The sequence below is a fragment of the Microbacterium shaanxiense genome (assembly GCF_054779995.1).
The window spans coordinates 1-55,396 of the sequence record NZ_BAAGXE010000002.1; the positions used below are offsets into that span (position 1 = coordinate 1).

Annotated in this window: 59 protein-coding genes and 1 pseudogene (1 of these 60 cut by a window edge); 15 read left to right on the plus strand and 45 right to left on the minus strand. The window is 66.2% G+C overall.

The genetic code is table 11. The features are described from left to right. Positions 1–539: 539 nt before the first annotated feature. Positions 540–1,028 carry a hypothetical protein gene (locus ACYVG2_RS04805; RefSeq protein WP_460779938.1) on the minus strand — a complete coding sequence of 163 codons (489 nt, stop codon included), beginning with the start codon at positions 1,026–1,028 and terminating at the stop codon, positions 540–542. Positions 1,029–1,596: 568 nt separating this feature from the next. Here ACYVG2_RS04805 and ACYVG2_RS04810 point away from each other — a divergent pair. Beyond that, a complete protein-coding gene (locus tag ACYVG2_RS04810) occupies positions 1,597–3,117 on the plus strand; it encodes a helix-turn-helix transcriptional regulator (RefSeq protein ID WP_460779939.1) in 1,521 nt (506 codons plus the stop codon). Between the two features lie 314 nt (positions 3,118–3,431). On the opposite strand, the gene ACYVG2_RS04815 is transcribed toward ACYVG2_RS04810, so the two are convergent. The 7 genes and pseudogenes from ACYVG2_RS04815 to ACYVG2_RS04845 all read right to left on the minus strand — a co-directional run bounded on the left by ACYVG2_RS04815 (position 3,432) and on the right by ACYVG2_RS04845 (position 9,609). Beyond that, on the minus strand, positions 3,432–6,104 hold the full coding sequence (locus ACYVG2_RS04815; protein WP_460779940.1) for a tetratricopeptide repeat protein: 2,673 nt from the start codon (positions 6,102–6,104) through the stop codon (positions 3,432–3,434). Between the two features lie 96 nt (positions 6,105–6,200). After that, positions 6,201–7,574 (minus strand): hypothetical protein, encoded by a 1,374-nt coding sequence (locus tag ACYVG2_RS04820; RefSeq protein WP_460779942.1) that lies wholly within the window; start codon positions 7,572–7,574, stop codon positions 6,201–6,203. 339 nt (positions 7,575–7,913) lie between these two features. Then, the gene (locus tag ACYVG2_RS04825) at positions 7,914–8,177 is read right to left on the minus strand and encodes a hypothetical protein (protein WP_460779943.1); all 264 of its coding nucleotides are present in this window, start codon (positions 8,175–8,177) and stop codon (positions 7,914–7,916) included. A gap of 308 nt (positions 8,178–8,485) precedes the next feature. Then, positions 8,486–8,911 (minus strand): hypothetical protein, encoded by a 426-nt coding sequence (locus ACYVG2_RS04830; protein ID WP_460779944.1) that lies wholly within the window; start codon positions 8,909–8,911, stop codon positions 8,486–8,488. Between the two features lie 179 nt (positions 8,912–9,090). Further along, on the minus strand, positions 9,091–9,267 hold the full coding sequence (locus tag ACYVG2_RS04835) for a hypothetical protein (protein ID WP_460780774.1): 177 nt from the start codon (positions 9,265–9,267) through the stop codon (positions 9,091–9,093). Positions 9,268–9,332: 65 nt separating this feature from the next. After that, positions 9,333–9,377, minus strand: a pseudogene (locus tag ACYVG2_RS04840) (hypothetical protein); the annotation flags it as partial. Next, complete coding sequence (locus tag ACYVG2_RS04845) at positions 9,358–9,609, minus strand: hypothetical protein (RefSeq protein WP_460780775.1); 252 nt, start codon at positions 9,607–9,609, stop codon at positions 9,358–9,360. The pseudogene ACYVG2_RS04840 and the gene ACYVG2_RS04845, both read right to left, overlap by 20 nt. A 160-nt stretch (positions 9,610–9,769) precedes the next feature. On the opposite strand from ACYVG2_RS04845, the gene ACYVG2_RS04850 reads away from it, so the two are divergent. From ACYVG2_RS04850 to ACYVG2_RS04860, 3 genes are all read left to right on the plus strand, one after another. Then, a complete protein-coding gene (locus ACYVG2_RS04850) occupies positions 9,770–10,054 on the plus strand; it encodes a helix-turn-helix domain-containing protein (RefSeq protein ID WP_460779945.1) in 285 nt (94 codons plus the stop codon). 183 nt (positions 10,055–10,237) lie between these two features. Continuing rightward, complete coding sequence (locus ACYVG2_RS04855; RefSeq protein ID WP_247628399.1) at positions 10,238–10,564, plus strand: hypothetical protein; 327 nt, start codon at positions 10,238–10,240, stop codon at positions 10,562–10,564. 127 nt (positions 10,565–10,691) lie between these two features. Further along, on the plus strand, positions 10,692–11,192 hold the full coding sequence (locus ACYVG2_RS04860) for a hypothetical protein (protein ID WP_460779946.1): 501 nt from the start codon (positions 10,692–10,694) through the stop codon (positions 11,190–11,192). Here the strand turns inward: ACYVG2_RS04860 and ACYVG2_RS04865 are convergent. From ACYVG2_RS04865 to ACYVG2_RS04945, 17 genes are all read right to left on the minus strand, one after another. Then, positions 11,143–12,288 (minus strand): hypothetical protein, encoded by a 1,146-nt coding sequence (locus tag ACYVG2_RS04865; protein WP_460779947.1) that lies wholly within the window; start codon positions 12,286–12,288, stop codon positions 11,143–11,145. The two genes, ACYVG2_RS04860 and ACYVG2_RS04865, sit on opposite strands and share 50 nt — an antisense overlap. Continuing rightward, positions 12,285–13,328 (minus strand): helix-turn-helix domain-containing protein, encoded by a 1,044-nt coding sequence (locus ACYVG2_RS04870; RefSeq protein ID WP_460779948.1) that lies wholly within the window; start codon positions 13,326–13,328, stop codon positions 12,285–12,287. The genes ACYVG2_RS04865 and ACYVG2_RS04870 overlap by 4 nt, the downstream gene beginning before the upstream one ends. Positions 13,329–13,489: 161 nt before the next feature. Next, on the minus strand, positions 13,490–14,863 hold the full coding sequence (dnaB, locus tag ACYVG2_RS04875) for a replicative DNA helicase (protein WP_448967181.1): 1,374 nt from the start codon (positions 14,861–14,863) through the stop codon (positions 13,490–13,492). A 603-nt stretch (positions 14,864–15,466) separates the two neighbouring features. Then, on the minus strand, positions 15,467–15,919 hold the full coding sequence (gene rplI / locus ACYVG2_RS04880) for a 50S ribosomal protein L9 (RefSeq protein ID WP_460779949.1): 453 nt from the start codon (positions 15,917–15,919) through the stop codon (positions 15,467–15,469). Between the two features lie 11 nt (positions 15,920–15,930). Further along, complete coding sequence (gene rpsR, locus ACYVG2_RS04885) at positions 15,931–16,185, minus strand: 30S ribosomal protein S18 (protein WP_017829850.1); 255 nt, start codon at positions 16,183–16,185, stop codon at positions 15,931–15,933. 61 nt (positions 16,186–16,246) lie between these two features. After that, positions 16,247–16,753, minus strand: coding sequence for a single-stranded DNA-binding protein (locus ACYVG2_RS04890; RefSeq protein WP_448967179.1), 507 nt, complete (start codon positions 16,751–16,753; stop codon positions 16,247–16,249). A gap of 5 nt (positions 16,754–16,758) precedes the next feature. Further along, a complete protein-coding gene (rpsF, locus tag ACYVG2_RS04895) occupies positions 16,759–17,127 on the minus strand; it encodes a 30S ribosomal protein S6 (RefSeq protein ID WP_448967178.1) in 369 nt (122 codons plus the stop codon). Between the two features lie 319 nt (positions 17,128–17,446). Continuing rightward, the gene (locus ACYVG2_RS04900) at positions 17,447–18,853 is read right to left on the minus strand and encodes a DUF6716 putative glycosyltransferase (RefSeq protein ID WP_460779950.1); all 1,407 of its coding nucleotides are present in this window, start codon (positions 18,851–18,853) and stop codon (positions 17,447–17,449) included. Next, positions 18,850–19,722, minus strand: coding sequence for an N-acetylneuraminate synthase family protein (locus ACYVG2_RS04905; protein WP_460779951.1), 873 nt, complete (start codon positions 19,720–19,722; stop codon positions 18,850–18,852). Before ACYVG2_RS04905 ends, ACYVG2_RS04900 begins: the two co-directional genes overlap by 4 nt. Positions 19,723–19,793: 71 nt before the next feature. After that, entirely contained in the window at positions 19,794–20,996 is a 1,203-nt protein-coding gene (locus ACYVG2_RS04910) for a cytidylyltransferase domain-containing protein (protein WP_460779952.1), read from the minus strand. Further along, positions 20,993–22,420 carry a polysialyltransferase family glycosyltransferase gene (locus tag ACYVG2_RS04915; RefSeq protein ID WP_460779953.1) on the minus strand — a complete coding sequence of 476 codons (1,428 nt, stop codon included), beginning with the start codon at positions 22,418–22,420 and terminating at the stop codon, positions 20,993–20,995. Before ACYVG2_RS04915 ends, ACYVG2_RS04910 begins: the two co-directional genes overlap by 4 nt. Beyond that, entirely contained in the window at positions 22,417–23,397 is a 981-nt protein-coding gene (locus ACYVG2_RS04920) for a glycosyltransferase family 2 protein (RefSeq protein WP_460779954.1), read from the minus strand. Before ACYVG2_RS04920 ends, ACYVG2_RS04915 begins: the two co-directional genes overlap by 4 nt. A gap of 94 nt (positions 23,398–23,491) precedes the next feature. Next, entirely contained in the window at positions 23,492–24,331 is an 840-nt protein-coding gene (locus ACYVG2_RS04925; protein WP_460779955.1) for an ATP-binding cassette domain-containing protein, read from the minus strand. Continuing rightward, a complete protein-coding gene (locus ACYVG2_RS04930; protein WP_460779956.1) occupies positions 24,324–25,115 on the minus strand; it encodes an ABC transporter ATP-binding protein in 792 nt (263 codons plus the stop codon). Before ACYVG2_RS04930 ends, ACYVG2_RS04925 begins: the two co-directional genes overlap by 8 nt. Continuing rightward, entirely contained in the window at positions 25,112–26,029 is a 918-nt protein-coding gene (locus ACYVG2_RS04935) for an ABC transporter permease (RefSeq protein ID WP_460779957.1), read from the minus strand. The genes ACYVG2_RS04930 and ACYVG2_RS04935 overlap by 4 nt, the downstream gene beginning before the upstream one ends. After that, positions 26,026–27,084 carry an ABC transporter permease gene (locus tag ACYVG2_RS04940; protein WP_460779958.1) on the minus strand — a complete coding sequence of 353 codons (1,059 nt, stop codon included), beginning with the start codon at positions 27,082–27,084 and terminating at the stop codon, positions 26,026–26,028. Before ACYVG2_RS04940 ends, ACYVG2_RS04935 begins: the two co-directional genes overlap by 4 nt. Before the next feature lie 8 nt (positions 27,085–27,092). Further along, positions 27,093–28,664, minus strand: coding sequence for an ABC transporter substrate-binding protein (locus ACYVG2_RS04945; RefSeq protein ID WP_460779959.1), 1,572 nt, complete (start codon positions 28,662–28,664; stop codon positions 27,093–27,095). Between the two features lie 143 nt (positions 28,665–28,807). On the opposite strand from ACYVG2_RS04945, the gene ACYVG2_RS04950 reads away from it, so the two are divergent. Beyond that, positions 28,808–29,407, plus strand: a complete 600-nt coding sequence (locus ACYVG2_RS04950) for an Lrp/AsnC family transcriptional regulator (protein WP_460779960.1) — start codon at positions 28,808–28,810, stop codon at positions 29,405–29,407. Positions 29,408–29,413: 6 nt separating this feature from the next. Here the strand turns inward: ACYVG2_RS04950 and ACYVG2_RS04955 are convergent, their stop codons facing one another. After that, complete coding sequence (locus ACYVG2_RS04955) at positions 29,414–29,770, minus strand: hypothetical protein (RefSeq protein WP_460779961.1); 357 nt, start codon at positions 29,768–29,770, stop codon at positions 29,414–29,416. Between the two features lie 70 nt (positions 29,771–29,840). On the opposite strand from ACYVG2_RS04955, the gene ACYVG2_RS04960 reads away from it, so the two are divergent. Beyond that, positions 29,841–30,974, plus strand: a complete 1,134-nt coding sequence (locus tag ACYVG2_RS04960) for a hypothetical protein (RefSeq protein WP_460780741.1) — start codon at positions 29,841–29,843, stop codon at positions 30,972–30,974. A gap of 4 nt (positions 30,975–30,978) precedes the next feature. Here the strand turns inward: ACYVG2_RS04960 and ACYVG2_RS04965 are convergent, their stop codons facing one another. Both ACYVG2_RS04965 and ACYVG2_RS04970 read right to left on the minus strand, forming a co-directional pair. Further along, positions 30,979–31,815, minus strand: coding sequence for a hypothetical protein (locus ACYVG2_RS04965; RefSeq protein ID WP_460779962.1), 837 nt, complete (start codon positions 31,813–31,815; stop codon positions 30,979–30,981). A 56-nt stretch (positions 31,816–31,871) separates the two neighbouring features. Continuing rightward, complete coding sequence (locus tag ACYVG2_RS04970; protein ID WP_460779963.1) at positions 31,872–32,594, minus strand: SDR family oxidoreductase; 723 nt, start codon at positions 32,592–32,594, stop codon at positions 31,872–31,874. 130 nt (positions 32,595–32,724) lie between these two features. On the opposite strand from ACYVG2_RS04970, the gene ACYVG2_RS04975 reads away from it, so the two are divergent. The 3 genes from ACYVG2_RS04975 to ACYVG2_RS04985 all read left to right on the plus strand — a co-directional run bounded on the left by ACYVG2_RS04975 (position 32,725) and on the right by ACYVG2_RS04985 (position 34,611). Then, the gene (locus ACYVG2_RS04975; RefSeq protein WP_460779964.1) at positions 32,725–33,147 is read left to right on the plus strand and encodes a MerR family transcriptional regulator; all 423 of its coding nucleotides are present in this window, start codon (positions 32,725–32,727) and stop codon (positions 33,145–33,147) included. 82 nt (positions 33,148–33,229) lie between these two features. Next, positions 33,230–33,580, plus strand: coding sequence for a PadR family transcriptional regulator (locus ACYVG2_RS04980; RefSeq protein ID WP_460779965.1), 351 nt, complete (start codon positions 33,230–33,232; stop codon positions 33,578–33,580). Then, positions 33,580–34,611, plus strand: coding sequence for an HAAS signaling domain-containing protein (locus ACYVG2_RS04985; RefSeq protein ID WP_460779966.1), 1,032 nt, complete (start codon positions 33,580–33,582; stop codon positions 34,609–34,611). Before ACYVG2_RS04980 ends, ACYVG2_RS04985 begins: the two co-directional genes overlap by 1 nt. 23 nt (positions 34,612–34,634) lie before the next feature. On the opposite strand, the gene ACYVG2_RS04990 is transcribed toward ACYVG2_RS04985, so the two are convergent. The 4 genes from ACYVG2_RS04990 to ACYVG2_RS05005 all read right to left on the minus strand — a co-directional run bounded on the left by ACYVG2_RS04990 (position 34,635) and on the right by ACYVG2_RS05005 (position 37,838). Continuing rightward, positions 34,635–36,062, minus strand: a complete 1,428-nt coding sequence (locus ACYVG2_RS04990; RefSeq protein ID WP_460779967.1) for a CCA tRNA nucleotidyltransferase — start codon at positions 36,060–36,062, stop codon at positions 34,635–34,637. Between the two features lie 125 nt (positions 36,063–36,187). Beyond that, a complete protein-coding gene (locus ACYVG2_RS04995; protein WP_460779968.1) occupies positions 36,188–36,472 on the minus strand; it encodes a hypothetical protein in 285 nt (94 codons plus the stop codon). Positions 36,473–36,497: 25 nt separating this feature from the next. Beyond that, positions 36,498–37,055 carry a small multidrug efflux protein gene (locus tag ACYVG2_RS05000; protein ID WP_460779969.1) on the minus strand — a complete coding sequence of 186 codons (558 nt, stop codon included), beginning with the start codon at positions 37,053–37,055 and terminating at the stop codon, positions 36,498–36,500. Positions 37,056–37,142: 87 nt separating this feature from the next. Beyond that, a complete protein-coding gene (locus ACYVG2_RS05005; protein ID WP_460779970.1) occupies positions 37,143–37,838 on the minus strand; it encodes a GOLPH3/VPS74 family protein in 696 nt (231 codons plus the stop codon). Between the two features lie 68 nt (positions 37,839–37,906). On the opposite strand from ACYVG2_RS05005, the gene ACYVG2_RS05010 reads away from it, so the two are divergent. Then, positions 37,907–38,506 (plus strand): TetR/AcrR family transcriptional regulator, encoded by a 600-nt coding sequence (locus ACYVG2_RS05010; RefSeq protein WP_460779971.1) that lies wholly within the window; start codon positions 37,907–37,909, stop codon positions 38,504–38,506. Between the two features lie 6 nt (positions 38,507–38,512). Here ACYVG2_RS05010 and ACYVG2_RS05015 read toward each other — a convergent pair whose 3' ends face one another. Together ACYVG2_RS05015 and ACYVG2_RS05020 are read right to left on the minus strand one after the other, a co-directional pair. Continuing rightward, positions 38,513–39,565: an LLM class flavin-dependent oxidoreductase gene (locus ACYVG2_RS05015; protein ID WP_460779972.1), complete on the minus strand. Its 1,053-nt coding sequence runs from the start codon at positions 39,563–39,565 to the stop codon at positions 38,513–38,515. A 68-nt stretch (positions 39,566–39,633) separates the two neighbouring features. After that, positions 39,634–41,148 carry a class I SAM-dependent methyltransferase gene (locus ACYVG2_RS05020; protein WP_460779973.1) on the minus strand — a complete coding sequence of 505 codons (1,515 nt, stop codon included), beginning with the start codon at positions 41,146–41,148 and terminating at the stop codon, positions 39,634–39,636. A 98-nt stretch (positions 41,149–41,246) separates the two neighbouring features. Between ACYVG2_RS05020 and ACYVG2_RS05025 the strand changes: the two genes are divergently transcribed. From ACYVG2_RS05025 to trxA, 3 genes are all read left to right on the plus strand, one after another. Next, the gene (locus ACYVG2_RS05025; protein ID WP_460779974.1) at positions 41,247–43,310 is read left to right on the plus strand and encodes a DUF6049 family protein; all 2,064 of its coding nucleotides are present in this window, start codon (positions 41,247–41,249) and stop codon (positions 43,308–43,310) included. 126 nt (positions 43,311–43,436) lie between these two features. Next, positions 43,437–44,408, plus strand: a complete 972-nt coding sequence (trxB, locus tag ACYVG2_RS05030) for a thioredoxin-disulfide reductase (protein WP_460779975.1) — start codon at positions 43,437–43,439, stop codon at positions 44,406–44,408. 62 nt (positions 44,409–44,470) lie between these two features. Continuing rightward, on the plus strand, positions 44,471–44,794 hold the full coding sequence (gene trxA, locus ACYVG2_RS05035; protein ID WP_033105602.1) for a thioredoxin: 324 nt from the start codon (positions 44,471–44,473) through the stop codon (positions 44,792–44,794). A gap of 108 nt (positions 44,795–44,902) precedes the next feature. On the opposite strand, the gene ACYVG2_RS05040 is transcribed toward trxA, so the two are convergent. The 11 genes from ACYVG2_RS05040 to rpmH form a co-directional block, all read right to left on the minus strand. Beyond that, entirely contained in the window at positions 44,903–45,238 is a 336-nt protein-coding gene (locus tag ACYVG2_RS05040; RefSeq protein WP_307360376.1) for a tryptophan synthase subunit alpha, read from the minus strand. A gap of 9 nt (positions 45,239–45,247) precedes the next feature. Beyond that, complete coding sequence (locus tag ACYVG2_RS05045) at positions 45,248–46,690, minus strand: sugar porter family MFS transporter (protein WP_460779976.1); 1,443 nt, start codon at positions 46,688–46,690, stop codon at positions 45,248–45,250. A 68-nt stretch (positions 46,691–46,758) separates the two neighbouring features. Continuing rightward, positions 46,759–47,736: a ParB/RepB/Spo0J family partition protein gene (locus tag ACYVG2_RS05050; protein ID WP_448967153.1), complete on the minus strand. Its 978-nt coding sequence runs from the start codon at positions 47,734–47,736 to the stop codon at positions 46,759–46,761. Next, positions 47,736–48,659: a ParA family protein gene (locus ACYVG2_RS05055; protein WP_448967152.1), complete on the minus strand. Its 924-nt coding sequence runs from the start codon at positions 48,657–48,659 to the stop codon at positions 47,736–47,738. The genes ACYVG2_RS05050 and ACYVG2_RS05055 overlap by 1 nt, the downstream gene beginning before the upstream one ends. Positions 48,660–48,834: 175 nt before the next feature. Then, the gene (locus ACYVG2_RS05060) at positions 48,835–49,269 is read right to left on the minus strand and encodes a DUF1801 domain-containing protein (RefSeq protein ID WP_460779977.1); all 435 of its coding nucleotides are present in this window, start codon (positions 49,267–49,269) and stop codon (positions 48,835–48,837) included. A gap of 610 nt (positions 49,270–49,879) precedes the next feature. After that, positions 49,880–50,518, minus strand: coding sequence for a 16S rRNA (guanine(527)-N(7))-methyltransferase RsmG (gene rsmG / locus ACYVG2_RS05065; protein ID WP_460779978.1), 639 nt, complete (start codon positions 50,516–50,518; stop codon positions 49,880–49,882). A gap of 31 nt (positions 50,519–50,549) precedes the next feature. Continuing rightward, positions 50,550–51,056 carry a Jag family protein gene (locus ACYVG2_RS05070; RefSeq protein WP_448967147.1) on the minus strand — a complete coding sequence of 169 codons (507 nt, stop codon included), beginning with the start codon at positions 51,054–51,056 and terminating at the stop codon, positions 50,550–50,552. Further along, entirely contained in the window at positions 51,053–52,123 is a 1,071-nt protein-coding gene (gene yidC, locus ACYVG2_RS05075) for a membrane protein insertase YidC (RefSeq protein ID WP_460779979.1), read from the minus strand. Before yidC ends, ACYVG2_RS05070 begins: the two co-directional genes overlap by 4 nt. Positions 52,124–52,126: 3 nt before the next feature. Further along, positions 52,127–52,477 (minus strand): membrane protein insertion efficiency factor YidD, encoded by a 351-nt coding sequence (yidD, locus tag ACYVG2_RS05080; protein WP_448967145.1) that lies wholly within the window; start codon positions 52,475–52,477, stop codon positions 52,127–52,129. Continuing rightward, positions 52,474–52,824 (minus strand): ribonuclease P protein component, encoded by a 351-nt coding sequence (gene rnpA / locus ACYVG2_RS05085; RefSeq protein ID WP_460779980.1) that lies wholly within the window; start codon positions 52,822–52,824, stop codon positions 52,474–52,476. The genes yidD and rnpA overlap by 4 nt, the downstream gene beginning before the upstream one ends. A gap of 5 nt (positions 52,825–52,829) precedes the next feature. Continuing rightward, a complete protein-coding gene (gene rpmH, locus ACYVG2_RS05090; RefSeq protein WP_055952712.1) occupies positions 52,830–52,967 on the minus strand; it encodes a 50S ribosomal protein L34 in 138 nt (45 codons plus the stop codon). Between the two features lie 444 nt (positions 52,968–53,411). Here rpmH and dnaA point away from each other — a divergent pair, with 444 nt between their 5' ends. After that, on the plus strand, positions 53,412–54,680 hold the full coding sequence (dnaA, locus tag ACYVG2_RS05095; protein WP_460780742.1) for a chromosomal replication initiator protein DnaA: 1,269 nt from the start codon (positions 53,412–53,414) through the stop codon (positions 54,678–54,680). Between the two features lie 443 nt (positions 54,681–55,123). Then, a protein-coding gene (dnaN, locus tag ACYVG2_RS05100; protein WP_448967142.1) for a DNA polymerase III subunit beta crosses the window boundary here: on the plus strand, positions 55,124–55,396 show its beginning. 870 nt of this gene lie beyond the right edge of the window; only the first 273 of its 1,143 coding nucleotides appear in the window; the start codon lies at positions 55,124–55,126; its stop codon lies off the right edge, out of view.

Below are 55,396 nucleotides of genomic sequence, written 5' to 3' on the forward strand. Positions count from 1 at the left end.
CGGGCATGTTCCCATCCTCTCGATAAAGGAACGGAACGAAACCCAGGGCGGTTCATTCAGTTCACCGTCAAGCTGACCTTCACCAGCCCGACCACCGGCGAGACCATCAACTGCATCCACACGCTCACCTTCAGCATCACCGGCAGTTTCACCGGCGGACCCGTCGTCAACGGACACGGTCACCTCCAACTCACGGGGACGATCTCGACCCCCTAGCAACGCGAAACGACTTCTGACAGTCGTCCTGCCGAGGGGCATGGGGTCTCTTTTGGACCCTGAACACGGCCTCGATCGGCGGCGTGATCTGTGGCGCTGGCACACAGCACCATGGCTCCGATCCGAATCGAGCCGCGCGCGGCCGTCGTCGCCCGCGGACAGCAGACGCAGCGCCGTACGGATCGACGAGATCTCGAAGCCGCGTCCCGCCGGTGAGGAGGTGCTTCGGTTCGTACACGGCGGAGCTCTCCCGGGCAAGGTTTCGGTCGGTGTTCGCGCCTCTCTTGTGGCGTGGGCTTTGAGCGGCCGGCCGGGCGTGGATCCTACGGAGTCGGAGGCACGGCGACTTGCCGATGCGAGACGATGATGCCGGCGATGGCTAGGCCGGTAGCGACGACCCACGCAAGCACGCTCCCCCCGACGCAGACCGACTGCACCACTTCCGCCAGTTCCGTCGGGAACACACCACCAGTCCATGCCGTGAGCCGGGGAAGATCCTCCGGAATCTCGGAGCTGTACCCAATGACAAACGGGAAAATGGCCATCAGCACCCACAGAACAAGGACCGCGGCCGTATACGCACGTCGGGTTCTCTGAGAAGAGCGCACCGCCCTATCAAAGAGCGTCAGCAGGGCCGTCACGAGCAACAACGGAATCGCGATACTGGCCACGGCTCCGGCACCAAGAGAGGCCATTCCCATGGAGCCCCGACCGAGCAATTCTGACTCGAAGAAAGAGAACCACGGAAGAAGCAGAGCCAGCGGCCACTGAAAGATGAAGGCCAACCGTCCTACGAGTTTGGAGAGCTGCATCCGGTCAGCGTAGGTTCTCTAGATTTCGAGCCGCACCCGGTCTGCACGGTGCTCTTACCCAACGACAGCTGATCACGACGGCCCGCATGCTTCTCCTATTGCGAGATCAGAAGCAGGACCCCCGTGGAAACACGTAGCGGGACCTCGCGCCGCCTCTCCCTTACCCCACTCGTGGATGACCTTCTCCCATTGCTACGTTGATCTCGACAACGAACGCAGGCGACTACTCGGCCCGGCTCGAGGTTCGACGGTGTGAGACCGCCCGGCGCCTCAGCCAACAACGACGTGTGCGCCTATTCGAGGTGACGCCTGGATGCCATCGGCAAGATTGGCGACGCGTACTCGTCTAAAGGTTGAGCCCGCTTTTTTTGGACGCAACCGGATGCGTCATCGCATCCTGCGCTGGACGCGCCCCGCTGGCTCACCGGACGTCAGATGAAAACGCGCATGCGTTGTTCGGAGGCGACATGCGGCCGCACGCCGGGCGCGGCCGCGCGTCGCAAATCTCAAGGACAGAGCACACACCGGAACCGAAGGGGCGGCAGTGGCGACTAAGCCCTTCGAAGTTGTGGACGCGTTGCCTGTTGCTCCGCATGTTGCCGCGCTCATCCGCGACTTCGCGAGGGGTGACCGAGTCGCCGCGCTGGAGGTCGCACGGGCCCTGACTGCTGACCAGCGCACAGGGGAAGCGCGTCTCCCCGACGCTCTTCCCGCCGTCCCGGCTGTGCAGACCGCGACCGCGATCGATCGCTGGAACACTGCCACTCGCCGGCTGTTGCTCATCGCTGCCCTTGCCGTCACTGACCGAGTGGATGTGCATCTGCTGGCCGCATCGGTCGACACCGATGTCTTCCTTAGCGGTGACGCGGCGGATGCTCTGGAAGTTCGCAGCGGCCGTATCCTTTTCCGCGATGAACGTGTCCGCAGCGTGATTCTGCACGACGCCAGCCCTAAGGAGACGGTCGACGCACACGCCGCGCTCGCTCGAGCAGCGCGCAGTCTAGAAGAGCGCGGTCCTGCAATCTGGCATGCAGCGCTGGCTGCTCGGGAGATTCCCGCTCGCGCGGGACAGGCTCTCCTCTCTGTCGCTGGGCAAAGGATCGCCTTGGGCGACTTCGAGGCCGCCCAACGCATCGGTCGCCTGGTGGAACAGTCATCCACCAGCCAGATAAGAACGAGAGCACGGGAAGTCGCCGGTGCCGCCGCCCTATGGTCAGGTCACCTCGGCGATGCCCTGCAGCTTCTCCAGCCTGCCGCCAATCGCCCATCCTCGCTTTTTCTCACCGCTCAGAAACTGCGCGATGGACGGCATGTCATGCCCGGCGAAGACCCGCGGCATGTCATCGCCGAAGGGCTGCCACAGTTGCAACGCCATGCGGCAAACGCTCGAGAACGGACGATGCTGGGTTTCGTCATCGATGTGTTCCGCGCCTGGTTCGTGGATCCCGCCGAAGCGGACCGGTTGATGGCGAGTGTTCTGCTGTCTGCGCCGCCCACCCACACCGGGTATCGCTGGGCAACCGGTTCCGGGTCATCCTCGCCCTTGCTGTCAGCGCACGTCGTCCTGATGCAGATGTCCGCTCAACTGCAGTTCGGCGTCTGGGAAGAGGCCGCGGCGACCCTGCATGCTGGCATGCGTCTCCCGCTGGCCTACGCAGGATCAGGAGCCATCTCCAGTTTCGTGCGAATACTCGCACGGCAGGGAGCCGTCGATCGACGCCTCGAGGCGGATTTCGACGCGATCGGACCAGAACTCGTCGTGCGATACGACATGACCGGCCCGCCCGTCGGACATCGCTCAGTCGCGGTCGGACGCCAGATACGCGCGCAACCCCTCAACCCCCCGGACACGCTTACGTGGTCTTCGTCGCTCACGGCTCGCGAAACCGAGGTTGCAGGGCTGATCGCCCGCGGCCTGAACAACCGCACCATTGCCGCGACGCTCTCGATCTCAGAGCGAACCGTCGAGGTGCACGCATCGGCAGTGCTCCGCAAGGCAGGAGTTGCGTCGCGCAGCGGGTTCATCGCGGCCCTCCTACGGCGCGCCTCACCAACACCCTCGTCCGAAGGCGCCAGCCGTCTCGGATAGGTTTCACCCGCAGGGGCGTGAACGAGACGGACCGACGTGGCGCCGTTCTCGTCGACAGCTCTGCCGGTGCCCCCAAGCATGTCGTCGATCGGACTCGGCATCGGCGTCTCCATGTCTCTCCCCGACACCTCGCTGGCTGACTGCGACCGCTCGAGGGCGCCACTCCACGACGAACCGGCAACCGTGATCACCGCACATACCGTCGAGCGACTCAGGCATGCGACAGGCTACGGCCCCGCCAACACGGCGATCGCGAGCGGTGATGCGGCGGAGCTTCTCGCCGGCGTTCGGCTCGCTCGAAGCGTAGGCAAAGCTCAGCGCGCCATGCGTCGCGACCGCTTCTCCGCGCGCGCAGCGGCACGACGCTCATGACCAGAAGTGGAGACGTGAGGCGCTGCGCTGATCCAGGCATAGGTGCTCGCGGCAGACGCGTGTTCACCGAGGGCAGTGAAGCACCGTGCCAGGTCGAATGCCGAGCTCTTGACGCGCTCTAGGAGTTGCGGGTCTGTCGATCCCGCCGCGAGGTCGAGCACTCGACGGTGGGCTCCGGCGGCCTCTGCCGGTCGCCCGAGTCCTGCGAAGATCAGCGCCTGATTGCGCAGCGCCTTCGCGCAGCGCAACCGCCCAGACGGGGAATCGATCGACTGCCCATGAACGGCAACAACGTGCTCGTACGCGTCGAGTGCTCTTGCGGTGTCGCCGATGTCATCGATCATGACGGCACGGTTATACACCGCCTGTTGGCGTGCCACGGACACGTCGCTGTCGCTGGAGCCGGCGGCGAGGGCGTCGAGCGTCTCGTAGGCCGCGATCGCTCCGCGCGGATCGCCTAGTTTCGCGAGCGCCATGCCGAGTCGCAGGTGCGCGCGGATCTGCACCCGCTCGGCCCGCAGGTCAGCTCCGGATCGGATGACGGTCGCCTGGCGGGCGAGTGCGGCCACTTGCTCCCAGTAGCCGGCATCCTGCACGCATCCGGCCCAGGCATCGAGTGCCGCGAGCCGCAGCATCGCGAGGTCGGCGTCGTCGGACCCGGCGGTTTCCGCAACGATGGCGCTCCATGTCTGTTCCGCCTCTGCGATCTGACCGTGCTCGGCGAGCTTGTCGGCCGCGTAGAGCCTGTCGCGCAGGGAGCGGTAGCGCGCCGTTGCTGCGTCGCTGGGAGCGGTCTCTCCTATCGGTAGGAGCATCAGGATCCGGAGGTTCTCTTTGGCTCGGCGGACGGTGTCCTGGATGTCCTCATCTTCGGCGTCCCCGAAGTGTCTTTCGAGTTCTTCGAACGTGGTGATCGCCCGTCGCGTGTCGCCCTGCTCGTGCGCATCGACGCCCGCGCCGAGGCGACGTGTGGCGTCGAGGCGGCGGATCCTGATGTCCGGGTCCTGCCCGAAGCGCTCCGAGAACGTGTGCCGCAATGCCTCCGCCTCCTCTTGGTGGATGCCGTCGGAGCGCCAGGCAGACCAGAGAGTGTTCGCGGCCCACAGGCGCACGTCTCCGGAGGGGTCGTCCGCGAACTCCGCGAGGGCATCGTTGATCGCTCGGCGTGACGCTTCCAGCTCATCTGCCTCGCGGAGGAACCGGCTGGTCCAGTAGGCGGCCTGCGCCCGTTCTGGCCGGGCTGTGTCATGGGCGCGAACGTTCGCTTCCAGCCGTGCGAGCGTCGCGAGCGCCTCGTCGCGTCTGCCGATGTCGGACAGACGTAGTGCCCGGTCCAACAGCAGCGCTGCCATCGCGGGTACGGTCTCTTGATCGGTCCAGAGCGCGTCGAACCTCTCCTCGACCTGGGCGGAGAGTCGCACGGACTCGGCCGGATCGCGCACGGGTAGACGCTGGTCGCGGGTGGGTGCCGCACCGTCCGGATGGCCGATGACCCCGGCGATTTTCGCGGCGACGGCGAATCGCGCGATGGCGGATCCCGGATCCTGATCCGCTCGGAACAACCGGTCCGCGTATCGCAACGCAGACAGTCCAGATGACGTGACGGCCTCTGCCGGGCCGACCTGGTGGACGAGATCGACGAGCACCGCTGATCGCACGTCGGGATCTGCGGAACCCGCGTACCGGTCGAGCATTCCCTGCCATTCCGCTGTCGCCACTGCCTCGTAGTGTTCGGGCTCGAGGCGGCCGAGGATCCGCTGCAAGTGCCGGACTGAGGCTCGAGCACGTCGCACACCGTGGGTGCGGACGTCCCCAGCGAGCAGCAACCTGGCGTCGGCCACTGCTTCGATCGGTGGGGCACCGTCCGCGATTGCCAGATCGGCCAATAGGAGAGATGCATCCAACCCGAGCCCTTCGGACTCTGGAATCTGGAACGATTCCTCGGCGGCAAGGCGAAGCATCTCGGGGACGCCCGCGAGGTCGAGATCACTCTCGATACGCAGCCGCGCGGATGTGACCATGGCCTCGGCCCTGATCGTGGACATGCGAGAATCGCGCTCCCCGCCTAGCCGCAGGGCAAGCTCGTCGAGGGCGATCGCGATGGAACCGGGATCTTGGCCCAGCCAACGCCGGATCATTTGCGCTGTGAGTGCGGCCTCGGCCGCGGCGCGGCGCACGCCGACATGTGCGGATGCCCGAAAACGGGCGTCCGCTTCCTGCGCTCTCTGCAGCACCTCGACGTGCAGCACCGGATCGATGTCGTCGAGGACATGCACGAACTCGATCCGCCGCAGCTCGGCGACAGCGCGCGCTTCCGAGGTGCGAGCGTCATCGAATTTCGAGGTGAGAGCTTCCATGCGGGCGAGGTGGGCGTCGACGACCCAAGCCGGCTCGATTTCGACGTCGAGCTCGACGAGGAGCCCTGTCATCTCGGCGATCGCGTACGCTTCATCAGCATCTCGGGAAGTTGGCGTCTCGGCAAGAGCAGTGTTCAGCAGAGCTCGTGCGGCGCCCTGCTCTCCCAGCGCGATAAGTGATCGCGCTTCTGCCAGTCGCCGGTCGGTGCCCGTCGTCGAGGGGCCGTCCTCGATCGAGTGGTCTGACGTGTCATCCATCAGGGTCACGATAGACGATCCGCGCGGCGCGGAACGTGCTCTACGTGTTACCGAAAGCCCCGCTGGGTGGTGTCGCTCAATTGACGAGGAAGTCGCTTATGTGGCGGCGTTCCACGCGTTAGCGAAAACGCGAGCGCTCGGTGCGTCACTGTGCTCGAAGTCGATCCTGGGGGCTGTGCGCGTGCAGAGAGAATCGGTGGGGGAGGTGATGCAGAGCCGTTCATCGAACTCGGATAGCACCCGGAGCGCTGCAGCCGACGTGGAGAGCTCATCGTCAGTAGGTGGGGAATCAAACTCAAGCTCGAGCGAGAACCTCGGCTTCACATGCAGAGACGCGACGTTATCGCGGTGAGCGAGGCTAAGCGCTGTCTGCATGTGTGACACGAGATCGACAGGCGATGCTTCGAGACTGAACACTTCTTCGTCGCCGCGGACGACTTTGATAGTGACCGGGAACTCGGCTGCGCCGAGGACCTTCGCGAGAGGCTCTGTTATGCGCTGAGCGGAGGTCACGGTGTCGGCGCGGACAGTCATTGAGCGATCGTCCGTCCACACAGCGACGAGACCTGCCTGTAAGTCGGCATCGATCCTTGCCAAGACCTCGCGTGCCCGATCCCCATGTGCGCCCGGTGCCAGAGTGACCAAGTCGCTCTGGTAGAACACCTCGACCTGCGCCGGATCAAGGTGCTGTTCGACGACCATGCGTGCCGCCTCGACATCGCCCTCGTTCGCGAGAGTGATGGTGATTTCCGACTCTTCCGCGGAAAACGAAGTGACGGGGATTTGGTCCTGAAGCGCCTCGAATGCGCCGAACGCCTCCTGCGCCCATGCCCGCATTACCCCTGATACTTCGACGGCGCTCTCCGAGCCTTCGGGAGAGTGGAGAGTGATCGGCGGGTTCTGTCCTGTTTCTGCGAAGGCGGTCGGAGCGTCGGTGATTAGCGTCGGAAAGTCCGTAGTGGTAGTTGTAATCAGCGACACGTGGTCGATGTCGGAACCAAAGTCGCTTGAGCTGATCGTTCCAGAGAGTACGCGAGGGTCTCGCACGAGCGCGAAGACGACGTCAAGGAGAGCGGTGTTGGCATCGTCCGTGGCGAGCACGGGAAGCTTCCACCCGCCCATAACGAGGTCGATGCGCACCCGAGACTCCTCCCGGTCACCGTCAGTCTGAGCGCGGAAGTCAACAATACGGTGGACGAACTCCCGTACCTGCTCATCGTCAAGACCGTCATCCAGCACGACCGTGCCGCCAACGCCTCCCGTGAACGGCATGTTGTCCGCTGATGACAGGTCGACACTCACGACCGCGGGATCGTTGGCGAATTCGCGTTCGAACGACCCCAGCGTCGCATCCCCAGAAACACAGCCAGCCAGAACGAGCGTAAGCAAGAAAAGGCCGAGCACCGACAGGCCCAGCATTCCTTTACCTGCCTGCTGTTGCACGTGCGCCCTCCCGATCATGCGTCCCATCACGCTCGCCCCGAGTATTCCATGAGCAATGACCGTAGATTGCAGCCGCCGTGGCGAGCAGCTTCTCGCCGTTCGCGAGCCCGCACATCGAGCGGGAATGGGTGCGCTACCTCTTCCTCCCCGCGACTCGTGCAGCCGCTTGGGCGTAGCCCTCGGTTCGCCCTACGAGAAGCACGCCACTTTGGAGCACGCCCAGCACCACGCTCACGCATACTTGAAATGACTCCAATGAAGTGGAGGGCAATTCAGCCGAGCATCCGCATTAGTAGGCGAATGCCCACTCCCCCGAGTTTGAGGGCGGCGGCCGACAATTGATCGCCGTGTTTCGTGCTCCGTGGGTCAGTTGAGGATGCGGACTAGCGATGCGACGGCGATGATGACGGGGATGGCGGCGATGGCTGCCAGGATCACTGCGATGGTGGTCAGCCTGCGAGGTTCATGCCGCACGAACGCAATGATCGACAAGATGACTCCGATGATCACGAGCACCGCGGTGACGAGGGCGACAAACGCTGTTGCACTGATGACGGCCATACCCAAGCTAGTGGCGTTGAAAGTCACCACCAGCCCGACAGCAGCGACGAAGGCTAGAGCGCTGACCACGATCGCAGAGACAGCGAACGCTCTACGAGGAGTCGGGTGAGGAGTCGTCATGTGCCGCATCATACCCAAACAGCGACGATGCCCTCGTGCACCGTTCAACACCACTCCCCCGGGCCCGAGCAGCGACGGGACCGTCCGCCGTGACGGCCACCCAGATCGCGCTGAGTCAAGCGCCTGCCGATCGGGCGCCGAGTGCGGATGGGGAGATCTTCTCGGCCTGCGTCGTGCTCTGCCGGAACCGGCGCCTGCTTAAAAACTGTGCGCAGGCGCCGTCCGGGTGTGAGTGATGGGCTGGGGCGCGGAGAGCTTTAAGGGGCGGTGAGCGGACGGAAGTAGGTGTTGGAGGGTTTGACCCAGAGCAGGATGATGATCAGTACGGAAACGAGGGGCCCGACCAGCCCGATGATGGTCGTGTCGACGAACAAGGCAAGCAGGGACAGCGCTTCCAAGATGGTGATGACGATCCGCGCCCAGTTCCTCCCGCCTCGCATTTTGAAGAGCACGAAGATCTCAAGGGCGATCATGGCGAAAGTCACGATCGCGACTGTCAAGAGCTGCGCGCCGTTCTCAGGTCTTCCCGATATCGGAGCTGCGGTGCCATCGAGAACGTCCACGGCGCGCAGCAGGCGGAGGATGGCAACGACGGTGTCGACGGCGAGAGCGGCGATAATGAGCCAGAAGACGATCTGGACGGTCGCGGGAATGCGCCTGCGGGCTGTGTCATCAGAAGACATAGAGGAGTCCTTTCAAAGAGCGTGGCAGACGCTACCAGAAGCGAATGGCCAGTCGATCGCCGCTGCACAAACCCCCTCGCACCAGAAGCGCTGAGACGGGCGAGGTCCTCAGCAGACCTGCAGCGCGCGTGTCCAGTGCTCGTTCGTTCGCTACTCTCTGGCCATGAATCGAGGCTCTGTTACGCCAGGATAGGCGTCGAACGCCTGTCAGCCGCGAGTCGCTCCCCTACGGGAAAACCCTCAGAGACGGCGCGTGCGGGGATCCCGAGACGTTCGAAGACGCCGGCGGCCACGAGGTAGGCGACTCCTTCGGCGTGGGTGACCTCGGCATAGATCCCCGCCTGCGTGCATTGCATTCTCTTGATCCTCTGGATCTGCTCAGCCACTGATCCCAGGTGTCCGGCGTGAGAAACGCCGGCATCCGGTCATGCACCTCCCCCGACGCGTCACGGGCTCCCCGAGTGATGACAACGAAACACCGGGACCGCTCCCCCGTCGGCAGCTCCATCGACCAGGTGAGCCCGGGTCTGCGCGACGACGACCGCCGCGGCGAGAGCCCACGACTCCGCTGTGTCGTCGCCGGTGAAGTCTTCGAAGACGTACGCCCAAGAAGCTGGAGCCGGCGAGGCGACTCCTCTCCACCAGATCGGGTTGGGATCGGGTCCCACCGCCACCATCTCAATCACGATCGCACGCACGGGCCTCTCCCGAGATGCGACCGGCTGTCGTCGAGAAGGGCAGCACACGTGCAGGGGCAGCGGAGGACGTCCGTGGAGCAAGGATTGTTTCGTATGGCCTCCTAAATTATGCCATACCGATTAGGCCATACCGCAGGTCCACCTTCAGCACGCTGAGAAGGTGACCCGTCGGAACGAAGCGACTGAGCTGGAGTGGAGCCGCTACTCCCAGCGCTTCGCGACCACGCTTCGTTCCGTGCGCGAGCGCGCTGGCCTCAGCCAGGAGGAGGTCGCCTACCGCTCTGGCCTCACCCGTTACACCTACCAGAAGTACGAGAAAGGCGAATCGAGGCCTGGCAACCCAGCGAACCCGACGCTGCGCACGCTGATCGCGATGGCTCAAGTACTCGCCGTTTCCGTGGATGAGTTGATTCCTGACGCTCCTCCGGATCTTCGCGCACGCTAGCCACTGCGCCCGCCCCGCGGTGGAGCCACGAGTGCGCGCAGCCGCCGCACGCGCATTCACCCGAGGCGTCGTCAACCTCGTGGTGACTGGATCTGGCTAACCGCACATGAGGGCAACGCCGCGTCGCCAACTCAATTGAAATTCAATGTTCATGAATCATGAATTTATGCGTAGACTGAGGCCGTGCCCATCGGATCCCGCGCAGCCGAACTGTCGAAGGCAGTCTTCGGCAGCGAGCACATGCTCACCGTGATGTCGCAGATCGCGCAGGCGCCGGACACCACCTTCAGCGCTCCAGTCATCGAGCGCACCACGGGTCTAGCCGGGAGCATCGTGCACGGCTTACTCGCACGCCTGAAGCGTGCCGGACTCGTTCAGGTCGTGGGCCGCGTCGAAGGGGAACGCACCCTCACCTACCAGCGCCGCGAACATCTCGTATGGCAGGCGGCGTCACAGCTCACGTCCGAGGTCACTGAGACCCTAGGCTTCGGAGGCCACCATGACAACTAGCTCCTCCACCGCCACCGCCGGCACGTCCGGCGCGAGTTGGGTTTCCGGTGTGCTGCGAGTGCACGCCGACCTCGAGCTACACGGAGAGGAGATCCAGCGACGTCGCGCGGCGAATGCGACTCGACCGGTGCAAGACCTGGACACATTGCGATTCCTGCTCACGCTCTCGGTCGATCAACCCGTCGCCATCGCTGCACTCGGAGCGTACGAACGAGGCCTGACTAGACGCGCGGTCCGATTCGGATTCGCCGAGAAACGGACCATCGCCGGGAACTGCCCAGCGGTCGTCCGCAAGGCAGAGCCGCCTGTGACGGTGGAACTGGTTTCCGTTCTCGGTCCGCTGAGTCGTCGCACCCTGCAACTTGCAACGACGTTCGCCCCCTACGCTCGTCGTCGACTCGTCGTTCCATCCGGGCGCGTCGATGAGACGCTTCTGCTGGAGGCGAGCTATTACGGTGTCGGCGTGACCGTGACTGATGACGACGACGAACGCACGCTCGTCACGCCAGCGCCTTTTCAGCCCACCCGGTTCACGGGTGCTTCGTGGCTATTCGCAGAGCGCATGTATGCGCAAGCATTCAGCCCAGCGAACGCCACCGCGCGAGAGTCGGAGGTAGAGGGATCATGACGCCGGTGTGCTGGGGCAGTCGGACATGCTCAGCCTCAGCCTCAGCCAACCGCTGACTCCACCACTGAGCCGCTTGAGCGGTGCTCATCGAGGTTGCGGTCGCAACGATCTCATCGAACACGGCCAGGTTGTGCAGGTGCGCGAGGAATCGATCTTCATCAGAGCCGGTGAACGAGTCCACCGCGCGGCCCCCGCAATGCGCACACAGGCACGGCCACGGGGTGGCGCTCGCGAACCACTTCATGTGCATCTCACTGGACCGTGCAAATCGCATCAGCTCCGGCATCAGCACGTGCGGCGCCCGGTCGCTGGGGCGACTCGAGAATGACTTGTTCCCTGGCACCGACAGACGACGCAAACTCGGGATCTGACCGATGGCAGCCGCCCGCGCGCCGTACACGATCGCATCGATCCCGGCGAGGTCCGCCCGCCACGGGACCGCACCCTTGACTTCTCCGAAGAACCGCCGATACGACTCCGGTCCACCCTTGAGGTTCAGCGGGTCACCGGCCTTCGCCCCGAGTGCCAACGCGACCGGATGGCGGCTGCGCGTGGCGACTGCGATCAACTGTGAGATGAGCTCCGGCGTCGACCACTTCTGGTGCACCGCCAAGGGCAGGATCGCGTCATCGCGGTCAATCTTGTTGGCCGCGGCCAGGATCGCCTTAAGCGCCTCGGAGTCCGCGACATCCACGAACCCCGCTGGGATCACAGCGACCGATGCCCCCGCATCGCGTTGCGCCTGGAGGACCTCCTCGACTGTCGGCGCAAACAGCGCATCCGCCGGCTCGTCGATGATCAAGGGGCGTTCTGCCGTGGCGAGAGCAAATACCGAGGTCGGCTCGATGAGGAAGGTTAGCTCCTCGTGCCGGGCCCGCAGGTGCCCTGCTGTCTGCAGCGCCGTCGGCCCGGTCAACACCATGCCACCACGCTCCGAGTTCACGTACGGCGCGGTCTGCATCGTCTCCCCACCGGCCATCGTGAACACTCGGCCCGCCAGAGTACGCTCGATCAGCGTGGTGCCGACGAGCGGCTCACGCGACGTCCGCGATCTCGGCGTGCTGTCGACCAACCCGAGGTTCTTCTGATCCGTCATGCTGAGCTCCTTACGTAAAGATCCTCAAACTCGTCTTGATCAAGGAATGCGTCCCGCGCCAACTCCTCCATGGCCTCGCCGTCGTTCAGCCGCTGCCGCACGACCCGGCCGATCAGGCGGGGATGCTCCTCAGCGATCGCGACCGGTTCGACACTGCGGTATCCGGCCCGGGAGAGTTCGATGTTTAGCTGCCGATACCGCCCCTCGCTGATCACATCTAGATCCACCGCGCGTCGCAGTAGCGCCGCGATCGACACTCGCCACTTGGATTTCAGCCGGGCCAAGCCCGGGATGGTCACTGGAGCCGCCGCCAAGTCCGGCCGTACATCTTTCGCTGGCATCAGAAACTCTGCTGCGAACCGATCTGCCTCGGACTCCTGATCTTCCGACGGCACCTGGTGCATCACGGCGTGCGCTAGTTCGTGAGCCAACGAGAACCGCTGCCGATCCGGAGGGATATGGTCCCCCAGCAGCACCACCGGTCGCTGCCCCTCCGGCCAGCTCACGAGCGCATCAATGCGCTCCGATCCCAGCGACCGCTTCGCCACCACGACCCCGGCAGCTTCCAGCGCACCTACCAGGTCCGCCACCGGACCAGACACGACGCCGATGGACGCCCGGACCTCGCGTGCGATCTCCTCCGGCGTATCGAACCCGTCTGGCGGGAGCGGATGCCGTACCAAACGAACCGGCGTGCTGCCCGCGACTAGCCCAGCTACTTGCAGGTGCAGCAGCTCCAGTTCGGCACGCAGCCGGTTCGCGACCGACAACGGAAGGGTGGAACGCTTGCGATGAAACACATACGGCGCCGCCCCTTCATCCACCGGCAAGGTCAGTAGCACAGGAGGCACGCGCAATACAGCACTTAGCGTCTCCAGGCGCTCCGCGTCCAGCTCGACCAGACCAGCCTCAGCCTTCGACAACACCGCTTGAGAGATCCCCGTCGCAGCTGCCAAGGCTCCCTGCGTAAGCCCACGCGCGACCCGGACCGTGCCCAGCATCACCCGGCCGGTCCGACGATCAGAAGCGAAGTCTGCCATGGCAACTATCGTAGCGGACACCTCCGACAATCACGCTCTCTATGTGCAGAAATATTCCTGCAGGTATCCTGTGAGTAGCGCGCGAGGTCTCTGTACTTGGCAGTACTGCCAAGTGACTGACAAGTAGCGGTGGAATTTGTCATCTTCACGCGGAACCTACATCAGTTGAAGTCGCCACCTGGCGCCATGTCGGCGAAGCGCGAGTAATGGCCCTGGAAGGCGACATTGATCGTCGCGGTCGGGCCGTTACGGTGCTTGGCGACGATGAGGTCGGCTTCGCCCGGACGCACGTCCTTGTCGTAGACGGAGTCGCGGTGCAGCAGGATCACCATGTCGGCGTCCTGCTCGATCGAGCCCGACTCTCGCAGGTCGCTGATCTGCGGCTTCTTGTCCTGCCTGGCCTCTGAACCACGGTTCAGCTGCGACAGCGCGATGACCGGAACCTGCAACTCTTTCGCGAGCAGCTTGAGCGCACGGGAGAACTCGGAGACCTCCTGCTGACGCGACTCGACGCGCTTGCCGCTCGTCATCAGCTGCAGGTAGTCGATCACGACCATGCGCAGACCTTCACGCTGCTTCAAGCGTCGGCACTTCGCACGGATCTCGACCAGGGTCATGTTCGGGCTGTCGTCGATGTAGAGCGGTGCGTCGTTGATGCGTCCACGAGTCGCGGCGACCGTGGTCCAATCGCGCGGGTCGAGCGTTCCCTTACGCATGTGCTGGAGCGGAATGGCGCCCTCGGCGCTGAGCAGACGCATCGCGATCTCGCTCTTGCCCATCTCGAGCGAGAAGAAGATCGCCGGCTGGCCGTGGCCGATCGCGGCGGCGCGGGCGAAGTCGAGCGCGAGCGTGGACTTACCCATGGCGGGTCGCGCGGCGACGACGATCATCTGTCCGCCGTGCAGGCCGTTCGTGAGTTCGTCGAGCTCCTTGAAGCCGGTCGGCACGCCCGTCATCGACCCGTCACGACCGCTGGCCGCCTCGATCTCTTCCAGCGCAGCATCCACCGCGACCGTCAGGGGCACGTAGTCTTCCGCCGCCTCTGTGCCGGTGACCGCGTAGATCTCTGCCTGCGCGTTGTTGACGAGATCGGTCGCATCGCCCTGGCCGTCGTAGCCGAGCTGCACGATGCGCGTGCCGGCATCGACGAGACGGCGCAGGATCGAACGCTCGGCCACGATGCCGGCGTAGTATCCCGCGTTCGCCGCAGTCGGCACGATCGAGGTCAGCGTGTGCAGGTAGTCGGCACCGCCCGCGCGACCCAGCTCACCGGTCTTGATCAGCTCGTCCGTGACGGCGACGACGTCGGTGGGCTCGCCGTGCGAATACAGCGAGAGGATCGCCTCGAAGATCAGCTCGTGCTTGGGGATGTAGAAGTCGGCACCCTTGAGGGTCTCGATCACATCGGCGACAGCATCCTTCGAAAGGAGCATTCCACCGAGGGCACTCTGTTCGGCGAGGAGGTCGTGGGGTGGCGTGCGCTCTGGCTTGCGCTGTCCCCCGAGGCGCTCCTCCGAGATGTCGGCAATCGACACTGTGCTCCCTCCGATGCGCTGGCTGCTGTTGCGGCGCGGGATGATGGATCCCCCGATTGCCGTACGACGACGGCCGGTTCTGCGGCAGCAATGAGCGAACCACGAACCACCGACATCTCGTCGCTCGTCCACGCTAGAAGCGCCCTACTCCACCCGCAACACAGCCTGTGGATAACTCTGTGGAGAGGATGCGAACAACTTCGGAGTGTCTGTGCAGAACGCATGTGGATAACCCTGTGCTGCACGCCTTTTCACAGATTTTTAATGATCGTTGACCTGGGATTTATCGATTCCCCAGGCTGTGGATGAGAATCTGTTTAAACGCCCTATTGAAGGTTGAGGCCTCCGGAAGCACATGTGTACAACCTGGGGAGAAGTCAAGCCCTGTTTTTCTCGGGCGCGTCCGCCGCTCCGCGCACGGGAACGAGCGGGTCACCGGCGAATTCATCCGTCGTTCAGCCGCTCCGGTGACGTGCCATCACTCAGTCGCGGGTGTCTGCTCACGACGGACTGATCAGTCTCCGCAGGCGTCGTAGGCGGTCCGCCGCCGAGAACGCAGAAAGCCCTCCGCCCGAAGGCAGAGGGCTTTCTGAGGATCGCGCGTTACTTGGCCGCGACGACCTGAAGGGTGATGACGGCGACGACGTCCTCGTGCAGACGCACGGTCGCCTCGTGGTCACCGGTCGACTTGATCGGCGAGGTGATGGTCACCTTGCGCTTGTCGATCGTGCCGAGGCCGGCAGCCTCGACAGCGTTCGCGACGTGCTCGGTCTTGACCGAACCGAACAGACGCCCGCCGCCGCCGGCCTTGACGGCCAGACGGACCTTGGTGTCCTCGATCTTGTCCTTGAGAGCCACAGCCTCGTCGCGGTCGTGGATCGCACGCGCCTTGCGTGCGGCCTGGATCGACTCGACCTGCTTTGCGCCACCGCGGGTCCACGCCGTGGCGAGGCCCTGGGGGATGAGGTAGTTGCGGGCGTACCCGTTCTTGACCTCGATAACGTCACCGGCGCTTCCGAGCCCGGCGACCTCATTCGTGAGAATCAGCTTTGCCATATCGATACCCCTTAGCGGCCAGCGCCGGCGTAAGGCAGGAGTGCCATCTCGCGTGCGTTCTTGATCGCCGTGGCGATCAGACGCTGCTCCTGCACCGAGACACCGGTGATACGACGGGCACGGATCTTGCCGCGCTCCGAGACGAACTTGCGAAGGGTAGCGACGTCCTTGTAGTCAATGACGCCGACCCGGATCGACTTCGCGGGAGCGGTGGGCTTGCCACCCTTCCGCGGCTTGCGGCGGTCGCCGCTCGACTTTCCAGCCATGGTTTTTCCTTATTGATGAGCGGATGCCGTGCCTCTTGCGAGACGCGGATCCAGAAGTTGTTTAGAACGGGGTGTCGTCGCCGAAGCTGCCTGGAGTGCTCCAGGCATCTGCGCTGGTCGAGGAACCGGGTGTGGACCACGGCTCCTCCGACACCTGCTGCTGCGCTGGGCGCTGTCCACCGCCGCCGCCACCGGCACCGCCGGAAGCCGCACGGGTGACCTGCGCCGTCGCGTAACGCAGCGAAGGGCCGATCTCATCGACCTCGAGCTCGATGGCCGTGCGGTTGTTGCCCTCACGGTCCTGGTAGGAGCGCTGGCGAAGACGACCCTGCGCGACAACACGCATGCCCTTCGTCAGCGAACCCGCCACGTGCTCGGCGAACTCGCGCCACACGGACGCACGGAGGAACAGCGCATCGCCGTCCTTCCACTCGTTCGCCTGACGGTCGAAGGTTCGCGGCGTCGATGCGATGGTGAAGTTCGCCACCGGCAGTCCGTTCTGCGTGTAGCGCAGCTCGGGGTCGGCCGTGAGGTTTCCCACCACGGTGATGACGGTTTCGCCGGCCATGAGCCTTAGGCCTTCGCTGCCTTGGCGGCCTTGCGGGCCGCCTTCTCCTCGGAGCGCTTCGCCTCCGAAGCGACCATCGCCTGAGCTTCCTCGGAGCGGAGCACCTTGGTGCGCATGATCTGCTCGTTCAGGCCCAGCTGACGGTCGAGCTCCTGCGTGGCAGCGCTCGTCGCGGTGAAGTTGACGACGGCGTAGATGCCCTCGGTCTTCTTCTGGATCTCGTATGCAAGACGGCGCTTGCCCCAGATGTCGACCTTGTCAATCGAGCCACCATCGTTGGTGATGACCTTCAGGAACTTGTCGAGCGTAGGGGCGACCTGGCGCTCGTCGATCTCGGGGGTCAGAATGACCATGAGTTCGTACTGGTGCGTCACTTACCCACCTCCTTCGGACTAGAACGGCTTCCGGGCATTTCCCGAAAGCAGGAGGGTGTGTGCACGTGCCCGCCCATGCGCGCAGGATGCACGCAGAAGACAGACAACCTGGACAGTCTAGCGGAGTTCCGGGCGTGTCGCGAACGCGGTCAATCGACGGAGCTGCGCGGAACGATCCAGCGGTGCGAGAAGCTCGGCTCGACGGCTGCGAAAGAAGCGCGGGAAGAATTTCCGGGTCCAGATGCTACGGAAGCCGGGAAACTCTTCCGGCATCGTCGCGGTTGCGTTCAAGTGTCGTTCTGACGGCGACAGATCAACCTCAGCGCCGGATCGGGTCGTGGTGCGGCGTCGGCTCGAGCGTGTAGTCGGTCGTGGCATCCGACCAGGTGTCCTCGCCCGCTCTGCCACGCGCACGTCGCATCGACAGGATGCCGTTCACGAGCGGAGCCCCCACGCCCAGCGCCACACGACCGATGACCGAACGATCCTCGCCCGCGAGCACGCTCTTGCGGTGCCATGCCGCATGCAGCGCGCCACCGCGACCGGCCGGCACCAGCTTCGCCCGCAGGCGGCCCTCGCGGCGCAGCGCGACGAGCTCTTCGACGCAGCGCCACCAGTTCGTGTCGGATTCCGGCTGGAAGTAGTTGTCGCGCTGCCATCCGGCGAGCGGATGGCGGAACCGCCGTCCCACGACCTCCTCGGCGCCGCCCAGCAGGCCGCTGCCGGTGAACACCGTGTTCAGGAGCGCCTTGTGCACCCCGAACGTGTCGAGGGCGATGACGGGGACCTTCTGCGCAAGCGCCTCGATCGCCGCCGTCGAGCTGACGGTCACCAGCCCCTCGGCGCGAGCGAGCGCCGTCGACATCGGCTCGTGCGAGATGACGAGGTTGCCGGGGCGATCCGCCAGCAGGTCGGCATAGGCATCGCGCTCGAGGTGTGCCTCGGCCTCTCCCGGCCGCGATCGCAGCTTCACGACGACGCGCTTGGTCGGATCGGCGACCGCCGCGAGGCGCAGCATCTCGACGATCTGCTCGCGTTCGTGCCGCGCAGCAGGCACGAGCGCCTGCGCGGCGAACACGAGGTCCGTCCCGCCGGGGTGGGCGAGCGGAGCCGGCGCGGGGCGAGCGGAACGGGATGCGCCACGGCCCGCCGACGCACCGACGAGTTCGCGTTCCTCGACGCGGACGGTCGTCGCCGTCACGGCATCCGGCGCCATCCGCGCGAAGGGGAGCACCGCGAGCGCGGTCGGCACCTGGAGGCCGATGCGACGACCGAGCTCGGCGAAGGCGCGCTCCTCACGATGCGAGTGCACGATCATCAGGTCGCTCTCGCGCCGGTACTCGAGCGCACCGCGTTGAGCGGGAATCGACATTCCCGACAGTCCGCTCACCACGACCGGCCTTCGGGTGAGCCGGTCGATCTGGCGGGCCATCAGGCGGACGAAAGGCCCGCGGCCGGAGAGCACGACCACGTCGGGCTGATGCCCTGTGAGCCACCCGTGCAGTTCCTCGAAACCTAGGCGCGTGACGTCGGCAGCCGTGAAGCTGGTACCGGTGAGGGCAGTGCGCTCCTGCGCCGGACTCACCGTGAGCGGCGTGCGCACGAGCAGCATGTGGCGTCGAATGCCCTCGACACCCGACAGCAGCGACGCCGACCATTTCACGAACGAGTCGGCATCCGCGATCGCGACGACGCGCAACTCGCTCGTGCTGGTCATCATGCTCATGCCGGAACGCGACGCAGCTTCGCCATCGGGGCCTGCTCGCCCGGGAAGACGCGCTTGACCCCGTCGCCGAGAGCGGTCTCGATGACCCGGATGTCGCGCACGAGGTGCGAGAGGCCTGTCGGCTCGAGCGATGCGGCGTGGTCGGAGCCCCACATCGTGCGATCGAGCGTGATGTGGCGCTCGACGGCGACCGCTCCGAGTGCGACGGCCGCGAGGGAGATCTGAAGTCCGCGCTCGTGTCCCGAGTAGCCGATCGGCACACCGGGGTAACGGTCGCGCAGCGTCGTGATGACGCGGAGGTTGGCCTCCTCCGGCTCCATCGGGTACGTCGACGTCGCGTGCATGAGCACGACCCGGTCGGTGCCGAGGGTCTCGAGCGCACGGTCGATCTGCTCGATGGTCGACATGCCAGACGAGAGGATGATCGGCTTGCCCGTCTCACGCAGCGCGGTCAGCAGCTCGAGGTCGGTGACGCTGGCCGAGGCGACCTTGTGCGCCACGACGTTCAGCTCTTCGAGGAACGCGACGCTGGGCACGTCCCACGGTGAAGCGAACCAGTCGAGCCCGCGCAGCGTGGCGTGGTCGCCGATCTCGACGTACTCGTCACGGCCGAACTCGACGCGACGACGGTAGTCGAGGTAGGTCATCGTGCCCCACGGCGTCTCCCGCGGAACGTCGCGCATGTGCTCGGGGGTGGAGATCTCCGGGGTGCGCTTCTGGAACTTCACCGCGTCTGCACCGGCGTCGGCCGCGATGTCGATGAGTCGCTTCGCGATGTCGACGTCGCCGTTGTGGTTCAGGCCGATCTCAGCGATGACATAGGCGGGCCGGCCGCCTCCGATCACGCGTGATCCGATGCTGACAGTCATGGTGGTCCTCCAGTCGTCGTACCCCTCATTCCTGGGTACGCCGCGACTGTGAACACTGCACGAACTCGGGGTTACCGGGGTCGGTCGGCTGTCAGAACGCGCTCGATCAGCTCGCGCACGGCTCCGTCGCCGCCTCGTCTGTCGAGCACGACCCTGGCCGCCGCACGAACCTCTGCCCGCGCATCCGCGACCGCGACGGGCCAGCCGACGATCCGCATGGCGGGCAGGTCGTTCACGTCGTTGCCGAGATACGCGATGTCGGCGAGGGCGATGCCGTTCTCCGTCGCCCACGCGGCGAGCGCGGCTTCCTTGTCGTCGACGCCGTGCAGCACCGGCACTCTCAGCTTCTCCGCCCGCGCGCGCACGACCGGGTTGACCTCGGTCGAGAGGATGAGCATCGGGATGCCGGCGCGCCTGAGCCTGGCGACCCCCATCCCGTCCTCCCTGCTGACGCGCACCTGCTCGCGCCCTTCGGCGTCGACCAGGGCCGTGTCGTCCGTGTGCACGCCGTCGAAGTCGGTGACCACCGCCTTCACCGCGATGGCCTCCGGCTGATCCACGAGCGGGGCGAGAGCGGATGCCGCGGCGAGCTGGTGCACGTCATCGATCTCGATCGCCGTCCGCTCGGAGACCTCGACGATGCCGATCCTGCCGAAGAAGCGGTGCCCTGCCCGACGGAAACCGTCTGCCCGGAACGCGTAGAAGGCACCGGTCTCGAGGTAGTGCGGCTCGCGGTCCTGGCGGCGCGGCCGGTGGGCGGCGTCGTGGTTGATCGCGACCGCGGCCCCCTCGTCGTCTCGCCCCCACAGGAACCCGTACGTCTCGTGCGCGGAGAACATGCTGTCGTATCGGCCGGAGCGCACCCCGTCGACCGCGACGTCGATGCCGTCACTGGGGATGAACGGCGACGTCGCCTGGATGAAGACGACCACGTCCGCCCTGTCCCCCGCGTCGTCCAGGACGTCGAGCACGTGCAGCACCGCGCTCTCGGACGAGGCGCCGTCGCCGGAGAGCTCGGCCGGCCGGCGGATGACGCGAGCCCCGGCCGCGGCGCTCAACTCCGCGATCTCGTCGTCGTCGGTGGAGACCACCACGAGATCCACGTGCGCCGCCGCCGCTGCGGCGCGCACGGCGCGCTGGATGAGCGCGACGCCGCCCACACGCATGACGTTCTTGCGGGGCACACCCTTCGAGCCGCCCCGCGCCGGGATGACCGCGACGGTGAGGCCGCCCGCTGATGCCTTCGCCCTCGACTCTTCACGTGAAGTCGTCATAGTCCGCGCGCCACCTTCCACACCCGTGCCGCGCGTCGACGCGCGCCCCTGATCGTGAGCCGGATCTCCTCGGCCCTGCCCACGCCGCCGACCGAACGCAGCGCGCGGCGCACGATCGGCTCGGCCGGGGCCCCGGGCAGTCGCAGTGCGATGAGCCTGTCACGGGCGAAGTAGCGATCCCGTTCGGCCTGGTCGAGCTGCCGGAGCAGTTCCTCCGCCCGCGGGCGCAGGTGCGCGGCGATCTTGGGCTGCATCGCGTACCCCACGGCATCGATGAGCGATTGCAGCCGTTCCGGGTCGCGATAGCGGTCATCCGGTCGGGTCAGCGCGTCGACGATCGTCGCGGGGATCCGATTGCTGTTCTCGTACGGGGTGAGCCTGCTCAGCACCATCTGCGTGCCAGAGGACGCCACTGGCCGATCGAACAGTGCCTGCGCGGTCGGCAGAGCGGTCGAGAACCCCGCGACGATGCCGACCACATCCAGGCGCTCGGCGACGAGCTCTGCAGATTCGACTCCGCGGTACTCGACGAACTCGACCCCGTGCGTCTCGGCCCGCGCACGCACCGTATCGGTGACCAGCGGTGGTGCGGACGGATGAGGCTTGAAGACGATGCGCTGCGGATTCCACGCCGCTGCCCGATCGATCATGTCGCCCTGCATCGAGATCTCCTCCGCGGGCGACACCAGTCCCAGTGCGGACAGGTACTGTCCGAGCACGAGCGCGGTCGGTGTGCCGTCGGCGAGCGCGTCGAGGCGCGGATCCGCCGCCGTCGTCTCGAGGAGCACCTTCCGGAATGCGGCCGGAGGCACCGGCATCCGCTCCGCACCACCTGCGCCGCGGCGAGACCGAGCCTGCGGCACGAGACACGGCGTGCCCGGCTCGGTCTCGCGCGGCGGAGTCGGTCTCGCCGCACCGAACACGAGCGGCTCCACTCCGGGCACGACGTCGGCGTACACGACGCGGCCGACTCGTTCGACGACGGTGCGCGGCAGCTTCACCCGCATCGGCGAGTAGGTCATCAGGCCATCGCCGATGATCGTGATGCGGGCATCGGGGAAGAGCGACAGCAGGGTGCGCGCGGGGGCGACCTGCGGGCTCTGCACGAACAGCTCCAGATCGTCGTCGAGTCTCCAGGCGCGTGAGAGCAGACGATTCAGGATCGGAAGGTCGGCCGCGACGGGATGCCAGGAGCTCGGATGCTGCGGCGAGAGGATCTCGTCGAGCGGCTCGATGCGATCGAAGCGCGCGCACAGCGAGCGGAGGTTCGGCTGCTCGTGGATCGCAAGGCTCGTCTCGGGGATGCGCGCGGAGTTCACCGGTACGAGCATCCGCTCCTGGCCCGCTTCGATGAGGCCCTCGTCGAGTGCGGCGGCCGCCGTGGTGAGCCCGTAGGCGCTGTGAAGGACGAAGAGCTGGGTCATCTCGCGTGCCCCGCCTCACGCAGCGTGCGTGCGAGCACCCGCCGTTTGGAGCCCTCCAGACGATCGAGGGCGTGGGCGACATCCGCGGCGTCGAGCGTGGCGAGCAGGTCGCGGATGCTGTCACGCATCTCGCGCCGCAGTGCCGGCGTCATGCGCCGGGACCGAACGATGTGATGCGAGCTCAATGCGAGGGCGGTGCGCACCACCTTCGGCATGAAGCGCTGGGCGTCGGCATCCTGCTCCACGATCTGCACCACCTGCGAGAGGGCGCGCGGAAAGTCGAGCTGTCGACGATCGCGCACCTGGGTGAGCGACGTCGCGACGCCGCGGCGGTAGAGCATCGCCGGGGCATCGACCGCCGCGAAGGACCCGGCCTGCAGGTGCAGTCGCCAGATCCACGGACGATCCTCGGCGGTGAAGAGACCGTCGGGGAACGCGGCGAGGCCCTGATCGAGGATGCGCCGGTGGAAGATGCCCGCCCACGCGTAGGGGTAGTCGACCATCGTCGTGTCGTCGGCGGGAAGGATCGCGTCGCGTGGAGATGCGACGACGCCGCGCCAGGCGAAGGGGGCGCGCACGATCTTGCGGGCGGATCCGGTGACGCGCACATGGTCGGTGCGGAGGAAGTCGCATTCGAGTTCCTGCAGCCGGGAGGCGAGCACCTGCAGTCGGCGCGGCTGCATCCAGTCGTCGCCGTCGATGAAGCAGAACGCGTCGCCCTCGATGTGCGCGAGACCCTGATTGCGTGCGCTGGCGAGTCCGACCGGTCGTGGATTGACGAGCACCTCGGCGTGCGCGAAGCGCTCCGCATAGCTGCGCATCTGATCACCGGTGCCGTCGGTCGATCCGTCATCCACCGCGACGAGCTTCAGCGAGCCCGGATCGTCGAACTGCCGCAGCAGCGTCTCGAGGGTCGTGCCGATGTACGGAGCGGCATCCTTCGCGGGAAGGATGACGGTGACGAGCGGTGTGCGCACAGGGCTCCCGGTGGGTTGGTGGGCGTCCGGAATGCTCGCATCCGCACCTTGCCGCCCGGTGGCGCCGCGGTGAACGGGCGGTGTCTGCGCCGGCTCAGCGCACGATCGGCGGCACCGTCGACCAGGACGCGCGATCCTCGGCGCTGGGGGCGGCGGGAATGCGGCCCCTCCCGTCCGGCTCGGGGATCGCGGCGAGCAACGAGCGGGTGTACGGATGCTGGGGAGCGGCCCACAGCGCGTCCGTCGGGCCCGACTCCAGCACCCGACCGGCATACATCACGAGAGTGCGGTCGGCGATGCGGCGCACCACGGCGAGATCGTGCGAGATGAAGAGCATCCCGGCGCCGACCTCGGCGACGAGATCGCGCATGAGGGCAGCGACGCTGGTCTGCGTCGAGGCATCGAGGGCGGAGATCGGCTCATCGGCGATCAGCAGCTTCGGCCGCGCGGCGAGCGCACGCGCGATCGCGATGCGCTGCTTCTGGCCACCGGAGAACTGATGCGGGAAACGCGTCGTCGATGCGGGATCGAGGCCGACGCGCTCGAGCCATTCCTCGACCTTTGAGCCCTCATCGCCCCGCGCCAGAGCGGTCTGTATGCCGTCCGCGATCTGGTCGCCGATGCGGCGGCGAGGGTTGAGGGACGTCGACGGATCCTGGAAGACCATCTGGATGCCGGTCAACGCTGACGAGCGACGCCTGAGACCCATGGTCGCGACCGGCATCTCGTCGAACAGCACGGTTCCGGCGGCGGTCTTCTCTATGCCCGCGGCAGCACGGGCGAGCGAGGACTTCCCGCTGCCGGACTCGCCGACGAGTGCGACGGTCTCACCGACCGAGACCTGGACCGAGACATCGTCGACGGCGACCACGGGCGGGGAACCGGGATACCGCACGACGACGCCCTGCGCGTCGAGCACGAGAGCATCAGTCATCGGCGCCTCCCTCGAGTCGCGAACCCGGCAGTGCCGCGAGCAGCGTTCGCGTGTAGTCGTGCTGCGGGTCGGCGAACAGCGACGCACGGTCGGCTCGCTCGACGATCCGCCCGTCCTTCATGATCGCGACATCGTCGGCGATCGCACTCATCACGCCCAGGTCGTGCGTGACCAGCAGCACGGCGAGGTCCCGATCGACGGCGAGGTCGCGCAGCAGCTGGAGGATTCCGGCCTGCACCGTGACGTCGAGCGCGGTGGTCGGCTCATCCGCCAGCAGCACATCCGGGTCGCACGCCAGAGCGCATGCGATGGCTATGCGCTGCCGCTGCCCACCGGAGAACTGGTGCGGGTAGCGGCCGAGCGCGTCCGCAGGGCGCGGCACCTGCACGGTCTCGAGCAGTTCGACCGCCCGCGCCTCTGCCGCCTTGCCCTTGAGCCCCAGGTGTACCCGCATGTGGTCGGTCAGCTGCCTGCCGATGGTGAGCTGCGGATGCAGCGACGCCGACGGGTCCTGGAACACCATCGCGATGCGGTTGCCGCGGACGCGGTTGAGCGCACGACGCGGCATGCCCAGCAGTTCGTCCTCGCCGAGCCGGATGGAGCCGGAGGTCTGCGCCTTGCGGGGCAGCAGCCCGAGCACGGCGAGTGAGGTGAGCGTCTTGCCCGAGCCGGACTCGCCTGCCAGGCCCTGCACCCTGCCGGCGTGGAGGTCGAGCGAGACGCCGTGCACGAGGGGGCGGCCGATCGAGATGTGCAGATCGGTGATGCTCAGCGCTGTGCTCATGCGTTCGCCCCCTTCGCGGATGCCGTGAGGTCGGACTGGTTCTCGTGGGCGATCTCGGCCGTGGGGTCGAGCACGTCGCGCATCGCATCACCGAGGAAGTTGAACGCCATCACGACCGTGAGGATCGCGAGGCCGGGGAAGACGCCGAGCCACCAGGAGTCGAAGTTCTGCATCGCCGCCGAGATCATCGAACCCCACTCCGCGGTCGGGGGTTGAGCGCCGAGCCCGAGGAACGACAGGCCGGACAGCAGCAGGATCGCGGCGCCGATGTCGAGGGTGGCGAGGACCAGCACCGGCCCCGCGATGTTCGGCAGGATGTCGACGGTGAGGCTCCGCAACGGAGAGTGTCCGAGCAGGCGACCGGCGATCACGTAGTTCTGCCGACGGAGGCTCAGCACCAGGCTGCGCGTGACGCGCGCGTACTGCGGCCACGAGACGATGATGGCCGCGATGACCGCGTTGAACAGCGAGGGGCCGAGGGATGCCGCGACCACCATCGCGAGGATGACGGTCGGGAACGCCATGAACAGATCGGTGATCCGCATCAGCGTCTCATCGACCCAGCCGCCGAAGTATCCGGCCACCGCGCCGAGGACCGTACCGATGATGAGGGCCGCGACGACGAGCATGAGCGCGAGCGGGATCGTCACGGTGGCGCCGGTCATCAGGCGCGAGAAGATGTCACGGCCGTTGCCGTCTGTGCCCATCAGCGTCTCGATGCCCGGTGCCTGCAGGCGGGGCAGCACCTGCGCGTTCGGGCCGTACGGCACCCACCACTGCGCCGTGAAGGCGACGAGCACCCAGGCGAGGGCGATCACCGAGCCGATCACACCGAGCGGTGTGCGCCAGGCGCGCGGCCAGCGGAAGCGGATCTTCCAACGGGAGGCGACGCGGCGGTCGTCGAAGGCGCTCATGCGATCCTCACTCTCGGATCCAGCACGCCGTACAGCAGGTCGACGACGAGGTTGATGAGCAGGTAGATCACACCGACCACGAGACCGACGCCCATGATGCCCGTGAGGTCGAGGTTCGCGGCGGCGTTGTAGGCGTATGTGCCCAGGCCCGGCCAGGCGAACACCGACTCGACGAGCACTGTGCCGCTCAGCAGCGCGCCGAAGGCAACCCCGACGACGGTGAGGATCGGCAGCGCGGCACCTCGCAGGACGTAGTCCATCACCACACGGGTGCCGGACAGGCCCTTGGCCCGCGCTGCCCTCACGTAGTCGCTGTCGAGCACCTCGAGCACAGAGGTGCGCACGAACCGTGTCAGCAGTCCGATCGTGACGAGCGAGAGCACCATGACCGGCAGGGCGAGGTGGGCTGCGGCGTCGAAGAACCCGACGCTGTCGCCGTTCAGCAGGTAGTCGATCGTGTAGAACCCGGTGACCCGCGGCGGCGGCGTGATCGACGGCGACACGCGTCCAGAGCCGGGCGCGATCCCCAGCTGCAGGAAGAAGAAGTAGTAACTGACGAGCGCGAGCCAGAACGTCGGAACGCTGAGACCGACGAGAGTGATCACGCGCACGACCTGGTCGGTGACGAGCCCCCGGCGGTACGCCGCCAGCGTGCCCAGCACGATGCTGACGGCGAGGCTCACGATGATCGCGCACACGGCGATCTCGATCGTCGCCGGCACCGCGGTGGCGAGATCGGCCGTCACCGGTCGCCCTGTGACCAGCGAGGTGCCGAGGTCGCCCTGCAGCAGGTTCGCCATGTAGATGAAGTACTGCACGAACAGCGGCTGATCCAGCCCGTGGGCCTTGATGAACGCCTCGCGCGTCGCGGGGTTCTGAGACGCACCCTCTCCCAGAGCCGCCGAGACCGGGTCACCGGGGACCAGGTTGGTGAGCAGGAACGTCACGATCGTGACGCCGATCAGCAGCAGCACCGAAGTGCCGAGTCGGCGCAGCAGGTACCCGACCAGCGGAGAGCGGGTCGGGCGCCTGCGTGCGCCGGTGGTCGTACTCATCGAACTGTTCAGCCGGCGGGCGCGATCTCGGCGATGTCGATCTCCCACACCGAGTTGTAGACGGCGCCGGTCACGTCGCCGGCGGTCGCGATGTTGCGGCCGGGGACGATCAGCGGGACGAACGGGCCGTCCGCCTGCATCGCCTCGGCGAACTCGGTGAACGCGGCGGTGCGCGTGTCCGGGTCCGTCGCGCTGGCGGCACCGGCCGCGAGACCGGCGATCTCGGGGTTGGCCTCCGCGGCCCAGCCCGAACGGAGCCCGACCTTGAGTCCGGGGCCGAAGGGCAGGAAGTTCGCCGAGTCCGCGTAGTCGGGCCCCCAGAACCAGAGGCCGAAGCCCTCGGTGCCGTTGACGTAGGCGTCGAGCTCGGTCGCGAACGGCGCGGGGGCGAGTTCGACGTCGATGCCGAAGTCCGCCAGTTGCGCCTGCACGCGCTCGGCGAGCGGGGTGAACTCCACGCCGCCGACCGGGTAGTCGTTCGGGAACTGCAGCTTGAGCGTCTGCCCGGCGTAACCGGATTCGGCGAGCGCGGCCTTCGCCCGGTCGAGGTCCTGCTCGACGCCGGCATCCAGAGCACCCTCGAACCCGGGCGGGATGACACCCGTCGCCTGCACGGCGCCGGTGCCCGCCAGTTCGAGCAATGCGTCGTAGTCGAGGGCGTAGCGGATCGCCTCGGCGATCTTCACGTTCGCGAGCTCTCCCGCATTCGCCGCGTCCTGGTTCAGCAGCAGGAAGATCGTCTGACCCGAAGGAACGGAATCGACGTTGAGGTCATCGCCGAGGCTCGCGACCTGATCGCCGTTGAGGTCCATGGCCACCATGGTGTCGCCACCCTTGAGGTTGGCGAGCTGCGTCGCGCTCTCGGTGACGTTGCGGATGACGACCCGGTCGTACGCGCTCTCCTCGTCGCCGTCGTACTCCCCGCTCTTGGTGAGCACGATCTGCGATGACAGGTCGAGAGTGTCGAGCACGAACGGGCCGGATCCGGCGGACTCGCCGTCCAGGAACGCCTGGGCGGTGTCTGTGCCGTCGGTCGTGCCGCCGTTCTCGATCACGACGTCCGAGTTGACGATGCCCAGAGCAGGATTCGCGAGGATCGCGGGAAGCTGGAGCAATGGGGTCTCGGTCGTGAACTTCACGGTCTTGTCGTCGACCTCTTCGATCGTGACTCCCGCGAGCAGGAAGTTCGGCTTCGCCTCGGCCATTCCCTGGATGCGCTGCAGCGAGAAGACGACATCCTTCGCCTCGATCGGCGTGCCGTCGGAGAAGACGCGGTCGCCCTCGAGAGTGAAGGTGAACTCGGTGGCCTCGTCGTTCTGCTCCCACGAGGCCAGCCCTGGCACAGGGGTCGAGACATCCGATCCCTCGAAGTCGACCAGCGTCTCGTAGAGCGCCTTGGCCAGCATGTTGCCGGTCGGGTCGTAGCTGTGACCGGGGTCGGCCGTCTCGATCGAGAAAGCGGTGTCGATCACCAGAGAATCGGACGAACTGGTGCCACCACCACCGGAGTTACCGCCGGAGCAGCCGGTGATGGCAAGGAGCGCGACTGCTCCCACTGCGACCAGGGACCTGCGAGACATCGAGGACATAGACCCTCCAAGGGAGAGGAGCGATTCGGGAAAGGTCGGACTGCTGTGGACGACCGTGTTCAGATTGGCACGATGCGCGACGATCTGTCCAATGAGAACAGGAGCTGAGACACGATTGACCCTAGAATTCGGGAATGACAGACAGAACGTCCAACGAACGGCCGACTGACTCGGCATCCGCTGGACGAAGTGTGCCCGTGCTGGATGACGTCGCCTACCGCATCCTCGAAGTGCTCCGCGAGAACGGCCGGCTCTCGATGGCGGCACTCGCCGAACGCATCGGCATCTCCCGGGCGAACGCGTACTCGCGCGTCGAGGCGCTCATCGACGGCGGCGTGATCACCGGCTTCTCGGCATCCATCGATCCGGCGAAGGCCGGACTGTCGATCGGCGCGCACGTGTTCGTGACCGTGCATCCGCAGGCCTGGCCGTCGTTCAGGGAGCAGGTGCGCGAGATGCCGGAGGTCGAGTACTGCGCCGTCACGACGGGTGAGCACGACGCCATGCTGATGATCAGGGCGACAGACGTGGGCGGCGTGCACGACTTCTCAACCGGCGTGATCGCGCGACTGCCGGAAGTGCGAACAGTGGTGAGCGTCGTGATCCTCGACGAGGTCGTCAGGAGGCCGTACATCCTGCCCAGCGACATCCCGCCCAGGGCACCAGCGGATTCACTGGGGATGACGCGGTGGACTCCCGCACCAGGGGCGCGGGAGCCGCTGCCCCCGCGCTGAACGGGCTCAGCCTTCGACGACCTCGGCACAGATGCTGAGCTGCGGCTCGCCATGCATCTCGTAGCGCTCGACCAGGCGAAGCCCGCTCTCGTCCTGCTCGATCGTGCTGTCACCGGAACCGGTGACCACCGATCCGTCCTTCACGAGGACGTGCACGAAATGGATGCTGATGGTGTCGCCGGTGCGCGTGCCGACGAAGCGTCCGAAGGTCACGGTGTCGCCGAGGTAGTCGCCCCACACCGCGCCGTCCTTCTCGAAGTAGTGGAAGACGCTCGGCGCGTCGTGGTCCACTGCGGAGGTCGTCGAGGAGATCATCCGGAAGGTGCGTCCGTCCAGCGACGGGACAGCTGTCTGCGTGTTCACCCCTCGATTATGGCAAGCACATGTCGTCGCGGCGTTTCCGCACGGCCCGCGTTAGCGTAGGCGGGTGAGCATGCAGCCGTTGACCTTCGATGCCCGTGCCCTCACCGAGCCCGTCGACCCCAAGGCCGTGAGCGCGTTCGCGACGGAGATGAAGGCACGCCGTGGCGGATCGACGCGGGCATCCACCGTGATCGCGATCGTCGTGGCGGTGATCGCCGTCCTCATCATGGTGCCGATGCTGTTCGTGCTCACCGTGACGCTCGCCACCGGACGGAACTCCCTCATCGGCGTGCTCCCCCTGCTGATCATCGCGGTCGTGGGAGTGGCGGTCGGGGTCGGTGCATGGGTGACCGTCCGCCGTCGGCGCGTCGTGGATTACCGGCTCGCCCGCTTCGCCGCGGCGAACAACATGACCTATACGGGTGAGGTCTCCGATCCGCCGCTGCCGGGCATGATCTTCACCCTGGGTCGGGCGCGCAAGGCTGATCAGCTCGTCCGCGGGCACAGCCCCCGTTTCGTCGAGTTCGGCAACTACCAGTACACGACCGGTTCGGGAAAGAACTCGACGACTCACAAGTGGGGCTACGTCGCCGTCAAGCTCGATGTGCCGCTGCCCAACATCGTGCTCGACGCGCTCGGCAACAACGCGATCTTCGGCACGAATCTGCCGGCGTCGTTCCAGAAGGAGCAGAAGCTCTCGCTCGAGGGCGACTTCGATCAGTACTTCACGCTGTACTGCCCCGCCGGCTACGAGCAGGATGCGCTCTACCTGTTCACGCCCGATATCATGGCGCGCTTCATCGACAACGCCGCCCAGCTCGACGTCGAGATCGTCGGCGACTGGTTGTTCCTCTATACGAGACGTGCGGCGTCGACCCTCGACCCGCACACCTGGGCCTGGCTGTTCGGCACGGTCGGAGCGCTCATCACCAAATTCGACCAGTGGGCCAGATGGCGTGACGAGCGCCTGCTCGCCGAACAGGGCCGGACGTACACGCAGGCGGCGGCCGTCGACGGAACTCCCGTCCCTGTCCCGGCGCACGCCGCACCCGCCCTGCCGTTCGCCGCACCGGTCGGGTTGCTGACGCCGCCGCCTGGCGTCGCGCAACAGGGCAGGCGACTCAAGCGCAGCGGCCGCTGGGTGCCGATCGCGATCGTCGTGATATTCGCGATCGGATGGTTCTGGGTGCGAACGCTGGCCTGAGGCGTCAGGATCCTCCGCCGCTGGTGTCGGATTCGTATCGAGAGCTGTGGGGGTAGAACTCCGGCGGATGCTGCGGGTCCAGCTCGACGAGGATGTCGCCGTCCGCCCCGACGAACACGATCACCCGTGACCCGACGACCGGGATCGTGTGCGCGTACGTGTTGAGGCGCACTCGGATCGTGTGCGCCTCGTGCTCGTCGCGGTAGCGGATGGGGACGTCGCCCCCGTCGTCCCACTCATCCGGGTCGGGCAGCCGAGCCACGAACCCCTCGTACCGACGCGTGGACCGCCTCAGTCGCAGCACACGGTCCACGTCACGTTGGGCGCGGCGCACCGAGCGCACGGCGATGACGGCCGACACGACGCAGGCGAGAGCGCAGACAGTGGTCGCGATGACGAAGAAGTCCGTCTCGGTTCTGAATCGACCGGTCCAGGGGTGCGTCCTCGCGTGCCAGAGGGCGAGAGCCGCGAATGCGATCGACAGGCCTCCGAGAACGCCGACGAGATAGACCATGCCGAGCGCCGAGCTCTTCATGATCCGCTCCGTACCCTCGACGAACAGGCCGCTGAACGAGAAGACGCCTCCGATGGCCGCGGGGACGGCGAGGGCGAGCCACCACCACCCCGCGGCCTCCTCGTCCGCCAGCGCGGTGCCGAAGGCCAGACCCGTCCCGGGGATGGCGAGTCCGACGCAGATCATGAAGCCGCAGAGGATGCCGAGGTATTCCGCCCCGATCGGTCGCCGGGTCACGCCCGGAGGCACGCGCGCGACCTTCGACCCGCTCTCACCCCTGGTCGAGAAGACCGGCCGCTCCTCCAGCCATGGCCATTCTTCTGTCATGAGGCGACGGTACGCCCGGGTGACCGCTCCCGATCACAGGTGGTGGCGGGGGTTCGTCAGACGCCGAGCAGCTCGGTCATCCGCTGATAGAACGGCGCGGGATCGCCTGCCAGTGACTGCTTCACCATCGCGGTCCAGTCGTCGACGATCACCTCGATCGATCCGAGGGCCAGGCCGTCGAGTGCCTGCCGCGGCACGTCGCGCGGATCGATCTTCGGTCCGTCGTATCCGGCGGCGATGTCCGTGTCTGCTGCGCCGAGCAGGACGCCCTGGACCAGGGTGCCCTGAGCGGCGAGCTCGAGGCGCACGCCGTTGGTCATGTTCCACTCCGCCGCCTTCGCAGCCGCATACGATCCTGTGCCGGGGCCGGCGAACCAGGACAGAGCGGACAGGATGTTCACGATCGCGCCACCGCCGTTCACCGCGAGGGCAGGACTGAACGTGCGGATCACGTCGAGCGTGCCCCAGAAGTGCGTGTCCATCTCGCGTCTGATCTCCGCGAGGTCGCCCGTGACGAGCGTGGCACCGGTGGAGATCCCGGCGTTGTTGACGAGAAGGGTCACGTCGTCCGCGATCGCCGCGGCCCCGACGATCGACTCGTGATCGAGCAGATCGAGACGCAGAGGCACCACGCGACTGTCGTCGAAGTCGATGCTCTCCGCACGCCGAGCCGTGGCGTACACCTTGCTGACTCCACGCTCGAGGAGCTCGAGCACGAACTCGCGGCCGATGCCGCGGTTGGCGCCCGTGACGAGAGCGATCTGGTCGGCGATGTTCATGGATTCTCCGCTTTCTGAGTGATTCTTCGTGACGCGGCCGCCCACCACGGGCGTCGCGTCGACTACTCTAAAAGTTGACGTTGACGTCAAGGGCAAGTCAGAATCGAACACTTCATCCCGGAGGACCATCGTGCGGATCGGCGACGTCGCGCAACGCGCAGGAGTCAGTACCCGCGCTCTGCGCTACTACGAGGAACAGGGCCTGCTCTCGGCGGAGCGCACGCACAGCGGCCAGCGCCTCTACCCCGAATCCGCGGTCGTACGCGTGCAGTTGATCCAGCAGTTCTTCACCGCCGGCCTTCCGAGCCGAACCATTCTGCAGCTGCTCCCGTGCGTCGACAGCGGGCATGGATCACCAGAGGTCTTCGAGATGCTGGCGGCAGAGCGCGATCGCATCACCGCTGCCATGGCAGACCTCGCCGCTGCACGTGACGCCCTCGACCGCATCATCGACATCGCGAACCATCCGACACCGGAGCACTGCCCCGGTCTGCGCGAGCCGGCGTGGGCCTCGCTCGACGACGCGGACACCGCGGCCGCTCTGCACCACTGACCTCCTGGCGACACGACTGACAGTTGCGTTTCGCACACTACTGCGCATTGCGTGGTAGTGTGCGATGCATTGGAGGGGTCCTGTGGATACGACGCAATTGCTCAAGGGCGTACTGGACGTGGCGGTGCTCGCCGTGCTGCGACAGGAGGACGGTTACGGCTACGACATCGTCCGCCGTCTGCGCGACGCCGGACTCGGAGACGTGGGAGACGCATCCGTCTACGGCACGCTCCGTCGCCTGTACGCCGCGGGCTCGCTGTCGAGCTATGTCGTGCCGTCCGAGGGCGGACCGCACCGCAAGTACTACGCCATCAACCCGCAGGGCGTGAAGTCGCTCGATGCGCAGACCGCCAGCTGGGCCGAGTTCGCCACCGCGATGAACGGCCTGCTGACACCCACCGCCGCGGCGTCCCGCACGATCGGAGAGAAGTGATGAACAGCCTTGAGACCACGCTCGATGAGCGCATCCGCACCTTCGCCGACGCCGTGCGCGCACACCTCGACGACCTGCCCGCGGACGAGGTCGACGACATCATCGTCGGGCTCACCGCCGACCTCGCCGAGCAGGCGGCGGACGGCGGCGGAGTACTCGAACTCGGCGATCCGGCCGCTTACGCCGCAGAGCTGCGATCGGCCGCCGGCCTGCCTGACCGGTCGGATGCTGTGACGCACGAGACCGTGCGGGAGAGAGTGTCCCGACGCCTCGGGTACATCGCCGACAGCATCCGCCGCAACGCCTTCGGTGTTTGGCTGCTCGACCTGCTCGTCGCCCTGCGTCCGGTCTGGTGGGTGCTGCGAGGCTTCGGAATCTACGGGGTTGCACATGCACTGTTGGGGTCGCCGTCATTCGGCGGCACGGGATCGGTCCTGCCGGACACTCTGTTCGGATGGCTCATTCTGCTCGCGATGACTATCGTCAGCGTGCAGTGGGGCCGTGACCGCTGGCTGCCCCGGAACGCGCTGCGACACATGCGGACGGTGATCAGCGTGATCGCGGTGCTCGCGCTGCCTTTCGCTCTCGCCTCAGTCCTGATTCCACGGGTCGAGTACGTCGACAACGGCGTCTACCAGCAACCCGGCCTCATGCTGGACGGCGTGCAGGTCGGCAACATCTTCGCGTACGACGAGAACGGCGAGCTCATCAACCGCGTGCAGCTGTACACCGATCGCGGCACGCCGTTGAACCTGTTCGGCGGAACGATCGAGGAGGGTGTCGACGGCACGTGGCAGGGCTTCGGGTGGGACGGCGACGCCCCTGTACGCGTCCCCTTCCGTGATGCCCGTGACGCAGAGGTCTGGAACATCTACCCGCTCAAAGAGGGCAGGGTCGATCCGAACACCAGCAAGATCCGGACGTCCACCGTCAGGGATGCGGCGGCACCGTTCCTGCGCGCCCCCGGTCTCCTCACGCCGTCGCCGACGCCGTCACCGGTTCCCACGCCCACGCCGACACCGGAGCCCTGAGCGCGAACCCGCTTAGGGGGCGTTCAGCCCCGAGCAGCCCACCACTCGCGCAGGCGCTGCTCGGCGACATCCGCACCGAGCACCCCCTCATCCAGCCGCAGGTCGAGCAGGAACTTGTAAGCCTCGCCGATCTCTCGGCCAGGCCCGATCCCGAGGATCTTCTGGATCTGATTGCCGTCGAGCTCGGGGCGCATGGCGTCGAGCTGCTCCTGTTCGCGGAGGTCCGCGATGCGCTTCTCGAGGTCGTCGTATGCGCCGGCGAGACGCGAGGCCTTGCGCTTGTTGCGGGTCGTGACATCCGCACGGGTGAGGATGTGCAGACGCTCCAGCAGGTCGCCGGCGTCGCGCACATAGCGGCGCACCGCGGCATCCGTCCATGCTCCCTCGGCATAGCCGAAGAACCGCAGGTGCAACTCGATCAGCGTGGCGACGGCATCCGTCGTGTCGCCGTCGAAGCGCAAGGCCTGCAGGCGCTTGCGCGCCATGCGCGATCCGACCACGTCGTGGTGATGGAAGGTGACCGCGCCACCGGGCTCGAGCTTGCGGGTGCGGGGCTTGCCGATGTCGTGCAGCAGTGCGGCTATGCGCAGCGGCACATCCGGTGCGGCATCCGGATGCCGCGAGTGCTCGAGCTCGATCGCCTGCGTGAGCACGGTCAACGAGTGCTCGTAGACATCCTTGTGATGGTGGTGCTCGTCGACCTCGAGGCGCAGCGCACTGACCTCTGGCAGGAACTCCTCGATGAGCTCGGTCTCGACCAGCGCTCGGATGCCGCGTGCGGGGTCGTCGGTCTGCATGAGACGCACGAGCTCGCCCTGGATGCGCTCTGGGCTCACGATCTTGAGCGTCTCGCGCAATCGTCCGATCGCCTCACGGGTGCCCTCTTCGATCTCGAAGCCGAGCTGTGCACTGAAACGGGCGGCTCGCAGCATCCTGAGCGGATCGTCGCCGAAGCTCACGTTCGGGTCGGCCGGGGTGCGCAAGATGCCGGCCACGAGATCCTCGACGCCACCGGTCGGGTCGATGAGCTTCACAGCGGGCACCTGAAGCGCCATCGCGTTGACACGGAAGTCACGACGGGCCAGGTCACCGTCGATCGTGTCGCCGAACTCGACGGTGGGCTTGCGTGTCACGCCGTCGTAGCTGTCGGCGCGGTAGCTGGTGATCTCCACCTGCTCGCCGCGCACCTTGGCCCCGATGGTGCCGAAGGCGCGGCCGATGTCCCACTGCGTGGACGAGATCGGCGTGACGATCTTCAGGATCTCGTCGGGTGAGGCGTTCGTCGTGAAGTCGAGGTCGTGCACCGCGCGACCGAGCAGCGCGTCGCGCACGGGGCCACCGACGACCGCGAGTTCGAAACCGGCGGTGTCGAAGGCGCGCGCGACCTCGGCGACGACGGATCCTTCGGCGAGCGCGCGCAGGCGTTCGAGCCCTTCGGCCATGTTCAGCATGGATTCCAGATTACCGGGGCGGGAATGACCCGAGCCGCGCCAGGGTCACGACTCCTCCGGCGCTCGGGTCGCCAGCATCCGCCGCAGCAGAAGGCCAGGGGCGGATGCCGCGGCTCACCGCGTGCTCAACGACCGGTGAGGTCGCGCATCTCCTGGGCGTGCCGCCGACTCATCGACAACACTCCCATGCTCATCGTGAGACCGCCGATGACAGCGATCGCGACGAGAAGCCAGATCCCCTGATCGGGATCGACGAGCTCGAGCAGATAGACCACGACCACAGCGGCGGCGAGCGCGAAACCTTCGATGAGCGCGAACGCTATGAAGAATCGGCTCTGCCGCCGCTGGTGCTGCCGCTTGAGCGTTTCGACGCGGTCGTCGTTCGAACTGGCGTTCAGCGAGTAGCTCATGCCGGAAGCGTAGCGGGGCTTCCGGTCACGCGGTCACGAGCGTGAGCACACCGGTGGCGATCAGCGTGGTCATCGTCGTCCAGAGGAAGATCGCGACCCCCTGCCACAGAAGCACCCATCCCTTTGAGACGCCGGTCGACACCAGCAATGCCGAGGTGAACTGCGTCGGGATGGCCAGCGGCCCCAGAATGCTCGCCCCGGGCACGCCGAAGCGCACGAGGAACTTCTTGAAGCGCCGCACACCCCTCGACTCCGGCTTGGGCTCGACGGCAGGCTCGTTCACTCCCACTGCGCTTCCGGCGACGGGTCCGCCGACGCTGACGAGTTCGGAGCGCCGCGCTCGTCGGGCGACGATCATCGCACGGATGCGTGCTCCGAAGAAGACGACCACGAAGACGGAGGCGAAGTTGCCGACCATCGCGGCGCCGGCCGCAATGAACGGGTTGAGCCCGGCCCACACGCCGAGCACGGAAGCGAGCTCGGATTCGAGGAACGGGATCGCTGCGGCGGCCGCGACGATGAGCGGCTGCACGAGGACCGGAACCTGCGACATGAGGTTCTGCAGGAATTCGATGAAGTTCATGTTCTTTCCTTCTGGAGTCTGCGAGCACTCCGAACACCGCCGGGTGCGGCGGTGACGGATCGGTCGGGGGGAGGGCTTGGGGCGGCGTCAGCGGTTGGCCACTGCGGCGCTGACGACGAGCGAGTTGGTCAGGACGGCGACCATCGTGCGGGTGACGGCGGTCGCGGCCGCTTCGGCGGCGCAGTCGCCCTGTTCCAGGTTCTTCGCCCTGGTGGCCGTGGCGCTGGACCACGGGATCTCACGGTGCAGCACGGGAAGCGATCCGCTCGCCGAGACGAGCGCCACGAGGGCCGCGATGTGCGCGGTCGGCTGTTCGCCATCGACGAGAGCGGCGCGCATTCGGGCCACGAGTTCGGCGCGTCGACCCGAGCCGCCGTCGACGAGGGCAGTCGACGGGAACAACCCGAGCACACGCCGCTTCTGCCGACCGATGTCACCGCGTCGGACGAGTCGGTCGAGGACGGGTTCACGCAGCGTCGGCCCGCTGGCCGCGAGAACCGTCTGGACCCCGCGGGGCTTCTGGCTGATGTAGTCCCACATCGGACGAAGCAGTTCATCCTCCGGCGGATCGCCGGCGGCATGAATGCGGACGCCGCGGACCCCGGCATCCTCGATCGTGGCGTGACCGTGCTGTGCGAGATCGGTCAGCGCACCGCCGGCGAGCACGTAGAAGAGCGTGTTCTCGCCAGCGATCGTGCCCGAGTCGGGTTGGAACAGCACGAGGAGAAGGTCCTCGGTGATCAGCGTGCGTGTGCGCTGCGAGCGGATGCTGTCGTCGGTCATGAGTCGATACTAGCACACTGTGCTAGTACAGTGTGCTAGTACCCTAGGATCGACGAAGGAGGATCGTGATGAACACGCGAGATCGCATCATCGCCGCGGCGACGGAGATGTTGCAGGAGGGCGCTCCCCGGTTGAGCGTGCGCGCGGTAGCAGCGCGTGCGGAGTGCGGTGCGAGCACGCTGCGGCATCATTTCCCCACTCAGCGCGACCTGATCAATGCGGCCCTGACGGCCACGTACGACGCGGCCATGCCCGACGAGCGCATCCGCGACACGTCGATCCCCCCGCGCGAGCGGTTGCGCGAATGCATCCGGCGTCTGCTGGATCCCACCGGCACGGCCGTCCAGGCACGCGAGGTGTGGACCAACCTGCTCACCGTGTTCGCCGATGCCCAGGCCGACGCGGATGTCCGCGCCGGCTACCAGGTGCTGGTGTCGCAGGCGGATCGCCGGGTCGGCGCCTGGCTCGCGATCCTCGAAGAGGAGGGCGTACTGCCACCCGGCGACAACACCAGGCGGTCGCACCTCCTGCTCACCGTGGTCGACGGACTCTCGATCGCGCGTGCCATGCCAGCCGGCGACACGAGTATCGAGGATGAGGCCGCGACGATCGGGTTCGCCGTCGACGCGGTCTTCGACGTCGCCTTCCCCGTGCGACCGACGCCGTAGGCGCCCTCAGGCCGGGTCGCCTTCGACGGGCCCTTCGGTGTTCGGCTTCCATCCGAGCGCCGGCGCGACGTGCGTCGCGAACGACTCGAGGACGTGCAGGTTGTAGTCGACGCCCAACTGGTTCGGGATCGTCAGCATGAGGGTGTCCGCAGCCATCACGGCTTCGTCAGCGCGAAGCTGCTCGATGAGCACATCGGGCTCTGCGGCGTAGGTCTTGCCGAACGTCGAGCGGAATCCGTCGATGATGCCGACCTGGTCTCCGTTCTCGGCGCTGCGCAGTCCGAAGTACGCCCGATCCATGTCGTTGACCAGCGGGAACACGCTCCGGCTGACGGAGACGCGCGGCGTGCCGGTGTGGCCGGCCGCCTTGTACGCCGCGCGATACAGGTCGATCTGCTCGCGCTGCAGCTGATGGAACGGCACGCCGGTGGCTTCCGTGAGCAGGGTCGAACTCATCATGTTGAGACCCTTGCGGCCGGTCTCCTCGGCCGTCGCGCGTGAGCCGGACCCCCACCAGATGTGGTCTCGGAGCGTCTCGGAGCGCGGCTCGATCGCAAGGTATCGGCCTTCACCGACCTGCTGAGGATCGCCCTGCACGACACCCGCACCGTCGATCGCCTCGAGGAAGAGGTCGAACTTGTCACGGGCGAGGTCCGCACCACGAGGGTCTTCCGATCCGACGTAGCCGAACGCCTCGTAGCCGCGCAGCGCGGTCTCGGGTGAGCCACGGCTCACGCCCAGCGCGATACGGCCGCGGGCGATCAGGTCGAGGGCTGCGGCCTCTTCCGCGAACTGCAGAGGGTTCTCGTACCGCATGTCGATGACGCCGGTGCCCACCTCGATGCGCTCGGTCTTCGCCGCCATCGCCGCCAGCAGCGGCATCGGAGACGCCGCCTGACGGGCGAAGTGGTGCACCCGCACGTACGCACCGTTGACTCCGAGCTGATCAGCGCCGACGGTGAGGTCGATCGTCTGATGCAGCATGTCGCCGGCCGTGCGCGTGCCAGAGCCGGGCACGGGGGCGTAGTGCCCGAACGAGAGGAATCCGAAAGCCTTCATGGTTTCATGCAACCGAATGGATGCCGGCGGCATTCCCGCCGCAGCCCGGCTCTGCGCATCCGCCCCTTTCAGCCCGCGACGAGGAACCCGTCGAGCACGAGTCGGCGGATGCGCGGCTCGAGATCGTTCCACAGGTCGACGAGCGGCACCTCGAACAGGTCCGCCAGTGCAGACACGATCTGCGTGACACCGAGCTCGCCGTCGCACGCGCCGACGAATCCGGCGAGCGCTGAGTCCACCGACACCGTGCGGCCGAAGCCACCGCCCTGGCGCAGCTCGATCACGCTCGGATCGTCATCTCCTGGCATGTAGTGCCGCGCTTCGGTGACATCCGCCGCCGTGACGAGGGTCTGCGGGATGCCGTCGGCCAATGAGTCGTGCGCGGCGAGGCCGTCGCGCAGCGCGCGACCGGGCGCCGACAGCGGCTGGGCGACCGTCTCGAGACGACGCAGCGGCTCCTGACCGGCATCGCCCCGACGCATCAGCACGTATCCGAACCCGATGGCTGTGACACCTCGTGCAGCGAAGTCGTCCAGCCAGGCCTCCAGCATCCGCCCGAACGCGTCCTCGCGCGGCGTGGTGCCGCCGTCGCGGATCCACAGCTCGGCATAGGTCAGAGGTGTGAGCTCTTCGCGCTGGATCACCCAGGCATCGAGCGACGGATCGATCCACGACTCGAGACGGTCGAGGCCGGATGTCTCGACGGTCTCCCAGTTGCCGAGCAGCTGCGCGATGCCCCCTGGCGTGAGATGCGCGGGAGCGGTGCGCACGAACTGCTCCACGAGCGCGTCACCGATGAGCCCGCCGTCACGGTACTCGTACGCGGTCACGCCGTCGACGCGCGGAGTGATGACGAACGGTGGATTCGAGACGATCAGGTCGAATGCCTCTCCCTCCACCGGTTCGAACATGCTGCCCTGTCGGAACGTCACGTTGCTCACACCGTTCAGGCGCGCGTTGAGCTCCGCGAACGCGAGCGCCCGCGCCGAGATGTCGGTCGCGACGACCTCACCCGCATGACGAGAGACGAGGAGGGCCTGGATGCCGCATCCGGTGCCCAGATCCAGTGCACGACCGACCGGCACCGGCACGATCAGCTCGGCGAGCGTGCGGGATGCTCCGCCCACACCGAGCACGTGATCGGCGGGCAGTTCCGTGCCGAGCGCCAGTTCGTCGAGGTCGCTGGCGATCCACCATTCGCCGATGCCGTCGGAATCCACGAACGATTGCGGACGGATCAGCGCCGCAGGCGCGACATCCTCCTCATCATCGGAGAACCGGGCGAGGCCGAGGCCGATCAGCCCTTCGAAGCCGAGGCGGGGCAGGGCCTGATCGACCAGTGCGACCGGCTGCGGCATCCCGAGCACGAACAGGCGACCGAGCGTCGCGAGCGTTCCGACATCCCGTGCGATCGCACGCAGCAGGGGCTCGCGCACCCCGCGGCCGAGCGCGTCGTCGGCCTCTTCCCCCCACAAGCGCCGCAGCGGCTCGGATCGGAAGTCCGCGGCATCCAGATCCGACGCCAACGCATCGACGAGAGACGGATCGGGAGTGGGCGGGAGCGCGTCGGACACGGCCGTCACTCTACGCGCCTTCAGGCTTCCCCTCGCACACCCGCCTAGAATCACAGGGTCACAACTCACGGGCTGACCGCCGCGGTCCCCGAGGAAGACCAGAGACGTTGATCACCCCCCGATTCGGCCGTCGTGTGCGCGCACAGCGCCGTGCACGCGGTGCACTGGTGTTCGCGGTGGCCGCCGCACTCATCGCCGCGCCGCTGCTGACACCGCCGACTCCGGCGTTCGCCGACGAGGATGCGCCGGACGACGGCGCCGTCGAGATCTCGCTCTCGGCAGGAGTGCACGGGGTGTCCCAGCCGGGCTCGTCGCTGCTGACCACCATCACGATCGACAACGGCACCGCGGCGGCGCTCTCCCCCGGTCAGGTCACGGTGGAGCTGAACCGCACCGCCTTGGCGGACGGCGCCGCGGTGACGACCTGGCTCGATTCCGGGGAGGCACCAGGAGGGTTCACCCCGCTCGGCGTCGAGGAGACCGAGACGATCGCAGCATCCGACCGTTCCACCATGTCGGTGCTGACCCCCGTCGGCACGCTCGGCGCGCTGCCCGACGGCATCTATCCGATCCGTGCGACCCTCGCGGCGGACACGTCGACCCCCGCTGCTGCGACCACGGCGACGAGCGTGCTGATCATCCACGGCGACGCCGCCGCACGGGTCACGGTGCTCGTACCGGTGACGGCGACACCCGCCGACGGTGCTCTCCTCACCGCCGAGGAGCTCACGATCCTCACGGCCCCTGACGGCGCGCTCACCGCGCAGCTCGACGGCATCGCCGGAACCTCGGCCTCGCTCGCCGTCGACCCGCTGATCCCTGCAGCGATCCGCGCGCTCGGCGCTGCGGCCCCTGCGACGTCGGTCCAGTGGCTGGATCGCCTCGAATCACTCCCCAACGATCGATTCGCGCTGCAGGCCGGAGACGCGGACGCCACAACGCAGTCACGTGCGGAACTGCCAGGCCTGCTGACGCCGCTGCCGCTCGCCTCCGAGCTCGATCCCGCGAACTTCGCCACGGCGACGCCCACGCCCTCGCCGACCACCACGCCGACGCCCACTCCGGCCCCTACTCCGACCGGCCCCGTGCTGCCGTCCGACGCCGATCTGATGTCGATCGAGCGCGCGTCCCCCGGCGTGCTCTGGCCGACGCCCGGCGTCGACACCACCGACCTCGCGACGTTCGACGAATGGATGTCGGGTGATGCGACGACGATCGTGCCGTCGACGTCGATCGCCGCAGCCACCGGCGCAGTGGTCGACGTCGACGGACACCGCGCGCTGGTGATGGATGCGGCGGCTTCCGCCGCCCTGTCGGATGCCGTCGCAGAGACCGACGACGGCATCCGCGAACAGCACATCGCGGAGGGAATGGCTCACCTCGCGCTCACCGGTCCCGCCTCGTCGGTGCTGGTGGGACTCGACCGGAACGAGGCGCGCACGGCAGAGTCGCTCCGCGAGACGATCCTGTCGGTGTCGGCGATCGCCGACCCGACGGACTTCAGCACGCTGCGTACCGGCTCACCGCAGTCGGCGACCCTTCGCGTGGTGGAGACGGATGCCGCAGCATCCGCCGACCGTGCCGCGCAGCTGAAGACGCTCCTCGCCGACGAGTCCCGGCTGACCGCGTTCGCGACGATCCTCGACGATCCTCTTCTGCTGCTCTCCCCCGAACGGCTTCGGATGCTGCGCGTGATCGGCATCCGCGACGCCGAAGGATACGCGGACGCGGTCGCCGCACGGCGCGTCGAGACGACGACCACGCTCGACGCGGTGGGAGTGCAGGAGCCGAGCCCGATCCAGTTGTTCACGGCGGCTGCGCCGATGCCCGTCTGGGTGCGCAATGATCTGCCGTGGCCGGTCAACGTGCAGCTGACGTCGACGCCATCCGACGCTCGTCTCGATGTGCAGCCTTCGATTTCTGTCGAGGCGCTGCCCGCCAGCAACACCCGCGTCAAGGTGCCGGTGGAGGCGCGCGTGGGCAGCGGATCGCTCACCGTCGACTTCTCGCTCACTTCACCCACCGGAGTGCAGATCGGAACCGACCAGACCGCAGCCGTCACCGTGCGCGCCGAGTGGGAGACCATCGGTCTCGGGATCCTGGGTGGGATCATCGGACTGTTCCTCGTGCTCGGCATCATCCGCACCGTCGTGCGGCGGCGCAAGGGGTAGATCGAGCGGTGCCCGGCGGTCGCACGGGCATGTTTTCACCAGGCGGTAGAGGACGCGGGTGCGGGAATGCCGCGCGACTACCATTGGTTGAAGCATCCGAGGCAAGAATTCACAGACGGGGAGCACATGCGTCAGGTCATCATCATCGGGTCCGGTCCTGCGGGATTCACCGCTGCCATCTACGCGGCGCGCGCGAACCTGAAGCCGCTTCTCATCGCAAGCTCCGTCGAGGTCGGCGGAGAGCTCATGAACACCACCGAGGTCGAGAACTACCCCGGCTTCCCCGAGGGCATCCAGGGCCCTGAGCTCATGGCGAAGTTCCAGGAGCAGGCGGAGAAGTTCGGCACCGAGGTCGTCTACGACGACGTCACGTCGCTCGAGCTCGACGGACCCGTCAAGAAGCTCACCCTCGGCAGCGGCACCACCCACGAGGCTGCGACGATCATCTACGCGACCGGCTCGGCCTACCGCAAGCTCGGCATCGAAGGCGAAGAGCGGCTGTCCGGCTACGGCGTCTCCTGGTGCGCCACCTGCGACGGCTTCTTCTTCCGCGAGAAGAACATCGCGGTCGTCGGCGGCGGCGACTCGGCGATGGAGGAGGCGACCTTCCTCACCCGCTTCGCTTCGAAGGTCTACGTGATCCACCGCAAGGACACGCTGCGCGCCTCGAAGATCATGCAGGAGCGTGCCTTCGCGAACGAGAAGATCGAGTTCATCTGGAACACCGAGGTCGACGAGATCACCGGTGGCGACAGCGTCAACGGCGTGAAGCTGCGCAACACGGTCGACGGAACGGTGAGCGAGCTCGCGCTCGACGGCCTGTTCGTCGCGATCGGCAACGACCCGCGCACCCACCTCGTTCACGGCAAGCTCGATCTCACCCCCGAGGGCACGATCTGGATCGACGGCCGCTCCTCTCGCACCTCGGTCCCCGGCGTCTTCGCCGCGGGCGACGTGATCGACCCGACCTATCGTCAGGCCATCACGGCTGCGGGCACCGGCACGATCGCCGCGCTCGACGCGGAGCACTTCCTCGCGGATTTTGACGACGCCTCCGTGGAGTTCCCCGCGGCGGAGGCGGCCGCGATCATCGCTTGACGGGAACACTTTCCGTTCGACCGCTGTTGTAGCGGGTGAACCCCAATCCAAGGAGAAATCTGATGACTGCCAAGGTAACGAGCCAGGCGACCTGGGACCAGGATGTGCTGCAGGCTGAAGGCCCCGTACTCGTGGACTTCTGGGCCGAATGGTGTGGACCGTGTCGCATGGTCGCGCCGGTGCTCGACCAGATCCAGTCTGAGAACCCGGACAAGATCACGATCGTCAAGCTCAATGTCGACGAGAACCCCGAACTCGCCATGAAGTACCAGATCACGTCGATCCCGGCGATGAAGGTCTTCCAGGGCGGCGAGGTCAAGACGACGATCATCGGCGCCAAGCCGAAGCCCGCGCTCGAGAAGGATCTCGCCGCGTTCATCGGCTGATCCGCTTCTCTTCAGGCCCGTCTCTCCATCCGGAGGGGCGGGCCTTTTTGTATGCGCTTCACGGCATACGATTCGGTCCGGCCGTGACGCGAACGCCGGTGACGTGACTCACTGCACGTCGGCGACAGTGGTGTCCCACTTGCGATGACGCGTCTCCACGCCCAGCAGGCGCCACACCGCCGGGGTCAGCTCGGGGTACTCCAGGGCGATCTGCCGCATCACGCGGTAGTTGCGCGTCGCGTTTGGGCGCACACCGTCGTTGGCGGCGATGTTGTCGGCCCGCAGCAGGTAGACCACGAGTTCGTCGACGCTGGGAAGGTCTTCCATGAAGTCCCACGGGTCTTCACCGCTCAGAAGACGCTCCTGGATGAGCACCGCCAGTTCGTCCGCCGCTTCCGCCCTCAGGACCTCGAGGCTGGCACGACGCGGAACGGCTTCTGACATGCTTCAAGCCTACGCGCGCTTTCTGCCACCCCGGCGCGGGAGGTTCACGACATCCGTCATCGTCTCGAGCTCTCTGCCCTTCGTCTCCGGCACCTGATAGAAGACGAAGAAGAACGACACGACGGCGAAGAACGCGTAGAACCCGTAGGCGAACGTCAGCCCGATCTCGGCGAAGGCGGGGAAGGTCGTGGAGATGAAGAAGTTCGCGATCCACTGCGCGGCCGCAGCGACCGCGAGGGCGCCGGCACGGATGCTGTTCGGGAACATCTCGCCCAGCAGCACCCAGACGAGCGGGCCCCAGGTCGCGCCGAAGAACACGACGAAGCCGTTGGCGCAGATCAGCGCGATCAGCGACCACGGTTGCGGGAGCACGACGCTGCCGTCCTGCAGGGTGCCGAACGAGAACGCGACCGCCATCATGCCCAGCGTCACGGCCATGCCGATGGAACCCGTCAGCAGCATCGGACGTCGGCCGACCTTGTCGACGAGAAGGATGGCGATGATCGTGACGACGATGTTCGTGATTGACGTGAAGACCGACGTCAGAAGCGCGCTGGACTCATCGAATCCGACCGAGAGCCACAGAGTCGTCGAGTAGTAGAAGATCACGTTGATGCCGACGAACTGCTGGAAGACGCTCAGGAGGATGCCGACCCAGACGATCGGCTTGAGCCCGAACCGTTCCCCGCGCAGGTCGCTCAGCGACTCGCGCTTCTCGGCGTTCAGAGTGGAGCGGATCTCTTCGATCTTGACGTTCACATCGGTCGCGCCGGTGAAGTCGAAGAGCACCTGGGATGCCTTGTCGATCTGGCCACGAGCCACCAGGAAGCGTGGAGATTCAGGCAGTCGCAGCGCCATGACGCCGTAGACGATGGCCGGGATGGCCTCGACCATGAACATCCAGCGCCACGCGTCGATACCGAACCACAGCACGTCGGCAGCCGAGCCGGCGATGTTCGCGAGGAGAGCGTTGGAGAGCAGCGCGGTGAAGATACCGGTCACGATGGCGAGCTGCTGCAGCGAGCCGAGCCTGCCGCGTACCTTCGCCGGCGACACTTCCGCGATGTAGGCGGGAGCGATGACGGATGCCGCCCCTACTCCGATGCCACCGATCACGCGCCAGACGATGAGGTCGATGACCCCGAAGGCGAGGCCCGAGCCGATCGAGGACGCGAGGAACAGAACCGCAGCGATCACCATCACGGGGATGCGGCCGAGTTTGTTCGCGAGGCTCCCGGCGAACCAGGCACCGACCGCGCAACCGAGCAGTGCGGACGACACGGCGAAGCCCTGCAGAGCCGGCCCGAGGTCGAAGGCCCCGGCGAGAGCATCCACCGCTCCATTGATCACCGCGGTATCGAAGCCGAACAGGAACCCGCCGAGCGCGGCGGCGATGCTGATTCCGATGACCCTGGCGCTGAAACGGCCGACCGTGCTCTTCTTCTCTGACATGTGCCCTCCCCCGTCTGTGCTCACTCTAGGAGTTCACGGCGGTTCACCGCGAGGGCGCGGCTATAACTTCACGATCCGTAACCCTGCTCACCCAGCTCCGACAGGATGCGGTTGAGATCCTGAATGGATGCGAATTCAATCGCGACCTGGCCTTTTCGTGCACCAAGGGTGATCTTGACCCGGGTGTTCAGTCGGTCGCCGAGCTTGCCGGACACCTCGTCGAGATAGGCGCGTCGCGCCCCAGGTTGCGGCTTCTGCGTCTTCGATCCGGATGACGGCACAGCCTTCGCCGCCTCTTCGGTGGCACGGACCGAGAGGTCTTCGTTGATCACCTTGTCGGCGAGCTTCTGCATCGCCTCCGGGCTGTCGAGCGAGAGCAGAGCACGGGCGTGACCGGCGGACAGCACCCCCGCAGCGACGCGCTGCTGCACCGGAACCGGGAGCCTGAGCAGCCGGATCGTGTTGCTGATCTGGGGTCGGGATCGGCCGATGCGCGTCGCGAGCTCCTCCTGGGTGATCCCGAAGTCCTCGAGCAACTGCTGGTAGGCCGATGCCTCTTCCAGGGGATTCAGCTCGGACCGGTGCAGGTTCTCCAGGAGGGCGTCACGCAGCAGGTTCTCGTCGGCGGTCTCGCGCACGATCGCCGGGATCGCTTCGAGACCGGCCTCACGCGCCGCGCGGGTACGCCGCTCCCCCATGATCAGCTCGTAGTCGCCGTCCGTGTTCTTGCGGACGATCACCGGCTGGAGCACACCGAACTCCCGCACGCTGTGCACGAGCTCGGCCAGGTCGTCCTCGTCGAAATGCGTACGCGGCTGCCGCGGGTTGGGAACGATCTTCTGAGGGTCGATCTGGATCAGATGGATGCCGGGAACCGTGGTGAGGTCGGGCTCTTCCGCAGGAGACTCATCCGGCACCGTGATCGTGATGTCGGTCGTCGGACGCAGCGAGGCACCGGGGAAGAACACGTCCACCGGGCGCTCCGCCTGGTCTGCAGTGGGGATGAGTGCGCCGATTCCTCGGCCCAATCCGGTGCGCTTGGCCATCAGTTCTCCTTGCTCTGCGTCGTGTGCGACGCGATTTCGACAGCGGCCTCGCGGTATGCGATCGCACCGGCGGAGGTTCCGTCGTATGCGATCACCGTCTGGCCGAAACTGGGTGCCTCCGAGATCCGCACCGAGCGCGGGATCACAGTCTGCAGCACCTGTTCAGGGAAGTGCGTGCGTACCTCTTCCGCGACCTGTTGCGCGAGACGGGTGCGTCCGTCGTACATCGTGAGGAGGATCGTCGAGAGGTGAAGCTCAGGATTGAGATGCTTCTGGATCATCTGGATGCTGCCGAGAAGCTGGCTCAGACCCTCGAGCGCGTAGTACTCGCACTGGATGGGGATGAACACCTCGGATGCCGCGGTGAAGGCGTTGATCGTCAGAAGTCCCAGTGACGGAGGGCAATCGATGATCACGAAGTCGACGGTGTTCTCCGTCAGGTACTGCGTGAGAGCGTTGCGGAGTCGGTGCTCGCGAGCGACCTGAGCGACGAGCTCGATCTCCGCGCCGGCGAGGTGGATCGTGCTGGGCGCGCAGAGCAGATTCGGCGACTCGGGGCTCTGCTGGACGATGTCGGCGAGCGGGACGTCATCGATCAGGACGTCGTACACGCTCGGGGTCTCCGCGTTGTGAGGGACGCCGAGCGCTGTAGAGGCGTTTCCTTGCGGATCCAGGTCGATGACCAGAACCTTCGCACCGAACGTCGCCAGTGCGGACGCGATGTTCACGGCAGTCGTCGTCTTGCCGACGCCGCCCTTCTGGTTCGACACCGTGAGGACGCGAGTCTCGCCGCTGAACTCGACGGTGATCGCCTCCAGTGCACGTCTGCGCGCGCTCAGATCCGCGATCTCTCGTGCCAGTGGAGTGTCTACCCCGAAAGTACTGTTCGGTGCTGCCTTTTCAGACTGTTTCACGTGAAACATCCGCTCCTTTCGGGACCGTCTTCCACTCTAACCGCTAGGGCCGACGTTGCGAACCGGACGGAGATCGCGCCTACCGTCCCGGCCCGCACTCGCTCCTTCGGCGGCGACTCATGTGTTTCACGTGAAACATCGCGCATCGACGGCTCGCAGCGCCGCCGCAGGCGCGATTCCGAGCTCACGGAGGGGGAACGTGGGCTGCGGCGTACTCGATGAGTGCTCGAAGTGCTGGATCCCGGACGGCTGCATCTGTGCCGAGCTTCACACTGCGCATGGACATGCGCCCTCCCCCTTGTCGGCCGCCGCCGGTCGGAAGCAGACCTTGGGGATCCGAGAGGTCGCCGCCGTAGTAGAACCCGAGCGTGACGTGATTCTTGAAGGGGATGAGGTAGGAGAACTGCTCGGTGAACTTCTTGGGCCCGATCCCCCAGCCGACTGTTCCCTGTGTCAACCAGACGACCTCGACAGTCTCGGGAAGCACTTCGTAGACGAGGTTCCGAACAGCCGTGGCGATCGCCTGCACGTGTTCAGGACGACCGTCCATCAATGCCAGGAAAGCGGCAGCGTCGGTGACCCCGGCTGTGTTCACCGTGCCAGCGCGTGCGTCACTCATGCTCCCACGCTACAACTCGAAGCCGACACTGTTTCACGTGAAACATCTGCCGCTCCCCCGCACGCACATCCGAAGAGCCGTCGACTTCGGACGACCGAGATCCAACAGTCGACCCGACAACCACGGCGGTAGCTTTCCCGGACCGATTCGGCCGCTAGGAGGGGCTCTTTCGTTTCACGTGAAACATCTGCCCACCGCGTCCACTCGACCGAGCCAGAGCAGCGAAACTCTTTCCCCTCTTCTTGCGTATCAACGAGGACGCAGGGCTCCCGGACCAAAGAGCATCAGAGTGCCCGTGAAGCGGGCGGTTCCCTGCTCCGCGAGAGAGCCGGCAGCCCCGAGCCCGTGCGCCCCGAGCGCACTCCGGCGGAAGAACGTTGATGACTAACCATCAACGACACATGTTTCACGTGAAACATCCATGTCAAGCACCTCGTCCACTCCTGAGCGGCGAGGCTCGCTCCCCGCGCCGACAGGGACAGGGCGGAGGGATGCCGAGCGAACAAGCATCGGGAGGGGCCCCGCTTGCGGGGAGGGTACCCGTTCTGCGAGAGAGTCGGCATCCCAGAGCCCGGCATCTCGAAGCCTCATAGCCGTGACCGCGGAGGCTCTACCGGGAAACAGAACCTCGAACCACGGCACGGACGACCCGGGTGGTCTCAGCGAGCACACCATCACCCAGCACTTCGACACGCACGTCGCTGAGTCGGTACTTCTTGATCTGCTTGGCGGCCGCCTCGATTTCGGCGGGTGCATTCATGCCCTTGAGCAGGGCGAGCTCTCCCCCGTCGCGAACCAGCGGGGCAGTGAACGGAATGAGCGTGCGCAATGCACTGACCGCCCGGGCGGTGACGAAGTCGAACTTCGCGGTCGCCGGCACATCCTCGGCCCGCGATCGCAACACCTCGACGTTCTCGAGTCCCAGCTCGGTGGTCTGCTCGCTCAGCCAGGCGACCCGGCGCTCCATCGGCTCGATCAGAGTCCAGCGGACGTCAGGCCTCGCGATCGCGAGCACGAGGCCGGGGAGCCCGGCACCGGATCCGATGTCTGCCGCTGTGCCGTGGAAGATCGGCGCGGCGATCGCACTGTTGAGAATGTGGCGGGTCCACAACCGAGGAAGTTCCAGCGGTCCGATCAGTCCGCGCTCTTCACCCTGCGCTGCGAGTGCGGCGGTGAACTGACGAGCAAGGTCAATCCGATCACCGAAGATCGATGCCGCGACAGGCGGCTCCACCTCAAGCGAACTCATACCGATTCCCCACGATGTTTCACGTGAAACATCAACGCCGGCGGATCACCGTGTGGCGATCGGCGCCGTCGCCGTATGACTCGGATACGAGTTCACGGTCTGCCACGATGTCGTGCACGAGCTTGCGCTCATAGCTCGACATCGAGGGGAGCGACGCCTGAGAAGCTCCCTCATCGAGCTTCACGACCGCAGCATCCACCAGCTTCTCCAGCTGGCGACGACGTGCGTCGCGGGAGCCGCCGACATCGAGGATCAGGCGTGAGAAGGCACCTGTCTTGCTCTGCACCGCCAAGCGAGTGATCTCCTGCAGCGCCTGGACCGTGTCGGGGTCAGCGAGAACCGAGATCCCCTCCCCCTCAGCATCGACCGAGACGTAGGCACGCCCCTGACGCACGTCGAGATTCAGATCGCCGTCGATGTCCGCGATGTCGAGGAGCTCCTCGAGGAAGTCGGCAGCGACATCACCCTCGTGCTCGAGCTGCTCGACAGTGGGCTCCGAACGATCGGTCGCGCGCTCCGCGATGTTCTCACCGGTCATGAGTTGGGGCCCTTCTTCTTGGCTCGCTTCTTACCCACTGGCTGCTGACGCTTAGGAGCGTTCTGCTTCGCCTTCTCCGCCTCGTCCAGCATCCGCTTCTGCTCGGCCTCGTAGACCGACATCGGAACGACCTTGCCGGAGGAATCGATCGCCTTGCCCTTGCGAGCGAGGCGCTCTTCGCGGGCCTTGGCAGCCTCGGAACCGGGTGTCGGCATCTCGCGGATGACGAGGAACTGCTGCGCCATCGTCCACAGGTTCGAGATGAACCAGTACACGACGACACCGAGCGGGAAGAAGACACCCGAGAAGATGAAGCCCAGCGGCAGTACGTAGAGCATGATCTTCTGCATCTGGTACGCCTGGCCGGTCTTGGCCTCAGGTGAGAGGTTCTTGGAGATGATCTGCAGCTGCGTGAAGAACTGCGAGCCGATCATCAGCACGACAAGGACGACGAGCAGGACGATGGCGATCGTGTTCTGGCTCTCGACGGCCTGACCGAGCGTGCCGTGCAGCGACACCGAGCCGAAGATCGTGGCGTCGTAGAACTGCTTCGTGAGCTCGGAACTCAGCAGTCCGACGCCTCCGAGGTTGTTCTGCGCATGCTTGGTGACGTCGTTGAGCACGCTGAACAGCGCGAAGAAGATCGGCATCTGCACGATCAGAGGCAGACAGCTCGACATCGGCGAAGTGCCGTGCTTCTTGTACAGACCCATGGTCTCGCGGCTCATCGCCTCGCGGGAGAGCTGGTCCTTCTTGCCCTTGTACTTCTCCTGGATCTTCTTCATCTCAGGAGCGATTTCCATCATCTTGCGCTGGCTCTTGATTTGCCGCACGAACAGGGGAAATACTGCGCCACGAACGACGATGACCAGACCGACGATCGACAGGATCCAGGTGATGCCCGACGCCTCGGGAAGACCGACGGTGGTGAAGAGCCAGTGCCACGCGACGAGGATGAGCTCGACCGCCCACTTCAACGGCCAGAGGATCGTTCCGAGCAGGTCGAAGCCACCCCCACCGGAGTCGGGAGCGGGAGTCGCAGAGGCGAGCAGAAGGTCAAGACCCACTGATCAGTCCTTTCGGGAAGGTACGACGAAACCTCGAGCGGTCAGGTCATATCGGAAATGGTCATGAGGACGGACGTCGTCGACGCCGCCTTTGGTCCAGGGATTGCAGCGCAGGATCCGCCATGCCGAGAGCGCTGCCCCCTTCACAGCACCGTGCTGCTGTACCGCACCTACAGCGTAAGCCGAGCAAGATGGGTAATACGCGCACACGTCGCCATACAGAGGCGAGATCACCGCGCGATATCCCGCCAGGAAGCCGAGCACCAGATTGCGGGGGATCAGCGGGATGCTGCGTACGAGGTCGCTTCCGTGCAGGTGCGCGGTACCCATCGCGTAGGACGGCAACGCGCTCATGCCGTCACCCGCCCGCGGGTCAATCTCGCCAGACACCTGGTCACATCCGCCTCCAACTCCGCGAAAGGAGCCGTCGCAGACGCAGGAAGGGCACGGATGACGACATCCGTGCCCTCGGGAACGTTGATCACCGCCGATGCGCAGACAGCCTTGAGGCGTCGGCGCACAGTGTTGCGGATCACAGCGTTGCCCACTTGCTTGCTGATGATGAACCCGAACCTGGGCTCACGTGCTTCACCGGTCGCCAACATCGAGGTGACGACACGGGCGCCCCCGCACCGAACACCGCGACGGACGACCGATCTGTAGTCGGTGCCTCGCGTCAGTCGGAACGGACGGGCGAGCACGAGGCTTACGCCGAGAGCTCGGTGCGGCCCTTCGCGCGGCGAGCCGAGAGGATGCCGCGGCCGGCACGGGTGCGCATGCGTGCGCGGAAACCGTGCTTCTTGGCGCGACGACGGTTGTTGGGCTGGAAAGTACGCTTGCTCATGGAATCACTCCGGGAATGGTGTCACCGGGTGAGTACGACCGGAGACGATGGGAACTGCCCAGATCCGGGCATAAGTCAACCGATTAAGGGTACGTCTTACCGGCGCAGAGGGCAAATCTCCACGCCACGACCGGTCCGAGCATCAACACTCCGCACAGCAATTATCCACAACCTCGACACTCGCGGGCTGCACAACACACCCCCGGTTTTCCACAGGCAGGTTGCCGTTCACAGCCTGGATGGCTACCGTGGCATCCGAAGTTATCCACAGGGGGGAAGGCCGTTTCGGTCTGCCCTCCGCGATTCCCCGTCCGGAGCACCATGTCCTCTCCTGCCCAGCCCGACGTTCCGATCTGGGCGCAGGTGGCGGATCTCCTCGACCACGATGACCGTGTGACTCCTCAGTTGCAGGGCTTCCTGAGCCTTGTCGTGCCGGCCGGTGTCATGGGCGCGACGCTCTATCTCGATGTGCCGAACGACCTCACCGCTGCGCAGATCAACAAGCGTCTGAGGATGCCGATCATGGAGGCGCTCACGCAGATCGGCGACGAGGTGACGACCTTCCGCGTCGTCGTGAATCACGAACTCGCCGAGCAGCCGACGGCGCCGATCGCAGTGGCGGACTTCACGCGATCCGAGGCTCCTCGCACGGAGTCGCCCATGGAGCAGCCGACACCGTTGCGGCACGAGTCACGATTGAACCCGAAGTACACGTTCGACAACTTCGTGATCGGGCAGTCGAATCGCTTCTCGCACGCGGCAGCGGTCGCAGTGGCCGAAGCGCCGGCGAAAGCATACAACCCGCTGTTCATCTACGGGGACTCCGGACTCGGCAAGACGCACCTCCTCCACGCGATCGGCGACTACGCGCAATCCCTCTACACAGGGGTGAAGGTCCGTTACGTCTCGAGCGAAGAATTCACGAACGACTTCATCAACTCGATCGCCAACAACCGCGGATCCGCGTTCCAGGCCCGCTACCGCGACGTCGACATCCTCCTCATCGACGACATCCAGTTCCTGCAGGGTCGCGCCGAGACGCAGGAGGCGTTCTTCCACACCTTCAACACACTGCACGATCACAACAAGCAGGTCGTGATCACCAGCGACGTCGCCCCGAAGCACCTCACCGGCTTCGAGGACCGGATGCGCAGCCGCTTCGAGTGGGGCCTGATCACGGATGTGCAGGCGCCCGACCTCGAGACCCGCATCGCGATCCTTCGCAAGAAGGCGCAGAGCGAAGCACTGCACATCCCCGACGAGGTCCTCGAGTACATCGCGACAGTCGTCTCTTCCAACATCCGTGAACTGGAAGGCGCTCTGATCCGCGTCTCCGCCTTCGCGAGCCTCAATCGGTCCTCACTCGACATCGCCCTCGCGCAGACGGTCCTGCGAGACATCGTCGACACGGCCGAGGACAACATCATCTCGCCGACCGACATCATCACCGCGACCGCGCAGTACTTCAAGCTCACGGTCGACGACCTCTACGGGTCGAGCAGATCGCAGCAGATCGCGACCTCGCGTCAGATCGCGATGTACCTGTGCCGCGAACGCACCAATCTCTCCCTGCCGAAGATCGGCCAGCTGTTCGGCAACCGCGACCACACGACGGTGATGTACGCGTACAAGAAGATCAGCGAGCTCATGAAGGAGCGCCGCTCGATCTACAACCAGGTCACCGAGATCACGACGCAGCTCGGCCGGCGCTGACGAAGGCCCCCGCAACCGGTCCCCTGACTCCGATCGAGGCTTGACAGCGCCCGGAGGCATCGGATAAATGCCGGTTTGCACATGTGGATAACTTGTGGATGAATGTGTGCCGAGTTCGGGACGAATGTGTGCCGATCCACGCATCCTGTGGATAACTCGGGATCACACGGTTGTCATCCACACCCCGTATTGGTGCGGATTCCTCAGGGATTCCACATCTCACACGCGTGTAGTTCCCTACTCGCCACTGATATCCACCGAGTTATCCACAGTATCCACAGCGGTTAACACTGTTAAGGAGTTAACCCTTTGAGAGCCCGATCCGATCACCTCAAGGGCGGCGGAAGTGGTCGTATGGCGGATCGTTGCTGTGGGGATACGATGGGAACCCCTGACGTGGGCCAACCCGCATCAGGTCATGTAATTACGACGAGGGAGCGCCCGTGAGGTTCCAGGTCAACCGCGATGTCTTCAGCGAAGCAGTGTCCTTCGTCGTCAAGCTGCTGCCTCAGCGCAACCCGCAGCCGATCCTCGCCGGCGTCCTGATCGAGGCGGGCGAGCAGGGGCTCACACTCTCGGCATTCGACTACGAGGCCTCGGCACGGACGACGATCGAAGCCACGATCGACACTCCTGGCACGATCCTCGTGCACGGCCGCCTTCTCTCCGACATCGCCAGCCGCCTGCCGAACGCTCCGATCGAGATCGCCGTCGAG

Excerpts from the sequence above, each read along its gene's own strand:
- ACYVG2_RS04805 (WP_460779938.1), bottom strand. The coding sequence starts at position 1,028 with ATGCAGCTCTCCAAACTCGTAGGACGGTTGGCCTTCATCTTTCAGTGG.
- ACYVG2_RS04815 (WP_460779940.1), bottom strand. The coding sequence starts at position 6,104 with ATGGATGACACGTCAGACCACTCGATCGAGGACGGCCCCTCGACGACG.
- ACYVG2_RS04820 (WP_460779942.1), bottom strand. The coding sequence starts at position 7,574 with ATGGGACGCATGATCGGGAGGGCGCACGTGCAACAGCAGGCAGGTAAA.
- ACYVG2_RS04830 (WP_460779944.1), bottom strand. The coding sequence starts at position 8,911 with ATGTCTTCTGATGACACAGCCCGCAGGCGCATTCCCGCGACCGTCCAG.
- ACYVG2_RS04835 (WP_460780774.1), bottom strand. The coding sequence starts at position 9,267 with ATGCAATGCACGCAGGCGGGGATCTATGCCGAGGTCACCCACGCCGAA.
- ACYVG2_RS04865 (WP_460779947.1), bottom strand. The coding sequence starts at position 12,288 with ATGACGGATCAGAAGAACCTCGGGTTGGTCGACAGCACGCCGAGATCG.
- ACYVG2_RS04870 (WP_460779948.1), bottom strand. The coding sequence starts at position 13,328 with ATGGCAGACTTCGCTTCTGATCGTCGGACCGGCCGGGTGATGCTGGGC.
- rplI (WP_460779949.1), bottom strand. The coding sequence starts at position 15,919 with ATGGCAAAGCTGATTCTCACGAATGAGGTCGCCGGGCTCGGAAGCGCC.
- rpsR (WP_017829850.1), bottom strand. The coding sequence starts at position 16,185 with ATGGCTGGAAAGTCGAGCGGCGACCGCCGCAAGCCGCGGAAGGGTGGC.
- ACYVG2_RS04890 (WP_448967179.1), bottom strand. The coding sequence starts at position 16,753 with ATGGCCGGCGAAACCGTCATCACCGTGGTGGGAAACCTCACGGCCGAC.
- ACYVG2_RS04900 (WP_460779950.1), bottom strand. The coding sequence starts at position 18,853 with ATGAGCATGATGACCAGCACGAGCGAGTTGCGCGTCGTCGCGATCGCG.
- ACYVG2_RS04905 (WP_460779951.1), bottom strand. The coding sequence starts at position 19,722 with ATGACTGTCAGCATCGGATCACGCGTGATCGGAGGCGGCCGGCCCGCC.
- ACYVG2_RS04910 (WP_460779952.1), bottom strand. The coding sequence starts at position 20,996 with ATGACGACTTCACGTGAAGAGTCGAGGGCGAAGGCATCAGCGGGCGGC.
- ACYVG2_RS04915 (WP_460779953.1), bottom strand. The coding sequence starts at position 22,420 with ATGACCCAGCTCTTCGTCCTTCACAGCGCCTACGGGCTCACCACGGCG.
- ACYVG2_RS04925 (WP_460779955.1), bottom strand. The coding sequence starts at position 24,331 with ATGACTGATGCTCTCGTGCTCGACGCGCAGGGCGTCGTCGTGCGGTAT.
- ACYVG2_RS04930 (WP_460779956.1), bottom strand. The coding sequence starts at position 25,115 with ATGAGCACAGCGCTGAGCATCACCGATCTGCACATCTCGATCGGCCGC.
- ACYVG2_RS04935 (WP_460779957.1), bottom strand. The coding sequence starts at position 26,029 with ATGAGCGCCTTCGACGACCGCCGCGTCGCCTCCCGTTGGAAGATCCGC.
- ACYVG2_RS04940 (WP_460779958.1), bottom strand. The coding sequence starts at position 27,084 with ATGAGTACGACCACCGGCGCACGCAGGCGCCCGACCCGCTCTCCGCTG.
- ACYVG2_RS04945 (WP_460779959.1), bottom strand. The coding sequence starts at position 28,664 with ATGTCTCGCAGGTCCCTGGTCGCAGTGGGAGCAGTCGCGCTCCTTGCC.
- ACYVG2_RS04950 (WP_460779960.1), top strand. The coding sequence starts at position 28,808 with ATGACAGACAGAACGTCCAACGAACGGCCGACTGACTCGGCATCCGCT.
- ACYVG2_RS04960 (WP_460780741.1), top strand. The coding sequence starts at position 29,841 with ATGCAGCCGTTGACCTTCGATGCCCGTGCCCTCACCGAGCCCGTCGAC.
- ACYVG2_RS04965 (WP_460779962.1), bottom strand. The coding sequence starts at position 31,815 with ATGACAGAAGAATGGCCATGGCTGGAGGAGCGGCCGGTCTTCTCGACC.
- ACYVG2_RS04970 (WP_460779963.1), bottom strand. The coding sequence starts at position 32,594 with ATGAACATCGCCGACCAGATCGCTCTCGTCACGGGCGCCAACCGCGGC.
- ACYVG2_RS04985 (WP_460779966.1), top strand. The coding sequence starts at position 33,580 with ATGAACAGCCTTGAGACCACGCTCGATGAGCGCATCCGCACCTTCGCC.
- ACYVG2_RS04990 (WP_460779967.1), bottom strand. The coding sequence starts at position 36,062 with ATGCTGAACATGGCCGAAGGGCTCGAACGCCTGCGCGCGCTCGCCGAA.
- ACYVG2_RS04995 (WP_460779968.1), bottom strand. The coding sequence starts at position 36,472 with ATGAGCTACTCGCTGAACGCCAGTTCGAACGACGACCGCGTCGAAACG.
- ACYVG2_RS05000 (WP_460779969.1), bottom strand. The coding sequence starts at position 37,055 with ATGAACTTCATCGAATTCCTGCAGAACCTCATGTCGCAGGTTCCGGTC.
- ACYVG2_RS05005 (WP_460779970.1), bottom strand. The coding sequence starts at position 37,838 with ATGACCGACGACAGCATCCGCTCGCAGCGCACACGCACGCTGATCACC.
- ACYVG2_RS05010 (WP_460779971.1), top strand. The coding sequence starts at position 37,907 with ATGAACACGCGAGATCGCATCATCGCCGCGGCGACGGAGATGTTGCAG.
- ACYVG2_RS05015 (WP_460779972.1), bottom strand. The coding sequence starts at position 39,565 with ATGAAGGCTTTCGGATTCCTCTCGTTCGGGCACTACGCCCCCGTGCCC.
- trxB (WP_460779975.1), top strand. The coding sequence starts at position 43,437 with ATGCGTCAGGTCATCATCATCGGGTCCGGTCCTGCGGGATTCACCGCT.
- trxA (WP_033105602.1), top strand. The coding sequence starts at position 44,471 with ATGACTGCCAAGGTAACGAGCCAGGCGACCTGGGACCAGGATGTGCTG.
- ACYVG2_RS05040 (WP_307360376.1), bottom strand. The coding sequence starts at position 45,238 with ATGTCAGAAGCCGTTCCGCGTCGTGCCAGCCTCGAGGTCCTGAGGGCG.
- ACYVG2_RS05045 (WP_460779976.1), bottom strand. The coding sequence starts at position 46,690 with ATGTCAGAGAAGAAGAGCACGGTCGGCCGTTTCAGCGCCAGGGTCATC.
- ACYVG2_RS05050 (WP_448967153.1), bottom strand. The coding sequence starts at position 47,736 with ATGGCCAAGCGCACCGGATTGGGCCGAGGAATCGGCGCACTCATCCCC.
- ACYVG2_RS05055 (WP_448967152.1), bottom strand. The coding sequence starts at position 48,659 with ATGTTTCACGTGAAACAGTCTGAAAAGGCAGCACCGAACAGTACTTTC.
- ACYVG2_RS05060 (WP_460779977.1), bottom strand. The coding sequence starts at position 49,269 with ATGAGTGACGCACGCGCTGGCACGGTGAACACAGCCGGGGTCACCGAC.
- rsmG (WP_460779978.1), bottom strand. The coding sequence starts at position 50,518 with ATGAGTTCGCTTGAGGTGGAGCCGCCTGTCGCGGCATCGATCTTCGGT.
- ACYVG2_RS05070 (WP_448967147.1), bottom strand. The coding sequence starts at position 51,056 with ATGACCGGTGAGAACATCGCGGAGCGCGCGACCGATCGTTCGGAGCCC.
- yidD (WP_448967145.1), bottom strand. The coding sequence starts at position 52,477 with ATGAGCGCGTTGCCGTCCTACGCGATGGGTACCGCGCACCTGCACGGA.
- rpmH (WP_055952712.1), bottom strand. The coding sequence starts at position 52,967 with ATGAGCAAGCGTACTTTCCAGCCCAACAACCGTCGTCGCGCCAAGAAG.
- dnaA (WP_460780742.1), top strand. The coding sequence starts at position 53,412 with ATGGGCGCGACGCTCTATCTCGATGTGCCGAACGACCTCACCGCTGCG.